Origin of the sequence: Azohydromonas australica DSM 1124 (genome assembly GCF_000430725.1) — a bacterium.
Classification (GTDB): domain Bacteria; phylum Pseudomonadota; class Gammaproteobacteria; order Burkholderiales; family Burkholderiaceae_C; genus Azohydromonas; species Azohydromonas australica.
In genome coordinates this window covers 11,215-65,975 of record NZ_KE387221.1, presented here as the reverse complement: position 1 = coordinate 65,975, position 54,761 = coordinate 11,215, and the positions used below count along the sequence as shown (strand labels likewise).

Here is a 54,761-nt window from a genome sequence, read left to right as displayed (position 1 = left end):
TGCGAATAAGACTTGTCGAGTACGGTATCGTCAAAAATCAGATAGCCATGAGCGCTGGGAATCACGTGCGGCCGAATGTTTTCCCAAATGATGCGTGATGTGATGCGCTCGCCGTTCAAATACCGATTGAGGGCGTCATGGCTGAAGTTGGCATGATGCTCGGCATAGTGCGTCAAGGTGAAGTTGACCTGACTCGATAACAGGAACTGACAGTAGTCCACGCGGGATGGATTCATGTCGCCGCCTAGTGAAAGACAAAACTATGATCTATGCTTTCAAGAAGTTCAAGTTGAAATTAATTCATGGGATTTCTATGATTTTCTATCAAACTTTTGCGTAAGTCCTACCAAAGTACAGATGGTATTCAAAGGCGTGATACGCGCCCATTGGTGCTGCATGTGGTTTGGCGCTTTAGTACAGGTGGGCTTGAGAACGGGGTCGTAAATTTAATAAATCACATGCCGCCCCAAAGCTATCGCCATGCGGTCTTGTCACTTACCGAAGTGACCGAGTTTCGCGACCGCGTGCAGCATAATGACGTTGAATTCATTGAATTGAAGAAGGGGGCGGGGCACTGCCTGAAAATTTACCCGCAGATCTATCGAATTTTGAAGCGATTGGGTCCAGTTGTCGTACATACAAATAACTTGGCTGCTTTGGAGGTCGTTGTTCCTGCTTGGGCTGCTGGCGTTCCGGTTCGGATACATAGTGAGCATGGAAGCGAGGGTTTTGATTTGGGAGGCGCCAGTAACCGCTACAAATTGCTTCGTCGCATATATCGACCTTTTGTATCTCACTACATTGCGGTCTCCACCGATCTGTACACATACTTGCTGGATCAGGTGCGCCTACCGAAGCAGCGCGTAAGCCGAATCTACAACGGTGTTGATATTAATCGCTTCCACCCGCCAATCGACGGAAAACCGGAGCCAATTCAAGGATGTCCATTTGACTTCAATAGGCACTGGTTGGTGGGGACGGTAGGACGCATGCAGCCTGTGAAGGACCAACTTAACTTGGTGCGGGCATTTGCTCATGCATTGGAACTACAACCCAACTTACGGGCACGTCTTCGACTCGTAATGGTCGGTGATGGGCCATTGCGTTCGCAATCCCTTGAACTGCTCAAAAATTTTGGTTTGGATGAACTGGCATGGCTGCCCGGCGAAAGAAGCGATATTCCGGCATTGATGCGAGGACTACATTGTTTCGTGCTGCCGTCTCTCTCGGAGGGACTCTCCTATACTATTTTGGAAGCGATGGCCAGCGGTTTGCCGGTAATTGCCACAACTGTAGGAGGCAACTCCGAACTGGTACAGCAGGGTCAAACAGGTGAACTTGTTCCCGCAAACGACCCACGCACGTTAGGCCGCGCAGTGGCTTGGCTGGCAAATGCCTCAGGAGCAGCGGAGTCCATGGGGAAAGCCGGTCAATCTTTCGTCACAAATTTTTTCAGTCAGCACGCAATGGTGCAAAGCTATAAAAATCTATACGACACGCAATTGCGTTCAAGCCGTACGTCTGCTTGAACGGCGTCATCAGTGTTGACAGCGCGGAATACACGTTGTTCAGCGGGTACACAAGGTTTTCTATGGCAAAGCGCGCCATTGTTGTTCTATTTCGACTGACATGAATCGTTTTAAAATTGTAATGTCCGGGCCACTTCCTCCTGCTATTGGCGGCATGGCTTCAGTTTTGGATGCTCTTAAGGCTTCGACACTCTCTCGCCGTGCCAAGCTCGATTTCTTTGAAACAGGAAAAACTACCCCTCAAGGGCGCCCCTTGTGGTTGGGTGTTATTACACGGCTGAAGCTTATGGCCCGATGGTGGTGTAATCTGGGTCAATTCCCGCGGCCAGTGGTTCATATCCATACGTGCGATGGATTTACCTTTTTCCTGGACGGCGCGTTGCTCGTGCTGAGCCGTCTACGCGGTGCGCCGGTTATTCTCCACGTGCACGGCGCACGCTTCGACAGTTTCCTATGTACTTTGAATTGGCCGCTAGCCAAGCTCGCGCATTGGCTTGCTCAGCGCTGCGCAGTAGTTATTGCATTATCGCCCGGATGGCAAGAGAGGCTTTCTAAGCACTGGCCTGGTGCAGATATCAGAGTGGTGAGCAATGGTGTTGCCATTTCGCGTACTGCTCATTCGGTAGCGTCTAATTCGAGTGTTCCTCGATTTGTGTTCTTGGGAAATTTGGCGCACCGCAAAGGCGTGCATGTGCTGTTGAAGGCGGCTGCACTTGCGCGCGAGAGTTGGACAGTGGACTTAGTTGGTGGTGACGGGGAGCTTGGTGCCACGGTTTTGGCCGAACAGGAGATTTATCAGCAGGGCTTGCAATCTCGCTGTCGATTACTCGGTCCATTGATCGATGATGCAAAAGTAGATCTGCTGTCCAGTGCCCAAGGCTTTGTGCTCCCTTCACTGGCCGAAGGACTACCGATGGCGCTTTTGGAAGCAATGGCCATGGGCTTGCCAGCCGTCGTCACTGCGGTGGGTGCGATGCCTGAGGCCGTGCGTGACGGTATAGAGGGTTTGGTCGTGCCAGCTGACACTGCAGAAGCTTTGGCCGAAGCGCTCGATGCCTTAGCGCGTCAACCCCAGTTACGGGCCCGCATGGGTGCCGCTGCGGCACAGCGATGCCAATCACTCTACGGCATAGAGCGCATGGTTGACGCACTCATGCTTATTTACGCTGAACTTGGGATATACCCATCATGATCATGCCTATTGAGTATCTGTGGTGAATACCAATTTTGGCTACTATCGTGGAGGTAGTGTGGGTACGATCAGCGATCACCGTAATGCCTGCGTGAAATTCTAGTTTACTATAAAGCAAAATCATTGCGCAGACTGTCACATGCAACAGGTTGGATTCAACGTTGCGCTATAATTCCAGCGTCATTGAGGCTAATGTCAATTACTGACGCCTGCAAAATAAGGGGATCATAAAGTGTTTTCTCGACAAGAAATAGCGGAACTGAAGTTGAAGTTCGAAACCCAAGGGTTTCTTCATTTGAAAGAAGTTATACCTTCTGGTGTGCTGCAGAATACCCAGGTCGCTTTTGATGCGGCCAGTCAGCGCTATTATGATCAATGGCGCCAGTCAGTGAAGGTAGGCACTGGGGAAGCCCGATTCTTTGACATTCCAAATATTTTAGATCAAGGCTCCGTGTTTGTGGATTTAGTGGATTTGTCGACGATCTTCGAATTGTTGGTTGATATTGTTGGTCAAGATATACAGCTCAACCATACTCATGCACGACTCTTCTATCCTGGGCCAACGTTCACTCCGCCTTGGCACTCTGATATGATGAGCGTCTTGGGTGTAGATCACGCGCACACTTCCAATTTCCTCGTCAAAATACATTATTTTATTGAGGACCTGCGCCCCGACCAAGGCTGCTTGGCTTTTATTCCTGGTAGTCACCGCTACCCGGCAAAGCACCCGACGCCTGTAATCGCCGATGTCGAAAAATCTCCGGCCGCGGTTAAGATTGTCCCAAAAGCGGGAGATGCAGTGATATTCAACACCCATCTGTTGCACATGGCGCTTGATAATCGAAGCGATGTGGTTAGGAAATCGATTATTTATGCTTATTCGCATTATTGGATGAAACACTACGCCAATTCGGTGCCAACTGATTTGGAGCGATTTGCTAATACGCCGCAAAGGAAGCAGTTATTTGGGGTTGATATTGAGGGGGTGCCGTATTTTAATCGTCGTTTGCAAGGCAATATTGATCAGCCTTGGCACAGCACCTTGTTGAGCGCAAGTAAACGTCTGATTAAGCGTGCATTGTTAAGAAATAGCACGTTTGGCTAATTTATTCGCACCAAGAAGAAGGAGTTGAAGCGACATCCTTGACAAAGACGCTTAACAGTTCGATCTGTCTTTTGGTGGATGCCATAGGCCTTAGGGATGGACGGAATAGCATAATTCGTGGCTTCGCTTTTGGCTTGCAGAATGCACGGTCGGTGTTTTTGCAGGTGCGCCTTTATCATATATTGGCGCTCTGCCTCTCCGATTGTATTTAGTGCTTGGATTCCATGAGCCTTCGAGATTTCAGGGGGCATGGGAAATTCCGTTGGGTGTATACGAGCTTAAGGTCTTAATGACGAGACAAGAAATTTCTCTTGGATTAGCGCCCTTATACGTGGCGCAAATTGCGTGGCTTCCAGCTGGGAAAGCGATGGCGCCGTATGCCTACACGGTGCCGAGATGACCCGCTGCAGCATCCCTGTAGCAGACGGCGCATGCGCTGCTTGTGGCCGTGGCGATATACGGACAAGACGCGAACCGGCCGCAAGCCGTGGTGGCTGATTTCGACGAGTACTTCGTCGCGCGCCCTGATCCGGCAGGGCTTGCAGCGGGCCTTGCATCGGTAGGGCTAGGGCTGCAGACAGGACTGTCGTGACCGAAAGAGGGTCTGGCCGAAAGGGCTCGGCGCTTGTCGCCCGAGCGGTCCAGTCCGAGGAGGCCAGGTGGTCGGTCAACGTCTGGGGACTGCCGGCGAAATGCTGTTCCCGCAGGCGTGCGCTCCCGGCGCCGGTATTGCAGCACGTGAACTTGTCACGCAACCCGTGTGCAGATCCAGCGCAAGGGCAGAACGGTCACGTTCATTATTTGTAACCTCCTTTATCATCATTGTTGATATGTATAAGCCGCGGCTGTGCGGTGCGCGGTGCTGCTGCCCCTTGCCCATCACCAGCGCGGTACGCGTCGCTTGTCGGTGTTCCCGTGCTCAGTTCGCCGGTGTTGTTCAAAGGTTGTCATGTTCCGGAATTCCCCTCCTGCCCCGGCCACCATCTCCCGCACACTGCTTGGACGCCCTGTCTTGAAGGCGGTGTGTGGCGCCGCCATCCTGCTGTGCGGCACCTGGCCGCTGGCGGGCAAGGCCCAGAGCCCGGTAGCGGAGCTTGCCGTGGCCGCGCCGGCTGAGCTTGGCGTGTCGCTGCGGCAGATGGTGCAGGCCCTGCGCGCGGGCAACCGCTCGATCCAGTCGCGGGCCAACGAGCATGCCATCGCCGAGGCCGCCGTGGGCAAGGCGCGTGGGGCCTTCCAGCCCAACGCCAACGTCGCGTTCTCGAACGGGCGCCAGCTGCAGCGCACCACGCCGGAAGAGGATCTCTCGCGCTACCAGGTGAGCAACCAGGTCGCCGGCATCTATGACCGCCGCGGCCAGGACTACTCGGTGGGCTTGAGCAAGCTGACGGAGACGGGTGCCAAGGTCGAGGCCAAGGCCACGCTGTCGGACTTCATCACCAACGTCACGCGCGCACTGCGCCAGAACGATCTCTACGACCACCGCGCCTTCTACGGCTTCACGCTGACGCAGCCGCTGGCGCGCGACTTCGGCCGCGACGTCACGCTGGCGCGGGTGCGCGTGGCCGAGCTCGACGCGCAGGCGGCGGCCCTCAACAGCCTGGACACTGAGTCCAGCGTGGTGGCCGAGGCCTGCCTGGCCTACCTGGACCTGGCCTTCGCCCAGCAGCGCGTGGCGATCGCCCAGGAGCGCATCCAGATGGGCCAGCGCATGCTGGCCGAAGCCCAGGCCCGGGTGCGCCAGGGCCGCGCCCCCGAGTCCGACACCTGGGAGGTCGAGAGCTCGCTCAGCCGCTACCGCTCGTCGCTGTCCGAGGCCGAGCAGCAGCGGCTGGACCGCATGAACCGGCTGCGCACCCTGGTGGGTTCCCGCGTGCTGGACCAGCCGCAGCCGTGGCGGGCGACCGATCCGCTGCCCGAGATGCGTGCCGAGCTGCCCTCGGTGCTCCAGAGCATCGAGCATGCGCGCGAGGGCCGGCCGGACCTCAAGGCCAAGCGCCTGGCGCTGGAGCGCGAAGAGGTGCAGATCGGCTACGCACGCAACCAGCTGGCGCCGCGCGTGGACCTGCTGATGAGCGCCGGCGTCAACGGCCTGTCCGTGGACCGCTCGCAGTCACTGAGCTACCAGCGCATGAAGGACTACCCCACCTGGTCGATCGGGCTGCAGATGGCTTTCCCGCTGGGCGAGAACGAACAGGGCCAGGCGGACCTGCGCGCGGCACTGACGCGGCGTGACGATGCGCGCCAGACCGTGGACATGCTGGAAGCGTCCATCGCCAACGACATCGACACCAGCATCGGCCTGATCGGCAGCGCGCTGCAGCGCTGGCAGCTCGCCGGCGAGGTGGCCGCGCGCGAGCAGCGGCTGCTGGAGCTGGACCGCCGACGCATGCTCGAAGGCCGCGTCGCGATGCGCGACGTGCTGGTGAGCGAGGAGCGCTCCAGCAGCGCCCGGCTGGTGATGCTGGAGCAGCAGACGCAGCACGCCAAGGCGCAGGTGCTGCTCGACGCAGCCCGGGGCACGCTGCTCGACCGCTTCCAGCCATGACCGCCCGGCAGTACCCCCAGGGACCGCGCGCGGGTGCCGGTCCGCGCCGGGCATGGCGCCTGGGCCTGCTGGCCCTTGCGCTGGGCGGGGCCGCATCCTGGACACCGGCGCAGACCGCCTCGGCCCCGGTTGCCACCGCAATCGGCTACACGCAGGCGCTGAGCGAGGTCAAGCTCAGCCTCACGGTGACGGGCAAGATCGACCGCGTCCTGATGCGCGAAGGCGACCGGGTGCGCCGCGGCCAGTTGCTGCTGCAACTGGACCACCGCGCCGAGGGCCTGGAGGTCGAGCGCCGCACGCTCATCCTGCGCGATGTCGCCCGCATGGACGAGCTGCGCCAGCGCGAGGCGATGCTGGCCGAGCAGCTGGCCGCCGCGCGCCGGCTGTTCGACAGCGGGGGCATGGCGCGCAAGCAGGTCGAGGACGAGGAGCTGGCGCTGAGCAACGTGAGGGCCGAGCGCCGCGTGCTGGAGGCGTCCAAGCAGCGCGAGCGCGTCGAGCTGGACCTGGCGCAGGAGGCCTTCGACAAGCGCTTCCTGCGCTCGCCGGTCAACGGCGTGGTGACGAAGATCCATTTCCGCGAGGGCGAGAGCGTGGCGGCCCACGAGCCGGTGCTGATGGTGTCGGACACCAGCCGGGTGCGCTTCCTGGGCAACGTGCCCGCGGTCGAGGCGTCCCGCGTCGCGCCCGGCGCCAAGGTGACGCTGCGCCTGGGGCCCGAGGGGCGTGACGTGGCGCGCGCGGCGCAGGTGGTGTTCCTGTCGCCGGTGGCCGATCCGGCCAGCGGCCTGGTGGCATTGACGGCCGAATTCGACAACGCCGACGGCTCGGTGCGCCCCGGCGTGACCGGCCGGCTGGTGCTGCCCGGCGGCGGCGCGCCCCCGGCCAAAGGGCGGTGATCCGCCATGGACGCCGCAATGCTGGACCCGCCGGGCACTGCGCCCGTGGCCGAGCGCCGCCGTGTGGCGGCGCTGTCGGCGCTGGGCGAATTCGATGGTGACGCCGCTGCCTTCTGGCCCGCCTATGTCGAGGCCGTGGCGGTCGCCTTCGCCGCACGCCGGGTCCTGGTACTGACGGTCCACGGCGACCGTCCCTGGGAATCGCCCGTGCAGTGGCCTGCCGGCGCCGCGGCAGGGGCCGACGCGCGCTGGCTGCTGCGCCTGGCCGGTGACGCGCTGGACGTGTCGCCCTGTTTCGATGCCGGCCGGACCGGTGGGGGCGAGGGCAGCGCGCTGGCGGTGGCGCTGGCCGTGGGTCCGCAGCCCAAGGCCGAGTCCACGGTGCTGGCGGTGCTGCTGCCGCGCGATGCGCGCGCCGAGGCCGAGGCCTTGCTGCCGCTGGCGTCGCTGGCGGCCGACGTGCCGCTGCAGTTCCTGCAGCACCTGCGGCGCCGGGCCGGTGCGCCTGCACCTGAATCCGCATCGGCATCGGCATCGGCATCGGCATCGGCATCGGCATCGGCATCGGCATCGGCATCGGCCGTCCAGGCTGCCGCGGACTCCCCGGTTCCGGCCGCGGAGGCCGAAGAACCCGTGCCGGCACCCGCCGCGGCGCCCCTGCCCGCCGTGGAGAGTGCCGAGCGGCTTTACGACATCCTGCAGCTTTCCATCCGGCTGCAGGGCGAGACCCGCTACATGCGCGCCGCGCTGGCGCTGTGCAACGAGCTGGCGGCCACCTACGGCTGCGACCGCGTGGCGCTGGGCCGGGTCGAGGCTCACGGCGTGCGCCTGGGCGCGATCAGCCACGTCGAGAAGTTCGACGACCGCGCCACCGCCACGCGCGACCTGGAAGCCGCGATGGAAGAGGCGCAGCAGCAGGCTTGCGAGGTGGCCTGGCCCCTGCCGCCCGGCGCGCGCCTGGCCGGGCGCGCCCACGAGCACTACGCCCGCACCCAGGGCTGCGGCCACCTGCTGTCGGTGCCCGTGCACGTGGACGACGAGGTCGTGGCCGTGCTCGCGCTGGAGCGCCGGCGCCAGGCGCTGGCGCCGGCGCAGGTGTGGGCGCTGCGCCTGACCGCCCAGGCCTGCGGCCGCCACCTGGCCGCGCTGCAGGCGCGCGACCGCTGGGCCGGCGCGCGCCTGTGGGCGGGACTGCGCCGCTGGCACGCCCACACGCTGATGGCCACGCGCCATACCGCCTGGAAGCTGGCCGCGGCCACGCTGGCGCTGGTGCTGCTGGGCGTGACCTTCACGCCCTGGCCGTACCGGGTCGAGACCCAGGTGACGCTGCGCAGCAAGGACGTGCTGTTCATGCCCGCCCCCTTCGACGGCTACCTGCGGCGCGTGCACGTCGAGATCGGCGACACCGTCAAGGCCGGCACGCCGCTGGTGGAGCTGGACACGCGCGACCTGCAGCTGGAAGCCTCGATGGCCGCGGCCGACGTGACGCGCCACACCCACGACGCGGAGAAGGCGCAGGCGCTGCAGCAGCTCGGCGACATGCAGGTGACGCTGGCGCGCCAGCAGCAGGCGGCCTCCAAGCTGGAGCTCATTCGCCACCAGCTTGCCCAGGCCCAGGTGCGCGCGCCGCACGACGGCGTGGTGGTCGAGGGCGAGCTCAAGAAGAACCTGGGTGCCCCGGTGCGCAAGGGCGACCTGCTGCTCAAGCTGGCGCAGACCACCGACACCTACCTGGAGCTGGAGATCGACCAGGTGGACGTGCACGAGGTGCAGGCCGGCAGCCGTGGCGAGTTCGCCTTCGTCGGCCGGCCCGACCTGAGATTTCCGCTCATCGTCGAGCGGGTGGACCCGGTGGCCACGCTGCGCGATCGGCGCAACGTCTTCCTGGCGCGTGCGCGCGTCGAGGCGGGCGCGGCCGCCTGGTGGCGCCCCGGCATGGGCGGTACTGCGCGGCTGGAGGCGGGCGACCGCAGCGTGCTGTGGATCATGACGCACCGCACCCTGCGCTTCCTGAGGCAGGTGTTCTGGCTGTGAGCGCGCCGGCAAGCCCGTCTCGGAAGGCGCGGTCCGCCGTGCCCGCTGCCGGCCACGGCGCGAGGGCGTGCCCGTGAGCGCCGGCGACGCCAGCGGCAAGGCCTTCAGCGATGCCTGGCACCGCGTGGCGACGGTGCGCGTGGCGCTGCGCACCAGCGTGCGCGCGCACCGGCAGGTGTTCCGGGACCGCGCGTGGTTCATGCTGCGCGACACGCTGTCGAGCGACTGGTTCCGCGTCTCGGCCGACGCCTGGGCCTTCCTGGGCCGGCTGTCGCTGGAACACACCGTGGACGAAGCCTGGCAGCAGGCGCTGCAGGACGACCCCGAGCACGCGCTGACGCAGGAGGAGGTGGTGCAGCTGCTGGGCCAGCTCAACCTCTCGAACCTGCTTGTGTTCGACCAGCACAGCACCGAGGGAACGCTTTTCGAGCGCTACCGCAAGCGCCGCCGGGGCGAGCTCAAGGCGCTGCTGATGGGCTTCATGTCCATCCGCATCCCGCTGCTGGACCCTGACCGGCTGCTGCAGCGGGCGCTGCCGCTGATCCGGCTGCTCTTCAGCGCCCCGGTGGCGGTGGCCTACGTGCTGCTGCTGGCGCTGGGCGGCAAGACGCTGCTGGACCATGCCGACGAGCTGGCCGGGCAGGGCGCCGACCTGCTGGCGCCGGGCAACGTGGGGCTGCTCTACATCGGCGTGCTGCTGTCCAAGGTGATCCACGAGTTCGGCCACGCCGCCGCCTGCAAGCGCTTCGGCGGCGAGGTGCACAAGATGGGCGTGATGCTGCTGCTGGGCGCGCCGCTGCCCTACGTGGACGCCAGCGCGAGCTGGGGTTTCAGGCGCCGGCGCGAGCGCATGCTGGTGGGCGCCGCCGGGGTAGTGGCGGAGCTGGCGGTGGCGGCCGTGGCGGCGCTGGTGTGGGCGCACACCGCGCCGGGCACGCTCAACGCGCTGGCCTTCGACGTGATCTTCGTCGCCAGCGTCTCGACGCTGGTGTTCAACCTCAACCCGCTGCTGCGCTTCGACGGCTACCACATCCTGACCGACCTGATCGGGATGCCGAACCTGTTCCAGCGCTCGCGCGAGCAGCTGCGGCACCTGGCCGAGCGCTGGCTGCTGCGCCTGCCCTCGACCCAGCCCGTGGCCGACAGCCGTGCCGAGGGCGCGCTGCTGGCGTTCTACGGCGTGGCGAGCATCGGCTACTGGCTGGTGCTGATGGCCACGATGATCTTCTTCGTCGCCGACCAGTACCTGGACCTGGGCATCGCGCTGGCCTGGCTGCTGGGCTTCACGGTGCTCGTGGTGCCGCTCTACAAGCTCGCGCGCTACCTGGCCGTCAATCCGCGCCTGAACCACGTGCGCGGCCGCACGCTGGGCATCGCCGCGGCGCTGGTGGCCGGGGCCGTGGTGCTGCTGGGCCTGGTGCCGCTGCCGGACCGGGTGCGGACCACCGGCGTGCTGGAGGCGCGCAACTTCCGCAAGCTCCACAGCGAGGCCGGCGGCTTCGTGGCCGAGATGCGGGCCACGCCGGGCACGCAGGTGCAGGCCGGGCAGGTGCTGATGCGGCTGGACAACCCCGAACTGCGGGCCGCCCTGCGCGGCGCGCAGGAGCAGCGCGAGCAGCTCGTGGCGCAGCAGGTGCGGGCCGTTGCGCTGGCAACGGCGGACCTGGCGGCGCTGGAGCGCCAGATCCAGGCCGCCGACGAGGAGGTCGCCGAGCTGGAGCGCCAGTGCGAGGCGCTGGAGGTGGTGGCGCCCATCGCGGGGCTGTGGAGCGCGCCCGAGCTTGAAACCGGCAGCGGGCGCTGGGTGGCGCGCGGCGCCGCGCTGGGCACGGTCGTGGGCGGCGGCGGCTGGCGCGTGGTGGCGGTGCTGCCCCAGGTGTCCACGCACCTGTTCGACGACCAGGTGCGCGAGCTCGAAATCCGGCTCACCGGCCAGGAGGAGATCAACCTGGTGGCGCAGTCGGTGGAGGTGCTGCCCTTCGACCAGGGCCAGCTGCCGTCGGCGGCGCTGGGCTTTGCCGGCGGCGGCGACATCGCCGTGTCCCCCAGCGATCCGCATGGCCTGACCACGGCGGAGCCGATCTTCCGCATCCACGCCACGCTGCCCGATGCGCTGGCCGAGCGCCCGGCGCTGCTGCACGGCCGCCTGGGCCAGGTGCGCATCACCATGCGCGCGCGTCCGCTGGCGCAGCAGTGGGAGCGCAGCGTGCGCCAGTTCCTGCAGAGGCGCTACCGCGTATGAGTGCGCTCGCTGCCGCGTCGCTGCTGCCCCCGCCCGTACCGCTGCCGTCGGCGGCGCGCCTGCCCGAGGGCGCCGATGCCTGGGCGCATGCGCTGGCGGGCTGGCTGCGCCGCCGTCCCGGCCACGCGCGCCGCCTGCGGCGCGAGGCCGAGGCCTGTGCGCAGGCCTGTGCGGCGCTGGCAGGCTGCGACGACGCGGCGCTGCAGCAGCGGCTGGCCGGTGCGCGCGAACAGCTGCGCCGCGACCCGGTGCACGCCCGCGGCGGCCTGGGCGAGGCCCTGGCCGCGGTGGGCGAGACCGCCTACCGCGTGCTGGGCAAGCGGCCGTATTCCGTGCAGTTCATGGGGGCCCTGGCCATCCACCACGGCTGGCTGGCCGAGATGGCCACGGGCGAGGGCAAGACGCTGACCGCCGCGCTGGCCGGGGTGCTGGCCGGCTGGAGCGGACGGCCCTGCCACCTCGTGACCGCCAACGACTACCTCGCCGCGCGCGACGCCGAGGAGATGGCGCCGCTGTACCGGGCCTGCGGCCTGGAGGTGGCGTCCGTGGTGGCCGCCAGCACGCCCGGGGAGCGGGCGGTGCGCTACGCCGCCGACGTGGTGTACGTGACCGCCAAGGAGCTTCTGGCCGACCACCTGCGCGACCAGCTCGCCGCGCGCACCGGGCGCGATCCCGAGCGCCTGGAGCTTCGGCGCTGGCTCGGCGTCGCGCCCGCAACGGACGCCGCCGCGCCGGGGCCGGAGCTGCTGCTGGTGCGCGGCCTGCATACCGCGCTCGTGGACGAGGCGGACAACGTGCTGATCGACGAGGCCGTGACGCCGCTGATCCTGTCGGCCCCGCGTCCCGCGCCCGGGCTGCACGCGGCCGTGCGCGAGATGGCCGCGCTGGCCGCCACGCTGCAGGAGGGGCTGGACTATGTGCTGCTGCAGCGCCAGCGCAGCGTGCGGCTGCACGAGGGCGCGCAGCAGGCGCTGGAGGCGCTGGCCGGGCGGCTGGAGCCGCTGTGGCGTCCCGCCCCGCGGCGCGAGGAGCTGCTGCGCCAGGCGCTGACGGTGCGCCACTTCATCCGGCGCGAGCACCACTACGTGGTCCAGGACGGCGAGGTGGTGCTGCTGGACGAGGCCACCGGCCGCCTGACGCCCGGGCGCACCCTCACCGCCGGGCTGCACCAGGCGGTGCAGACCCACGAGGGGCTGGAGGTCACGGACCCGAACGAGTCGCTGGAGCAGATGAGCTTCCAGTCCTTCTTCCGGCGCTTTCGCCGCCTGGCCGGCCTCACCGGCACCGGCAAGGAGGCGGCGGCCGAGTTCTGGCGCATCTACCGCCTGGGCGTGCTGCCGGTGCCCACGCACCGGCCGCGCCAGACGCGCACCGCGCCGGCGCGGGTGCTGGCCACCGAGGAGGCGAAGTGGCAGGCGGTCGTGGCCGAGGTGCAGCGCGTGCACGCCGTGGGCCGTCCGGTGCTGGTGGGCGTGCGCAGCGTGGAGGCCAGCACGCGGCTGGCGGCGCGGCTGCAGGCGCAGGGCCTGGCCTTCGAGCTGCTCAACGCGGTGCGCCATGCCGAGGAAGCGCGCATCGTCGAGCACGCGGGCCAGCCCGGGCGCATCACCATCGCCACCAACATGGCCGGGCGCGGCACCGACATCCGGCTCGATGCGCACGTGAAGTCCCTGGGGGGCCTGCACGTCGTGGTGGCCGAGGGCAACGAGTCGCCGCGCACCGACCGCCAGCTCGCCGGCCGCTGCGGCCGCCAGGGCGACCCGGGCAGCGTCGCGGTGTTCCTGAGCCTGGAGGACCGGCTGGCGCTGCGCTTCCTGGGCGCCGGGACGCGGCGCGCCCTGGCCCGGCCCCTGTGCGCGGACGCGCCGGGCGCGCAGGCGCTGGCGGCCGGGCTGCTGCGCCAGGCCCAGCGCCGGGCCGAGGCCGACGCCTTCGAGCGCCGCTGCGGGGTGCTCAAGGCCGACGACTGGCTCGACAGCGCGCTGCCCTTCGAGCGCCGCGGCACGGCCTGACCCCGGAGAGACGACCGACATGTTCCGCCAGCCTTGCGCCCTCAACGCCCAACGCCACGCCCGGCTGCGCCTGCGCGCGGGCAGCGGCTTCGCACATGCCGCCGGGCTGCACATGGCGGCGCTGATGCAGCCGGAGCTCGTGCGCGCCGGCGCGATCTACCCCATCGTCTTCGTCGAGGATCGCGACAACGACACCTTCCGCCCCATGGCGCTGTTGGGCCTGCAGCCGGGGGAGAACGTGTTCGTGGACGCGGCGGGGCGCTGGTGCGCCTCGTACATCCCGGCGGTGGTGCGGGCCTACCCCTTCGCGCTGGCGCGCGCGCACCGGCCGGACCGCTTCACCGTCTGCATCGACGCCGGCAGCGAGCTGTTCTCCGATACCGAGGGCACGCCGCTGTTCGACGCCGCCGAGCTGCCGACGGCGGCGCTGGAGGCGGCCCAGGCCCACCTGGGCGAGCTGTGGCGCCTGCAGCGGCAGACCGACGCCTTCGTGCGCGCGCTGGCCGAGCGCAACCTGTTCACGCCGCTGACGGTGCGGGTGCTGCGCGGCGGCCAGGCGCTGGAGGTGGCCGGGGCCTACGTGGTCAACGAGCAGCGCCTGGACGGGCTGTCGGACGAACGGCTGTTCGCGCTGCGCCGGCAGGGCTGGCTGGGGTCGATCTACGCCCACCTGGGCTCGCTGCTGCAGATGGAGCGCCTCGAAGCCGCGCCGGAAAGGGCCCATGGCGGGCGCTGACCTGCGCCGCCGCGGCGCCGACCTGCCGCCCTGGCCCTGGCCGCCCGGCTTGGCGCCGGGCTGGCATGCGCTGTGGGCGCTCTTCGCCGAGGCGGCGCAGGGCCACGAGCCCACGGGTTTCGAGATGTCGTGCCGCCTCGCGCCCGCGGGCGCCGAGTCCGCCCGGCTGCTGCGGGGCCTGGCGCCCACCGGGCCGCGCGCGGCGCTGGCGGCGCTGCCCTCGCGCCTGGGGCTGCCCGAGGCGGCGGCGCAGGCCTTCACGGCCGGCCTGGCGGATGGCCACCAGGTGTTCCTGTCCGTGGAGCAGGGCCGTGCCGGGCTGGTGGCCAAGCTGTACCTGGAATGGCCGGTCCCGGTGGCGGTGGCCGGCCCCGGTGCCGAGGCCCGGGCGCGCCCGGCGCTGCAGATGCGCGGCTGGAAGTGGCCGCTGGACCCGCACACCGCGCGGCCGGTCCCCGGCGCCGAGGGCGCGGCGCGGCTGCGCACCACCGACTACTGGCGCTGGCCGCTGGCACGCCCCGAGGCGGCCGTGGCCCTGCTGCACGGGGTCCGCGGCGGCGCGGACGATGTACGCGCCACCCTGGCCTGCGCCGCCGCCGCGCTGGAGCGCGCGCTCGCCCGCGCGCGCCCCGGCTTCGACACCGCCTTGCTGCTGGCGCACGAGGAGGGCTCGCCCCGCGCCTCCTGTGCCGTCCGCCTTCACGACAGTGGCCTGCGTGCCGATGACCTCCGGCACGAGCTGGCCTTGCTGGCCGGACGCTGGGGGCTGGACCGCGGCCTTCTGGACAAGCTGCTGGCCGGCATCGGCCCGCGCGAGCTGGGCTGGCTCGCCGCGGGCGCCGGCCCCGACGGACAGGGCTTCCTGACCCTGTACGCCGACGCCCGCCCCCAAGACTTCCCGCTGGCGCCTTGCTCCGTGCAAGCCGCGCCGGCCGCCCCATACCAATAAACGCGCACCATGAAAAAGACCGTCCAACACCGACTCCGCGCCCTTCAAGCCCGCCACGGCCTGCACCGGGTCCCGCGCGCCCGCGTGGAACGGCTGGAAGACCGGGTGCTGATGTCGGCCGATCCGGTGGTGCGGGAGACGCGCGACGCCGAGGGCGGCCTGCCGCTGGCGGCGGAGCAGATCGTGCTGGAGGCCGGCGCCCAGCGGGCGCTGCCCCGGGCCCTGGCGGACAGCCTGGCCGGGGCCACGGTGATCGACCTCAGCCGCGGCGCGGAGCAGAACACGGCGCTGCTGACGGCGGCCGACAGCGACCTGCTGAGCCTGAACCAGCAGGTGGCCAGCCTGGTGCTGGACCTGGGCAGCGGTGACGACCTGGTGCGCATCACCACCGAGGCCGACGGCCGCATGCGCGTCTCCGGCGACGGACTGCACGACCTGGTCTTCGCCAAGCCCTTCTTCCAGCTCGGCCTGCGCGGCGGTGGCGGCAGCGACCGGATGGTGTTCGAGGACGCCGACCTTGGCACCGCGAGCCTGACGGTGGAGGCCGAGCGCATCGAGGTGATGCAGGACAAGACCCTGCGCGCCGACGGCGACGTGCTGCTGTCCGCGCAGGCGCGCATCAGCGAGCGGCCCGAAGGCTCGGCCCAGGCCGCGGCCGAGACCGGCATCGAGGTGCTGGGCACGCTGGTCACCAAGGGCCAGGCGACGCTGGCAGCGCGCACGATGGTCGAGCTGCAGAGCGTGGGGCGCGGGGCGCAGGTGGACCAGGCGCTGGTGGCCGACGCGCACGCGCGCGCGGTGGTGGGCAGTACGGGCGCGGTCCAGGCCGCCAGCCTGGTGCTGACCGCCGACACCGACGTGCGGCTGGTGGCGGAGGTCTCCGGCGCCGAGCAGGGCACGCTGCGCCTGGAGGCGCTGCAGCGCAGCGAGGCGGCGCTGCTGGGCAACGCGCAGGTGCTGGTCACGGCACAGGCCGGCGTGGCGGCGGTGCCGCAGGTGCTGGTGGAGGCCACCGGCACCACGCAGCTGCGCGGCATCGTCGCGCTGGGCGCGGAGACCGCCGGCAGCGACCCGTCGAGCGTGCGCGTGCTCATCGAGCTGGACCGCGCGGCCCTGGCGCAGGTGGGCGACGGCAGCGGCCTGGCCACGGTGCGCAGCAACGCGGGCAGCGCCGCGCCCGCCCTGCAGGTCAGCGCCTACCTCGGCGACCGGGCCAGCGGCGGCGTGGCTGGCGACGTGGCCGGGGCCTTCACGGGCGAGCAGCGCAACCAGGTGGCTGACCGGGTCGCCGCCGCGGCCGATGGCGCGTTCCTGGACGTGGCGAGCCTGGACGTGCTGGCGCTGGCGCGTTCCAGCGTGGACGGCACCGGCCGCTTGGCGCTCAACAGCGGCAGCACCGCCGTTTCGGCGCTGCTGCGCGACACCACCGTGCACGCGGGCGGCGTGGTGTCGGTGCTGGCGCAGGACGCTTCCCGCTACACCGCCACCGGCGGCGGCTACGCGGCGACGCTGGAGAGCGCCGCCGCCATCGGCCCCGCTTGGGCCGGCAACGAGATCGAGTCCACGGTGTCGGTGAGCCTGGACGGCGTGCAGGCCGATGCCGCACGGCTGCGCGCCTTCGCCAAGGCGGACCAGGTGCTGAGCACCCGCGTCGTGGCGGCGGACCTGGGTCCGGTCGTGGGCGGCGTGCTGGCCCAGGACGTGGGCATCGGCGCCCAGCGCGCCTGGAACCAGCTCAACGGCGGCGTCACGCTGGAGATCGCCGACTCGACGCTGGCGCTGTCGGGCCCGCTGGCCGCGGGTGCCCGGGCCGCCAGCCGCCTCACCGCCACCGTACCCGGCGGCGCGGCGCTGTCGGACGCGGCGCAGGGCGAGTCCCTGGCCCGCAACGTGGTGGGCTGGCGCGAAGGCGGCGGCGCCGCACTGGCGCTGTCGAACCTGGGCGGCGGCGAGCCCGAGGACCCAGGCTCGGCCTTCCAGGTGCTGGCGACGCTGCGCGACGCCACGGTCGGCGCGGCCTCGGTGGCGCTGGACGCCCAGACGGCGCTGGCGCTGCAGGCCCGCACCGGCGCCAGCAGCACGCCGGCCGGCAATCCCCAGGCGGCGCAACTGCTGAGCGTGGGGGCCGCGGCCCTGGTGGCCGGCAACCGCGTGCGCACCGAGACGCGCGCCCGCATCGACGACAGCCGCCGCACCACCCGCGTGCAGGCCGACGGCAGCGTGGCGGTTACGGCCGGGGACGGCTCGGCCATCGAGGCCAGCGTTGGCACGCTGGACTTCCACGACGCCCGCAGCGGCGGCGTGCTCGTGCTCAACGACCTCTCGCGCACGCTGCTGGCACGGGTGGGCCCGCAGGCCGGCGGCTCGCTCGCGGTCGAGGCCGGCGCGCTGCAGGTGCAGGCGCTGGACACGGCGTCGGCCGAGGCCACGGCCCGCGGGGACTTCGAGCGCGAGAAGAGCGGCGCCTTCGCCGGCTGGAGCGCGCTGGCCGACGGCGGCGCGGTGGCCACGAACTGGCTCAACGGGGCGGTCCAGGCACAGCTGGACGGCGCGGCGCTGGCCATCGACGGCGACGTCGCTCTCAAGGCCGCGGAGAAGGCCACGCTCAAGGCCGACAACGCCATGACGGTGTCGGGCGGCTTCTGGAGCGGCAACACGCCCACGTCGCTGGCCTACAACCGCATCGGCCACGCCGCAGGCGGCGTGCTCCAGGGCAGCATCGACACGCTGCTGGCGCCGACCGCCGACGCCGCCGACGCTTTCAAGGTGCAGGCCCTGCTGCGCGACGGCCAGGTGGCCGTGGGCGGCGGCCTGGCCGTGGAGGCCGAGCTGGCGCTGCTGGGTGACGCCCGGCTGAGCCTGGGTGCGCCCAGCCGCAGCGCCAGTGTGGCGTCGGCCCTGGTGCAGAACGCCAGCCAGGTGCAGATCGAGGCCGGCGCAGAGCGCTCGGCCGACGGCGGCGACGCCGCCTACGTGGGCGGCGCGCTGCAGGTCCGGGCCCGCGACGGCTCGGTGCTCAAGGCAGACGGCACGCTCGACAGCTCGGGCAAGCTCGCGGCCACGGGCCTGCTGGCGGCACGCAACGACGCGCGCCACCAGGTCGAGGCCGGTCTCGACCGCTTCACGCTCACCAGCGGCGCCGGCGTGGCCGTGAGCGCCGACGAGGCCCTCACGCTCCAGGCCACGCTCGACGGACAGCTCAGCAGCGTCAGCGCCCTGAAGTCCAGCCTCGTGGCGCAGGGCGCCATCCTGGCAAGCAACAGCGTGCTGGGCGGTGCCTCGGCGCTGGTGCAGGGCGGGCGCATCGACAGCGCCGGCGACCTGGCGGTCAGCGCGAGCAACCGCAGCAGCATCAGCGCCGACAACCGCGCCTCGGCCAAGGGGGGCGCGGCCGTGAGCAAGGTGCTCGCCTTCAACGGCCTGGGCTGGGACGGGCTGTCGCTGGACGGCACCACGCTGGACCAGCTCATGGGGCCGGACTTCGGCACCGAGCAGCCCGTGGCCACGCTGGCCGCGGTCGTCGGCACGCCGCTGGACGTGGCCGGCGACGTCACGGTGCAGGCCACCATGGCCGCCACCGAGACGGCCCGCATCGCGGCCGACAACGACGCCGGCTTCTTCGGCGGCGCCGGCTTCGTGGCCGCCACCCACCGTGCCAGCAGCCGCACCGAGGCCTGGATCGGCAACGCCGCGCAGGCCACGCCGGCCGCGTCCGGCCGCGCCAGCGCGCTGGCGCTGCGCGTGGGCGGCGCCCTGGCGGTGAAGGCCGAGGACGAGGCCGAGATCGACGCCACCGTGAGCCTGGCCAGCAGCGGCGGCCTGGCCGCCATCGGCGGCACGGCGGTGCGCAACCAGGTGGCGCAGGCCGTCAATGCGACGCTGGACGACGTGGTGCTGACGGGCGGCGGCGACGTGAGCGTGGCGGCGGGCAACGACGCCGCCATCCGCTCCGTGCTCACCGGCGCCGTCTCCACGGTCAACGACACGCTGCCCATGACGGGCGGCCTGGCCGTCAACGGCCTGATCGCCACCAACGCGGTGCTGGCGCAGACCGGCGCCACCATCACCGACAGCGACCTCGCCGCCCAGGGCGACCTGGCGCTGCGCGCGGACAACCGCGCCGCCATCGAGGCCGTCAACACCGCCTCGGCCCACGGCAACATGCTCGCCGCCGGCGTGGTGCTGGCCTACAACAGCCTGGGCTGGAAGACGCCGGGGCTGGGCCAGCAGACGCTGGACACGCTGGTGGGCAACACCGGCACCCAGGACACCGCGGCCGCGCGCGCGCGCATCGCCACCAGCACGCTGGACATCGCCGGCAATGCCGACCTCGCCGCCGCCATGGCGGCGGACCTGCAGTCGCGCGTGGACAACTCCGCCTCGGCCCACGCCGGCACCGCTGCGGCGGGCCTGGTGATGGCTTCCAACCTGGTGGCCAGCGCGGCGCAGGCCGAGCTGGTGGACGCCGGGCTCGCGGCCGGCGTGAAGGGCAGCGCCCGCGTGGGCGGCGCGCTGCGCATCGACGCGCGCAACGCGCCCAACGTGCAGGCCGACGACGTGCTCACGATGAGCACCGGCAACCGCAACACCCAGGCCAGCGACGCCCTGGAGCGGGACGCCGACTACACCACGGCCGACGGCACGCAGACGGTCCGCTTCGGCGACCGCGTGCGCCTGGCGGACAACTACCGCCGCGGCGGCAGCGCCGGCAAGGTCTACCGCTACATGGGCGGCACGGCCACGCCCCTCGACCTGGGCGAGGAGGACTACGGCAACGAGGGCTTCTGGCAGGAGGTCGAGGCCTCGTCCTTCACCGAGGGCGTGCTCGGCTCGATGCTGGACATGGTGATGGACACCGCGCCGCTGGTCCTGCTGCCGGCGCGCATCGGCGAGGCGGACGCCTGGGTGTCGCTGGGCGCCGCCTCCGAGGGGCCCACGGGCACCACCGAGCGGCAGGCGCTGACCTTGGCGCCGCCCGCCGGCGGCGGCACCTTCCGCCTGGCGGCCGGCGACGTGCAGACCGCGGACATCGAGGCGCTGGACATCGGCCATGCCCAGGCCGAGCAGCAGCGGCTGACGGTGATCAATGCCGAGGCGGCCACCGGTGCCGCCTTCAGGCTGTCGCTGGACGGCCATGCCGACCTGACGCTGACGCTGGCCGACGAGGCCGGCGCCCAGGCCACCGAGCTACAGTCGGCGCTGGAGGGCTGGTTCGGCGCCGGCAACGTCAGGGTCTCGGCCCAGGCCGGCCGCGCCAGCGGCTGGGGCTTCGACATCACGCTCGACGGCGCGATGAAGGGCCGGGACATCGGCCAGATCCGCGCCGCGGCGCTGGCGCCGGCCGGCGCGCAGCCGCTGGCGATGCAGGTGTCCACGGTGCACCAGGGCCGTGCCGCGCCCACGCGCGCGGACCAGGCGGCGCTGATCCAGGCCGCGCTGCGCAGCGCCCTGGCCGAGCCGGGGCTGACGGTCAGCGCCGGCGACGGCGCGGCGGCCGCCTACACGGTGCAGTACGCCCGCGAGGGCGACCGGGCGCAGTTGCGCGTTCTCGACGCCAGCGCCGGGCTGCAGGCCGCGGTGGGCACCGCGCGCACCGGTGTCGCCGCCTCGGGCAGCGTGTACCAGCTCGGCTTCGCGGAGCTGCCGGCCAGCGAGTCCTTCGACCTGCGCTTCGACTACGGCGGCGAGACCTTCACCGCCCGGAACATCAGCGCGGCCAGCACCGCCGACCAACTGCGCGACGCCGTCCTGGACGCCAGGTCCGCGGACAGCCGCAGCCTGCGCGCGCTCGGCCTGGACGTGACGGTGCAGCGCGTGCCGGCCAAGGACGGCGGCGTGGCCTGGAAGCTGGGCTTCGGCCGCGACGCGGCCGACCGCACCGCGGGCAACCTGCAGCTGCGCCGCGGCCTGCCGACGCTGGACGGCACGCTGCAGGTCGTCACCAGCACCTCGGGCGTGGGCGGCGTGTCCTTCGGCGGGCTGCTGTCGCGCAACGTGGTCAGCGGCCAGGCCCAGGCGCTGGTGCGCAACGTGGACCTGCGCAGCGGCTCGCTGGCCATGGCGGCCGCCGACGAGGCCACCATCGACGCCTTCATCGACAGCACCGCCACCGCCACCGGCAGCCTGCAGGGCGGCGGCTTGGCGGCCAACGCCGTGATCGCGACCAACAGCGTGCTGTCGCAGGCCACCGCCGACATCCAGGACAGCAGCGTCGTCACGCTGCAGGGCGACGCGCAGGTGCGCGCACGCGAGAACGCCACCATCAGCGCCGTCAACAACAGCCTGACGATGTCCGAGGGCACGTCCATCGGGCTGACGCTGGCCTTCAACACCGTGGGCTGGCAGCTGGAGAGCCTGGCGACCCTGGGCAAGGAGGCGCTGGTGGGCAGCCAGGTGGGCACCGAGCAGCCCGCGCTGTCGCGCGCCGCGGTCACCGGCTCCACGCTCAGGGCCGCCGGCGGCATCGTCATCGACGCGGCCACCGAGTCCGCGATCACGTCCCGGCTCAGCAACCAGACCGCCTCGGCCGACGGCATGCTGCAGAGCTTCACCAGCGGCGGCAGCTTCAAGGCGGCGCTGGGCTTCGTGCTCAGCAGCAACCTCGTCAGCAGCGCCTCGCGCGCCTACGCCGAGGGCAGCGGCACGCAACTGCAGGCGCAGGGCGGCGCCCTGGACGTGGCGTCGCGCGACGCCGCCGCGATCGAGGCCGAGACCGCGATCGAGCCCGAGTCCACCGCCACGCTGGGTTCGAGCCTGGTGGATTCGGCCACGCAGCAGATCGCGGCCTTCGGCGTCACGTACACCGACCGCTCGGGCCTGCAGGAGGTCCAGTTCAACCACGTGGTGCAGGTCAGCGCGGCCGACTACCGCTCCAACGAACGGCCCGAGACCGTGAAGGCGGGCCAGCGCGTGGAGCTGCTGCGCAGCGTCGGCGGCGGCACGGCCGGCGTGACCTACGAGTACGTAGGCCCGGCCCCGCTGCATGACGTGGACCTGGAAGCGCAGGACTACGGCGACGCCACGCTGTGGCGCCGCACCTGGGGCCAGGCGGGCCAGAAATACCTGCGCACCGCGGCCGCGACCCAGGTGCTGGACCTGGGCGCCGAGAACTACGAGGGCGCCGGCTGGCTGGCCTGGAACGCGGAGGAGCTGGCCAAGGCCGGCTTCGAGGTGATGGGCGAGCTGGTGGACGCCGCGGCCAGCAAGCTGGGCGCGGGCGGGCAGGGCACGGCCCTGGGCTTCGGCGGCCTGGTGGTGCGCAACGACGTGCGCGGCGTCGTGGACGCCCACCTCGACGGCGTACAGGCCAGCGCGGCCGGCGACCTGGTGCTGCGCGCGGTCGAGGCCGCGACGCTGGAGGCCACGGCCGAAAGCAGCGTCGCGGCCGGCGACGTGGGCCTCAACGCGGTGGTGGCGACCAACAACGTGCTGGGCGGCGCCCAGGCCTGGGCGCGCGGCGGCAGCCTCGCCACCAGCGCCGGCGGCAGCGTGCGGCTGCTGGCCACCAACGACGCGCTCGTGGATGCGGCGGTGGACAGCGAAGTCTCGGCCACCACCTCGGTGGGCGTGACGCTGGCCTTCAACACCATCGGCTACCGCCCCGACAACTTCTGGAACTTCCTCGCCGACACCTTCACCGGCGACGCCCGGGCCACCGAGCAGACGCTGCGGACCGAGGCCTGGGCCGACGGCACGCGCATCGACGCCGCCGGCGACGTGCAGGCGCGCGCCGACTCCACCGGCCATGTCCGCGCCGAGATCGAGAACTCGGCCCTGGCGATGAACGTCGAGTTCGGCGACGACAAGGCCAACAGCATCACGGTGGCGCCGGTGGTGGCGCTGAACAAGGTCAGCGCCGACACGCGGGCCTACATCGCCAACGCGGCCAGCGTGCAGGCCGGCGGCGACCTGGACCTCGGCGCCGCCAGCGCCACGGACATCCGCTCCAAGGTCGCGGCCAGCGCCATCTCGGTGGCGGCGTCGCTCAAGGGCGGCTCCAAGGCCATCGCGGTGGGCTTCTCGATGTCGCGCAACGAGGTGGACAACGACGTTGCCGCCTTCCTCGGCGGCACGGCCGACGGCCAGGGCCAGGCCCTCGTCGGCGGCGACGTGCACATCAGCGCCGAGCGCAGCGCCCGCATCGTCAGCGAAGGCAGGGCCACCGCCGTCGCCGTGTCGGCCAGCCCCAAGGACAGCGCCCTGGCCGTGTCCGGCGGCGGCACCGTGTCCTTCAACCTCGTCAACGGCCAGGCCGACGCCTACGCCAGCCGGATCGACCTGCGCACGCTGGGCAGTGCCGGCCAGCAGGGCGACGTGAGCGTCACCGTCGCGGACAGCGGCGCCATCGACGCCCTCGTGCGCACCGTGGCCGCGTCCGTGTCCCTGTCGGGCGCCAAGAGCGCGCCCGCGGTGGCGCTGGGCGTGTCGGTGGCCAAGAACGTCATCGGCGCCGAGGCGGCCCCCGCGTCCTACGACTACAAGGCCTCGCAGTTCGACAAGGTCAACAAGCTCACCGAGCTGGCCCGCGGCCAGCGCGTGCTCAAGGACACCGGCGTGCTGACCACGGAGGTCTACGAGTACATCGGCGAGACGCTGCGCAGCCAGGACGGTATCGACCTCGCGAACCAGAGCTACGGCGACGCCAGCCAGTGGCGGCTGCTGAGCTACACGCCGCGCACCTCGGCCTCGCGCGCCCGGCTCGACGGCGTGTCGCTGGACGCGGCCGGCGACCTGCTGGTCGATGCCCAGGGCAGCGCCGCCATCAGCGCCGAGGTCTGGACCGGCGCCGCCGCGGTGGCCGCCAGCGGCAAGAACGCGATTTCCGTCAGCGCCGCGGGCGTGTATGCCGAGAACCGCATCCATGCCAGCCTGGCCGCCGAGGTCGGCGGCAGCGGCGCGGCGCGCCCGGTGCTGGCGGACCGCATCAGCGTGCAGGCCCGCAACCAGGGCTCCATCGACGCCCTGGCCGGCGCCGCCTCGCTCGCGGCCTCGCTGGCCGGCCAGAGCGCGGTGTCGGTCTCGGTCGGCCTGTCGCTGGCCTTCAACAGCATCGACGGCGACGTGCTCGCCACGGTGGGCAACGCCGAGCTGACGGCGCGCCAGGGCGACGTGGCGGTCAACGCCCGCTCGGGCGGCCAGGCGCTGCTGGACTTCGACTGGTCGCAGCTCCAGTCCCGCGGCATCACGGCCGCGATGCTCGACGCCGCCGCCAATGCCGGGGCCCAGACCAGCTACACCAGCGCCCAGGGCCAGTCCTGGGACTACCTCAGCACGGACGGCCTGACCCGCCTCGTGCGCGGCGACCAGGTGCGCGCCGCCGACGGCCGCATCTACAGGTACGCCGGCACCGACGGCCAGACGCGCGACCTGGGCAGCCAGGACTACCGCAGCGACGGCGCCTGGAGCGAGGTCGCGACCGCGGCGCAGACGCTGCGCACGGGCTACACCGTGCGCGTGGACGCGCTGCACGGCTACGGCGGCGAGGCCGGCAAGGTCTACCGCTTCGTCGGCACGACGGTGGACCTGGGCACCATCGACGGGGTGCAGCGCGTCGAGCAGGGCCGCACCGTGCGCGTGGACAGCAACTACCAGGACAGCAGCCTGGTGGGCAAGGTCTACAGGTACAAGGGTGCGGGCGCCACCATCGACCTGCGCGACGCCGACTTCGCCGACGACAGCGTCTGGGAAGCGGTCTCCGCCGAGCAGGACATCGAGCTGTGGAAGGAGAACTTCGCCAACACGGCGCGCTGGCAGCTGGCCACCGACTACAGCGACGCGGCCAGCCAGAAGAAGATCGACGCCGCGCTGCGGGCGCTGGGCGTGCCGCTGGCTGATGCGGACACGCTGCGCGCGACGGCCAAGTACCAGAGCACGGACGGCCTGCACTGGGACCACCTCAGCAGCGAGACCGAGGCGGCCAAGGTCGAGAAGGGCACCCTGGTGGGCGTGGCCGGCGGCACGCTGGCCGGCAACGTCTACCGCTACATCGACGGCACCGGCCGCACGCTGGACCTGGGCCGCGAGGACTACACCAACACGGCGCGCTGGCAGCAGGTCTCGGCCGAGACGCAGCGCATGGAGAAGGGCGACACCGTGCGCGTGGCCGACGGCCACACCGCCGGCGGCGAAGCCGGCGCGGTGTACCGCTACATCGGCAAGAACCACCAGGAGATCGACCTCGGCCGGGCCGACTACACGCAGGCCGCGCTGTGGGAGCGCGTGACGCCGGTGCTGGACATCTCGGTGGTGGAGGCCGGGCAGCGCTGGACGGTGCACGACGGCAGCGGCCGAGCCTTCACGCTCGTGCTGGGCGGCGACGGCCGGGCCGCCATCGAGCGCACGAGCATCAACGCCACCGCGGTGGCCGCCTCGATGGCCCTGGGCCTGGGCGGCCAGAACGGCATCGCGGTCTCCGGCGCCGGGGCCGTGGCGCTCAATTCGGTCATGGGCTCCACCGACGCCCTGGTGCGCGGCGCCACGCTGCACGGCGCGGGCGACGTGGTGGTCGAGGCGCGCAACAGCGCGGCCATCGCCAGCCGCATCGCCGCGCTGTCGGCCGCCATCGCCGCCGGCGGCAACAACGGCGTGGGCGCGTCGCTGGGCGTGTCCGTGGCGCGCAACCTCATCGGCCAGGAAGGCTTCGGCGCGGTGGGCGAGGACGCCATCGCCACCACGCGGGCCCTGGTGATCGACAGCGACGTGCAGGCCCAGGGCGACCTGGACCTGCGCGCCACCAGCCAGCAGACCATCCAGGCGCTGGTGGTGGCCGGCTCGGCCGCGCTGGCCGGCGGCGGCAATGCCGGCGTGGCCCTCAGCGGCGCCGGCGTGTGGGCGCAGAACCAGATCGGCATGCGCGTGCATGCCGGCGTGGACACCGAGGCCGCGCCGGGCGCGCGGCCCAGCCGCATCGTCGTGGATGACGTGCGCGTGGCCGCAAGCGACGACTCGCTCATCGACGCCCATGCCGGCGCGGCCTCCATCGCCGCCTCCTTCGGCGGCACGGCCGGCGTGTCGGTGTCGGTGGGCGTCTCGCTGGCGCGCAACGTCATCGACACCGTGGTGCTGGCCGGACTGCACGGCACGGCGCTGGATGCGCGCGGCACCGTGGACGTGGAGGCGGCCTCCGACGCCGCCATCACCGTGAAGGCCTGGGCCGCCTCGGTGGCGGCGGGCTTCGCCGGCACGGCCGGCGTGGGCGTGAGCGGCGCCGGCGCCTCGGCCCTGAACGTGATCCTGGGCGACGTGCTCGCGCAGGTGGACGACAGCGCGCTGCGCGCGGCGGGCGACGTGCACGTCGATGCGCAGGCCACCAACCGGATCGACGCGCTGATCGTCTCCGCCGCGCTGGGGGTGGGCGTGGGCGGCACCGCCGGCGTGGGCGCCTCCATCGGCGTGGCGCTGGCGCGCAACTACATCGGCTACGACCCCACGGCCTGGGACGGCGCCGTCACCTACACCTCCGGCGACCGCCCGGCGCGCATCGCCAAGGGCGACCTGGTGCGCCTGGGCCCGACGTCGGGCGCGCGCGCCGGCGAGGTCTACGAGTACATCGGCGACGACCCGCTGGTGGCCGGCGACGCCGACCACGACGGCCGGCTCGACGAGCTGATCCTGACGCAGGACTACGCCGACGCCAGGAAGTGGCAGCAGCGGGTGCAGGCGGCGGCCAACCGCATCGTGGCTTCGGTGGAGCGCTCCTCCATCACCGCGCTGCCCGGCAGCGCCGCGACGCTGGACCTGAGCGTGACGGCCGACACGGCGCAGAACATCCGCGCCCTGGTGGTCTCGGGCTCGGTGGCCATCGCCGGCGGCACGGTGGGCGTGGCGCTGGGAGGCGCCGGGGCCAGCACCGTCAACCGCGTGGGCTCGCAGACCCAAGCCTTCATCGCCGGCACCACCGGTGCCGGCGTGGACGTGGACGGCGGCATCACCGTGAGCGCCCGCGACCGCTCGGACATCGACTCCAGCGTGCTCGCGGTGTCGGTGGCCGCCTCCTTCGGCCTGGCCGGCGGCTCGCTGGCGCTGGGCGTCTCGCTGGCCGAGAACACGGTGGCCAGCACCACCAGCGCCTACATCGACCGCGCCCTGGTGGCCGCCGACGGCGACATCACGCTCGACGCGCTCGACCAGGCGCACATCGATTCCTCCTCCTATGCCGTGGCGGTGGCGCTGAGCGTGAGCATCGGCGGCAGCCTGGCCGGCGGCGGCGCGAACTCGTACAACACCATCGCGACCTCCACCCAGGCCTTCATCGACCGCAGTGGCAGCGCGCCGGTGGCCGGCAGCGAGGCCGGCAAGACCGAGATCCGCGTCGGGGGCAGTCTCCGCGTGCATGCCGAAGGCCAGTCCACGGCCAACGCCGAAGTGCTGGCGGCGGCTGCCAGCTTCGGCCTCGTCGCCGCCGCGGCCGCCGGTACCGACGCCGTCAACCTGCTCACGCCCTCGGTGCGCGCGGCGGTGAGCACCACCGAGATCCTGGCCGACCCGCTCACGGGCACGGTCGAGGTCGTCGCGGTGGCCCGGCAGCAGGCCTATGCGCGCAGCGATGCGCTGAGCGTGAGCTCGGGCGCGTCGATGGGCATGTCCTCGGTCCGCAGCACCGACACCGGCAGCGTCGTCGCCGAGCTTGGCGACGACGTGCGCGTGGTCGCCTCCGTGCTGCGCCTGCGCGCCAGCGCCGAGGACGAGATCTTCCAGCGCTCCACCGCCTCCAGCGGCGGCCTGTTCGCCGGGCTGGCCGGCGCGTATTCCGAGCTCTCGATCGAGGGCACCACGCGCGCGGGCATCGGCGACCGCGCCGAGATCGCGGTCGGGCTGCTGGACCTGTGGGCCACGCGCACGCAGGAATTCGACGCCACCGCCAGCAACCTGGCCGTGGGCGCGCTCGCGGGCAGCGGCGCGGCCATGGTGACCACGCTGACGGGCACCGCCGACGTCGTGATCGGCCGCCAGAACCAGATCGTGGCCGGCGCCATCACCATCCGCGCCGACAACCAGGCCGACAAGAACCGCTACTCCGCCACCGAGGAGTCGCTGCGCTCGGGCTCGGCCGGCCTGGCCAGCCTGACCGCGCTGGGCACCGTCACCGACATCGGCTACGACGACCGGCGCTTCGGCTCGCGGGTCCGCATCGGCGACGGCACCGAGATGACGGTGGCCGCGGCCGCCGGCAAGACCGGCACTTTCACCATCCAGACCTACGCCCAGGCCGACGTCACCGACAAGGTGCGCATCGACGCGGTGGGCGGCCTGGCGCTGTCGCTGGCGATGGCCGACCAGAGCGCGTGGATGGTCTCGGGCATCGACGTGGGCGCGGCCAGGCTGCGCAACCTCAGCGGCGACCTGGTGCTGGCCACGCGCAGCGACGCGGACCTGACCGCCGGCGCCAACGTGCTGTCGGTGTCCTTCGTCGGCGGCGCGGGCGCCAAGGCCGACGCCATCCTGCACGCGGACAACACGATCCGCCTCGACGGCGCGGAACTGCTGGGCAACGACGTCAAGCTCCACGCCGGCCAGGACAGCGCGCGCACGCCCAACGTGCTGATGTCCACCGCGCAGGCGGACCTGACGCTGATCGCGCTGGGCCTGGGCCTGCCGGTGGCGACCGCCGAGGTGCACGAGAACAACCGCATCGAGATCGCGGGCACGTCGCGCGTGCGCGCGGTGGGCAGCATCGCGCTGCTGGCCGAGCCGGGCATCGGCGGCGCCGAGCGCGCCGACGCCGCGGGCCAGGCGCTGATCACGCCGGTGATCGTGCCGCTGGACTCGATCCGGCACGAGAAGGTTGCCAGCAGCAACCAGGTGCTAGTCGGCGGCCAGGCGCAGGTCGAGGCCGGCATCAACTACAAGACCGTGGTGCAGCTGCTGCCCTACGAGGTCAACGGCGAGACCCGGCTCGACCCCAGCCGCGTCGGCACCGACCTCACGGCCGAGGAGAAGGCGGCGCTGGGCCTGGACGAGAGCCAGCAGTACCACTACGCCGCGCTGGACCTGGAGGACGTGGCGCTGGCGGTGGGCGCGGGCACCATCATCGAGCTGGTGCCCGGCGCCTACGCCCAGGGCGTGGCGCACCAGGCCTACCGCTTCGTGGGCGTCAGCGGCGACGGCGAGGAGAGCCTGGTCCTGGAGAAGGAGGACTACACCGACGCCAGCCGCTGGCAGGCGATCACGCCCACGCACGCGCTTGCCGGCGGCGAGACCTCACTGACGGTGGCCACCGGCGCGACCGTGCGCACCAGCGACGGCCGCTGGTACCAGCGCACGGGCGATGCGCTCACCTTCAACCCCGGCACCGCCACCTATGCCGAGTCGCAGGGCTGGCGCGAGCTGTCGGTGATGGCCAGCGACAAGGGGCTGGTGTTCGCCATGGCGCTGAGCGACGACTTCTACGTCGTCAAGCCCAAGGACCTGGCGCTGCCCACGCTGGTGTACGGCAACGTCGCCAACCAGCTGTTCGAGGACCGGGCCAAGGTCGTGGGCTGGATGGAAAGCCACGCCGGCAACACCGAGGCCATCGCGCGCTACCAGGCGCTGCTCAACAAGATCGACGATCAGCTGCAGAAGCTCGGCCTGGCCGACAGCGTCGCCGGCGGCAGCGGCGCCAGCGCCGTGTCGGCGCGCGCGAGCTTCGACGTGCTGACGCTGCGCCTGCCCTCGATCCTGGCTTCGCCCGGCCTCATCAACGTCAAGGCCGACGAGGGCTCGCGCGCGGGCGTGCAGGCCGCGGTGGCCCAGGGCCGCATGGTGGCCCATGGCTCGGCCGACATCAGCATCGTCAACAACACGCCCTTCGGCCTGGAGGTCAACGACCTGGGCATCGCCACGGCCGGCGGCACCGAGATGGCCGGCGGCAAGCGCGTGGTGCTGGCCGCCGGCGCGGCCTACTTCAACACCCAGGCGCTGAACGCGCCCGGCGCGGGCGGCGAGAGCGTCATCAGCATCCTGCAGGACGCCTACCCGGCGTCCTGGTACACCTCGCTGCAGGACATGAGCCTGCCGCAGTCGCCGCAGGACATCACCGTCCGCGGCCGCATCGTCAACGAGGACGGCAAGGTCAAGCTGACCAACCTGGACGGCAGCATCAACGTCACCGGCGAGCTGCGCGCGGGAACCATCGACCTCTCGGCCACGGGCGACTTCAACCTGTCCACCGAGGACTGGTTCCACACCGGCCGCGACCCGCGCCAGTACCTGAACTTCAACACCGTCTACGGGCAGCAGCTGTTCAACGACGCGGGCATCGCGCGCTCGCTGAGCCTGGCCGCCGGCGACGCGCGGCTGCAGGCGCTGCTGGCCGCCATCAACGACCCGGCCAAGTCCTCGACCATCTTCGCGATGGGCGCGATCGACATCAACGCCCGCTACCTCAACATCGACGGCCTGGTGCAGAGCGGCGTGGACAGCATCGAGCTGACCATCGACCAGCGCTTCAACCCGGACCAGTCGGTCAACTTCACCGACGAGAACGGCAACATCCGCACCGGCATCAGCTTCGGCGCGGGCGGGCTGGCGACGGTGACCGGCGCCTTCGACTACGCCGGCAAGAAGATCACGCTGGACCCGATCAAGCCCACGGGCGGCCGGATCAACCTCACCGGCACCATCCTGAGCACCGGCAACGGCCGGCTGCGCGTGGCCAGCGGCTACACCTCGGTCGTCATCGACAACCAGACCAGTTTCGCGCTGGAGCTCGGCGAGATCGACGTCTCCGAGAACCGCGTGGGCGTGATCACGATCACCGACAGCACCACGCTGCGCCAGGAGACCTTCACCTACAAGGACGGCCAGGTCACGCAGGTCGTGCGCCAGGGCGTGGCCACGCCCGCGGCCGACGGCAAGGTCACCTCCATCACCTACACGCAGGTGGACGCGCCCGTCGTGCGCGCGGCCGGCGAGCCGCTCTACTACCAGCCGGCGCAGGGGCGCTACTACGTCTGGACCGAGGGCCAGGCCAAGACCAGCACGCGGCTGGAGATCTACAAGCAGGAAAGCTTCAACCTGCTGGGCTTCGACTGGGACGCGCTCTCGCCCGACGAGGCGGCCGACTTCACCGATACCCGCTTCACCGACGGCACGCCGCTGCTGGAGTCCGAGCTGGCGCTGCAGCTCGCGCGCAGCGACGTCCTGTTCGTGCAGTACGAGCAGAAGCGCAACCTCGCGGTGGACCTGGTCAAGGACAAGTCGCAGGTGCGCGACGCGGCCACCAACCAGCTCTACCTGTGGGTCGGCGACAGCGGCCAGGTGGCGTTCCCGGTGACGGACTTCTCCGACGCCACGAAGTGGAAGTACCTGCAGACGCTGTCCGGCGGCGAGCGCCGCATCGACGCCCAGAGCCTGGCCGCCAACCCCTTCGATCCCTCGAAGTGGACCTACACCTGGGTCGCCACCGCCAGCAACCCGTGGAAGCAGGCCGACGGCTCGACCTGGCTGGCGAAGAAGGCGCTGGACCACTTCGACAGCACCTTCCAGAACGAGGAAATCATCATCGACGGCCCCACCACCACCGGTGGCGGCTGGATGCGCAAGAAGACCATCACCACCAAGAAGACCACGGTCACGGGCCTCAAGGACTTCTACACCTACACGCTCAAGGCGGACCTGCCGGTGTCCATCGAGACGGCGCAGGGCCCGTCCGATCCGCGCGTGAGCATCACGACGGTGGGCAAGCTGGTGCTGCGCGGCAGCGTCGCCTTCGGCGAGGCCACGCCGCTAGCGGAGGCCGCCGACGACCAGCCCGAGACCTTCAAGCCCATCGCGCTGTCGGCGGACGCGCTGGAAGTGGCGGGCAACGTCGAGTTCATCGGCGCGCTGCCCGACATCCGCGCCAACGGCGACGTCACGATCACGGTGAAGGACCCGCGCGGGCGCCTGAACGTGCAGGCCACCGGCAACGTCACGGTGCTGCAGTCCGAGGGCCGCACGCAGAACGTGCTCAAGCTCGGCCAGGTGGTGGCCGCCACCTTCGCCGAGGACGGCAGCGTGGTGAGCGCGGGCAACGTGTTCATCGACGCGCTCAACGGCATCCAGGGCATGGCCTACAGCTCGCGCGTCTTCGGCGCCGAGGTGCAGCTCGACGGCGGCGAGGGCTCGATCTTCGCCCGCGTGGACAGCGCGGTGCTGGGCGTGGGCGGCCTGGCCGCGCGCGCGGCCGGCACCATCGACCTGCAGGAGACGGCGGGCGACATGCGCCTGATCACGCCCGACGCGTGGCAGGACGACACGGTGTCGATCCACTCCACCGGCAATGGCGACGTGCGGCTGGAGGCGCGCTACGGCGTGATCCTGGACCACGCCCACGAGCGCGCCGTGGCCGACCCGGCCGCGGTGCTGGAGCAGCTGCGCCAGGCCGGCTTCACCGAGACCGAGCTGCGCAAGGCGGGCCTGCCCGACGCCGCAACGCTGCTGGCGCGTGCGCAGTACCCGATCGCGCCGGACGTGATGAAGGCCATCTTCCCGCACCTGGAGCTGCCCACGGGCACGGCCGCCGGCGGCGAGGAGCGGCTCAACGTGCAGGGCCGCAACATCACGCTGGTGTCGCAGTCCTCGGCCGGTGGCATCGGCCGCTCGACCGAGCGCACCACGATCATCGACCCGGCGCACCTGGACCAGCAGGGCGCCGACGTGCGCGCCGTGCTGTCCGCGGCCAGCCCGCGCGACATCCTGTCGGTGCAGTACCAGCGCTACCAGTGGGTGGGTGAGGACGCGACCTTCGACCTCGCCAGCGAAGGCAGCTACGCCGCCAGCGGCTGGCGCCTGGTGGACGCCACCGAGGCGCTGCCGGCGGACCTGCCGCTGCTGGCGTCGACCGACGGCGTGCAGATGGTGCGCAAGGGCCAGTGGGTGGAGGACCGCCACCAGGTGCTCAGCGTCACGCTGCAGGTCTGGGACGACCTCAACATCGACGCCAGCGGCGTGGTGGCGGTCAGCAGCTCCGGCGAGGTGGTGCTGCGCAGCGAGGGCGACCTGCGCGTGCGCGACCAGCAGGACCTGCTGCTCAGCGGCATCACCGCCGGCGGCCGCATGCGGCTGGAAAGCGGCGGCTCGATCCTGGCGCAGGGCAGCGGCCCGGCCGGGGTGGCGCTGCTGCGCAGCGACGGCGACATGGTGCTGGTGGCCGAGGGCACGCAGGGCAGCACCGGCGGCGTGGTGCGCAGCAACGCGGGCACGCTGCTGGTGGACCTGGGCGAGCACGGCCAGAAGCTGCCCGGCAACGACGGCTGGCGCGTGGCCACGCTGACGGTGCGCGCGGCCGGCGACATCGACCTGGCCGAGGCCAGCGGCAGCCTGGTGCTGTCGCAGGTGGCCTCGCTGCGCGGCGACGTCGCGCTGCGCGCGGACAGCGGCAGCGTGCTGGCCTCCGACCGCATCGAGGACCGCGGCGTGGTCCACGTCTCGGGCGCCCACGTGCGCCTGGTCGCGGGCGAGGCGGGCGAGCTTGGTGGCGTGCGCAACCTGGGCACGCTGCTGGCGGCGCTGCAGATCGACGCCGACACGCTGGAGGCCACGACCTACACCGCGCTGCGCTCCATCGTCTCCATCCATGACGTGGACGCGCTGGTGCTGCAGGCGCTGAACCTGCACGGCGAGGCGCAGGTGCTGATCGACGCCTCGGGCGACCTGGTGGTGGCGGGCGACATCGCCATCGCCGCCGACGCGGCCAGCAAGCTGCGCCTGGAATCGCGCACGGGCGACCTGCGCCTGGACGCCGACATCGACATGGGCGAGGGCACGCTCAACCTGCTGGCGGGCGGCAGCGTGCGCCAGTCGGCGGGCTCGCAACTGCGCCACCACAGCGGCAGCCTCGACATCGAGGCCGGCGCCGGCTTCGTGCAGGCCGTGGGCGCGAGCATCGAGGTGGGCCGGCGCGAGGGCACCGCGAAGCCCGAGGGCCGCGTGCGCATCGCGGCCGGCTCGATCACGCTGGACCGGCTGGATGCCGGGGCCGGCACCGTGGCCCTGGTGGCACGCAGCGGCGGCGTGATGGAGGCCGGCGAGGACGCGGGCGACGACGTCGTCGCCGGCGACCTGCTGATCGACGCCGCCGGCGCGGTGGGCCAGCTCGGCCGCCGCCAGGAGACGCTGGAGATCGGCGCGGACCGCCTGGCGCTGCGCGCCGGCGGCGACGTGTCGCTGCAGGCCAGCCGGGCAGTGGCCGTTGGCGCCGTGTCGGGCACCTTCGACCGCCTCGGCGCCATCGGCACGACGGCCTGGGGCAACGCGACCCTGGGCGGCACGGTCACGCAGCAGACCCTGAGCCTGTCCGGCCTGCAGGCCGCGGGAGCCGCGGTCCTGCAGGTGGCCGCCGGCGGGCTGACGCTGGAGCGCGAGGTGCACGCCGGCGGCCTGCTGCTGCTGGCGACCCTGGCCGACGGCGCCGCGCTGCGCGTGGCCGCGGGCGTGGGCGTCAGCGCCGGCGGTGCCGCGCTGGGCCTGGAGGCCGGCGGCGCGCTGGTCCTGGAGGCCGGCAGCGTCGTGGACAGCCGCGGCGGCGACCTGCTGCTGCAGGCCCGCACCGGCGACCTGGCCATGGCCGCGTCGGCGCGCGCCCTCTCGGGCGGCGGCAACGTGCGGCTGCAGTCCCTCGGCGGCAGCCAGGGCGTGATCCTGGGCCAGGTGGACGCCCGCGAGGCCGATCCGTCCCGGCCGGGCGCGCTGCGCAACCGCGCCGGCGGCTCGATGATCGCCGTCATCGCCGGTGCCGGCGCCATCCGCAGCGCACTGCCGGCGGACAGCACCGACCTCAACCTGGCGGGCTCCGCGGTGGCGCTGTCCGCGGCCACCGGCATCGGCGGCACGACCGACGCGACGCGGCTGCGCACCCTCATCGACCTGCTGCTGGCGCGCACCGCCAGCGGCGACATCCGGCTGCTGGAGCAGGACGGCCTCGTGGTCGGCGCGCTGCCGCCGGCGGCGCTGCGCTGGGCCGGTGCCAACGGCCTGGCGGTGAACGGGCTGCTCTTCGACGGCCAGAGCGCCGGGCTGCGCACCGGGGCGGACGGCGGCGTGTGGCTGGGCACGCTCACCGGCGTGCTCGACATCCGCGCCGCCGCGGCGCTGGACGGCGGCGTTGCCGTCGCCGCCGGTGCTGGCGGCCTGCACCTGAGCGCGCTGGATGCCGCCACGGGCGACATCCTGCTCGGCGGCGACCTGCGCACGCTCGCGGGCGGCGCGGTCGAGATCCGCGCCGGACGCGACCTTCGCCAGGCCGCGACGGCCACCATCGCCACGCACGGCGGCAGCATCACGTTGGCCGCGGGCGGGGAACTGGTCATCGGCCGGCTGCAGGCCGGCCTGTGGCTGGGCAGCCTGGCCGGGGGCCCGGTTGCGGGCGCCGGCAGCGCCGGCGCCGTGGACCTGGCCGCCGGCGGCGCGATCCGCCAGGCCGCCGGCCTCGGCGCCGAGCCGGCCATCGTGGCCGGCCGCCTGTCGCTGCGCGCCGGGGGCGCCATCGACGCCCTGGACGTGGCGGCCGACCACCTGGAGGCCCGCGCCGGCGCGGGCAACCTGGTGGTCACGGACCGCGACGGCTGGTTCGCCGCGAGCGGCCTGACGCTGGGCGAGCTGCGGGCGCAGGCCGGCGGCATCACGGTGCGCAGCAGCGGCACGCTGCGCGGCCAGGCCGCGCTGGCGGTGGCCGACGGCCAGGACCTGACGCTGCAGGCCGGCGAGGCCATCGAGCTGGCCGACGGCAGCGCGCTGCTGGCGCTCACCGGCACGGTGGGCGAAGTGGCCCTGGTGGCCAGCGGCGTGATCAACGCCGTGGCGCGCGGCTTCAGCGGTTCGCGCGGCACGCGCGCGCAGTCCGGCGCGACCGCCGTGCCGGCTGCCGGCGCGGTGGCCATCGACGACGCCTACTTGGCGCTGCTGGCGGCCTCGGGCTCGCCCACGCTGGTCATCACCGGGGACGCGAAGCTGGGGCCGCTCACGGCCCCGCTGCAGGCGCTGACGCTGGAGGTCAGCGGCTCGCTGTGGATCACGGGCCCGCTGCCCGTCGGCCTGGCGCTGACGCTGGACGTGGGCGGCGACCTGGTGGTGGACGTGCGCCAGGACGGCGCCGCCGTGGCCCTGGACCTGGGCGGCGCGGCGCTGGACGTGCGCGTCGAGGGCGACCTCGACTTGCGCAGCGCCGTGCGCACCACCGGCGCGGCGACGCTGCGCGTGGGCGGCGACCTGCGCGGCCTGGCCGCGCCGCGGCTGGACCCGCAACCGCAGGACGCGGTGCTGGCGGCCTCCCGCCTGGTGCTGGAGGTCGGCGGCGACATCGCCGCCGAGCCGCTGGGCGAACCCGGCACGCAACCCGTGGGCGGCCTGGCGATCGCCACGGCCGGCCTGCAGGCCACGGCCGGCGGCCGGGTCTGGCTGGACAACCTCTCGGCCGACGCGCTGGCGGTGGACGGGGTCGCGGCCGGCGGCGCCGGCCAGGACGGCGACATCCGTCTGCGCAGCCTGGGCGCCGGCCTCACGGTCCTCGGTGCGATGCGCGCCGAGGGCGATGGCGGCCGTATCGAGATCGACGCCAGCGGCCAGGACGGCACGCTGCTGCTGGAGGCCGTGGTGCAGGCCCGCACCGTGGTGCTGGCCTCCGCGCTGCAGCTCGCGACCGCCGGTGGCGGCCGAGTCGAGGCGCTGCGGCTGGAATTCAACACGGTGCTGGACGTGGGCGCGGGCAGTGCGGCCACGCCCTTCCTCATCGACCTGCAGGACGGCGGCGCCGTGAGCGGCCATGTGGGCGGCGGCCTGGCGCTGCGCGAGCTGGCAGGCGACCTGGGCCTGGACCACCTGGTGGTCGGCCTGGGCGGTGGTGCGTCCAGCGCACGTCTGGAAACGCTCTCCGGCAGCATCCTGGGCCGCGCCCAGGGCGAGGCGGCGGACCTGGTGGTGTCCGCGCTGCAGCTGTTCACGCTGGGCGGCGGCGTGGGCGCCACCGACGACGCGCTGCAGGTGCGCAGCGCCGCGCTCGATGCGGCCAGCGGCCTGGCCCTGGCGGGCAACGACGCGGGCAGCGTCACGCTGCAGGCCCGGGTGCAGGGTGGCTCGCTGCTGCTGGCCTCGCAGTCCGGCCTGGACGTGTCCACGGCGGGCATCAGCGTCATCGGCGGCGGCGACGTGCTGCTGGCCGCCCAGGGCGGCCTGCACGCGGCGCGCGACGGCGCCACGGTGGCGACGCTGAGCGCCGACGGCGGCACGGTGACCCTGGTGGCCTGGGCCGGCTTCGAGGCGCTGTCCGCGCAGGCTGCGGGCCTGGTGCGCGCGGGCGTCAGCCTGGACGCACCGACCATCCTCAACCCGGACGGCACGGTGGAGCTGGTCACCGGCGCCGGGTCCGTGGTGCTGGGCGCCGGCGTTCAGGTGTCCACCGAGGGCGCGGAAGGCGGCGGTGCGGTGCGCATCGTCTCGGCCGGCGCGATCACGGTGTCCGACATCCGTGCCGGCGGCGCCACGGTGGCGCTGGTGGCGCGCGGCGGCTCGATCCTGGACGGCGACGCCGCCGACACGGCGGACGCCGACGTGCGGGCGGGCCGCGTGCTGCTGCAGGCGGCCGCGGGCATCGGCGACGGCGGCGCGGGCGCGCTGGAGATCGCCACCGGCGTGCTGGCGGCCGAAGGCGCCGCCGGCCTGTTCCTGGCCGAGGCCGATGCGCTGACCATCGGCCGCGTCGAGCTGAGCCTGGCGCGCGCCGGCAGCACCGCCGCGGCCACCACGTCGGCCCTGGCCGGGGTGGCGAGCCTGGGCGACGGCGACATCGTGCTGGAGGCCGGCGGCAGCGCCGCAGCGGGCGACCTCACGCTGGACGACGGCGCCGCGGTCACGACGCACGGCGTCGGCGCGGTGCGCCTGGCCGCCTTGGGCACCGCCGCGCGGCTGGTGCTGCATGGCGACGTGGCCTCCGGCACCGGCGCGCTGACGCTGGCGGCCACGGCCACGGTGGACAAGCTCGACGCGGTGCGGCTGCTCACGGCCGGCGACGTGGTGGTGCGCGCCGCGCAGGGCCTGCGCCTGGTCGATGCCGCCGGTGCGCCGGCGGCCGGCACCCTCGGCCGCGGCCAGGCCCCGGGCCTGCTGCGCATCGAGGGCGACCAGCACATCGCCGCCAACCAGCGCCTGGCGCTGGCGCTGGCCGGTGCCGGCACGGGCGACCGCCTGGAGGTCACCGGCACGCTGAGCCTGGACGCCGGCGCCACGCTGGACGTGCTGCGCGCCGCAGGCTTCACGCCGCAGTGGCTGCAGCACTTCGGCCTCATCCAGGCCGGCAGCATCGCCGGCCGCTTCACCGAGGCCACCGGCCTGTTCGGCTTCGGCGACGGCAGCGTGCTGCTGCAGGTGGCGCAGGACGCGCACACCCTGGCGCTCGACGCGGTGCAGCGCCCGCTGGCCGAGCTGGTGGACATCCACGCCCACGCGCAGGCCGATGCCGACGCGCTGGGCCTGTTCTTCAACGCCGACTACTTCGGCGTGGACCGCGCCTACGCGGTCGGCATGACGCTGCAGGCGGCGGACTTCCTGACGCTGGACGGCCGCTTCGTGCTGCGCAACGCCGAGGCCACGGTCCAGCTCGCCGACGGCAGCGCCGCGCAGACCCGGCGCTGGGTGGTCGGCGGCACGGGCCTGCAGGCCTTCGTCGGCCTCAACGGCCCCTACCGGCTGGACATCGACCACGACGGCGACCTCGGCGACGAGGTGCCCAACGCCACTGCCGCGGGCTTCGAGCTCACGGGCGTGGACGTGGGCCTGGCGATGTACCTGGAACGCAGCGGCGGGGAGGGCGCGGCCGCGCCGCGCAGCTGGCTCAGCGTCAGCGCCACGGCGGCCACGGCCACCGAGATCGGCCTGCCGCTGATCGCGCTGCAGGCACAGCGCCTGGCCATCGACATCAACACCGGCAGCGCCGGCCAGAACGTCATCGACTACAGCGGCGCGCCGCTGCAGGTGGAGACGGGCGCCCAGGCCATCGCGCTGGGCTACGACGCGCGCCGGGGCACGCTGGTGCGCGCCTCGGGCGACTTCGAGCTGGAGGTGGCGGACTTCGTCTACGCCCGCGGCTCGCTGGGCTTCGAGCGCTCCACGCAGGACGTGGTGCTGGCCGACGGCACGCAGGCGAAGGCCGACATGCTGGCCTTCGGCGGCCGGGACCTGCACGCCTTCGCCGGCGTGGGCGGTCCCTACGAGCGCGACAGCGACGGCAACGGCGTCATCGACGCCAACGACAGCGTCAATCCGGACGCGGTGGGCCTGGCGCTCGGCGGCGTGGACTTCGCCTTCGCGCTGTTCTCGCCGCGCGCCGGCCAGGCGGGGCTGGACGGCCTGCACTGGGCCACGCTCAAGGCCACGGCCGGCAGCGTGGAGGTGGTGGGCATGCCCGACCTCACGATCGCGGCCCGCGACATCGAGATCCAGCTCAACCTGGTCGCGGGCACGCCCGCGGCCGTGGACGCCGACACGCGGGTCATCGACTTCGCGGGCGGCGGCGGCACGCGCGCGCTCGACATCGTGACCGGCACGAACCACTCGATGGCGCTGGACCTCGACGGCGGGCTGGGCCAGTTCGTGCGCGCCACCGGCGACGTCGAGCTGCGCGTGGGCGACTTCTTCGAGGTCGGCGGCTCGCTGGGCTTCGAGCGCCGCGCGCAGTCGGTCACCCTGGCCGACGGCAGCGTGGTCGATACCCAGCTCCTGAGCATCGGCGGCACCGGGCTGCACGCCTTCGTCGGCAGCGGCCCCTACCGCATCGACCTCGACCACGACGGCGTGGTCGAGAGCCACGAGATCAACCCCGAGGCGCGCGGCCTGGCCGTCAACGGCGTCGAGTTCGGCCTGGCGCTGCTCTCGGCCGACGCGCACGAGAGCGCCTATGCCGGCAAGCGCTGGACGGCGCTGACCGGCCGCATCGGCGGCATCGACGCCCTGGTGGGCCTGCCCGAGGACCTGCGCCTCGACGTCCACTCGCTGGGCATCGACATCAACCTCGCGCACGGCTTCGCCGACGCCGAGGCGGCGTCGAAGGTCATCGACTTCGGATCGCGCGAGGACGCGGACGGCACGGCCGTGGACCACGCGCTGGCCATCGCCACCGGCACCGGCCGCTCGCTGGCGCTCACGCACGACGGGGCCCGCGGCCAGCTCGTGCGCGCCTCCGGCGGCATGGACCTGTCGGTGGCCGGCTTCCTGCACGCCAGCGGCACGCTGGCGCTGGAGCAGTCGCAAGTGGCCTTCACCCTGGCCGACGGCCAAGTGGTGCACACGCGCGTGCTGACCGTCGGCGGCACCGGGCTCAACGCCTTCGTCGGCGTGGGCGGCCCGTACCGCAGCGACACCAACGGCGACGGCGTCATCGACCTGCAAGACGCTCCCAACCCGCAGGCCCTGGGCCTGACGGTCACCAACGCCGAGTTCGGCCTGCTGCTGGCCTGGGACCAGGCCAGCGAGCGCCACTGGCTGGCGCTGCAGGCCACGGCCGACGAAGCGGCGCTGGTGGGCGTGGACGGCCTCACCGCCACCGCGCAGCGTCTGGACGTGGGCATCAACCTCGTGCAGGGCGTCGCGTCCGGCACGGACGCGCGCACGCAGGTGCTGGACCTGCGGGCGCAGCCCTTCGACGTGGCCACCGGCCAGCGCACGCAGCTCGCGCTGGCGCTGGACGGCCAGCAGGGCGAGACGGTCCGCGCCTCGGGCGATTTCGAGCTGGCGGTGTCCGGCTTCGTCCACGCCCGCGGCGCGCTGGCGATGGAGAAGTCCACCACCACCGTGGCCCTGGCCGACGGCAGCGAGCTGCTGGCGGACCGCCTGAGCTTCGGCGGCACGGGCCTGGACCTGTTCGCCGGCGTGGGCGGCCCGTACCGGGTGGACAGCAACGGCGACGGCCGCATCGACGCTCAGGACACGCCCAACGCCGCGGCGGTGGGATTCCAGATGGCGGACGGCGAGTTCGCGCTGGCGCTGCTGAGCGCCCACGCGGGCCAGCCCGCCCGCTACGACGGCCTGCACTGGCTGGCGCTGGAGGCCAGCGCCGGCAGCGTGGGCTTCGTCGGCGTACCCTCGGTGGAGGTCGAGGTGCGCGACCTGGAGGTGGTCGTCAGCCAGGTCGGCGGCCTGCCGCCGGGCGCGGACGCCGCCGCGCTGGTGCTGGACCTGCGCCGCACGCCGCTGGCGGTGGCGACCGGCACCGGTTCGAGCCGCGTGCTCGACATCGCGGGCGACCGCGGCCCGCTGCTGCGCGCCACGGGCGACATCACGCTCTCGGTGGGCGACTTCTTCCACGTCAGCGGCTCGCTGGGCTTCGAGAAGTCGGTGCGCGCACTGGCGCTGGAGGACGGCAGCGTCGCCAGCCATGACGTGCTGACGCTGGGCGGCGCGAACCTGCAGGCCTTCGCCGGCCTGCATGGCGGCGCGCTGGTGGACAGCAACGGCGACGGCCGCATCGACGCCGACGACACCCCGGGCGCGGACGCGGTCGGCTTCTCGCTGGCCGATGTCGATTTCGCGCTGGTGGTCGCCGCCGAGCGCGGCGGCGCCGGCGGCGCGGCGCGGCCCACGCGCGTGGCCTTGGAGGCGCAAGCCGGCGCGGCGCGCCTGGTGGGCGTGCCCGAGCTCACGGCCGAGGTGCGCAACGCCCGCATCGCCATCAACCTGGCCGACGCCGGCAGCGGGCGCGTGCTGGACTTCGCCCGCACGCCGCTGGCCGTGGCCACCGGCACGGGCAGCACGCAGGCCATGACGCTGGCGGGCGCCGAGCACGAGGTGCTGCGCCTGTCGGCCGACGTGCGCCTGCAGCTGGCGGACTCGGTGTTCGTCAGCGGCGCCTTCGCCTTCGACAAGCACAGCACCAGCGTCCAGCTGGCCGACGGCAGCACCGTCGCGGTGGACGAGCTGTCCGTGGGCGCGGCCGACGTGGAGGCCTTCTTCGGCATCGGCGGCCCGTACCGCGTGGACAGCAACGGCGACGGCAGCATCGACGGCCGGGACACGCCCAACGCCGATGCCCTGGGCCTGTCGCTGGGCGACGTGGACCTCGCGCTGGCGCTCTTCAGCGCCCGCGACGGCGCGCAGGACGCCGCCGGCCGCCCGCTCCAGGGCGCGCGCTGGATGGCGCTGTCGGCCCAGGCCGGCGCCGTGGCGCTGGTGGGCCTGCCCGAGGTCACCCTCGCGGCCACGCGCCTGAACCTGCAGCTCAACACCGTCCACAACCTGGCGGCCGGCCTGGGTGCCGACCAGCACGTCATCGACTTCAAGGCGCGCCCGGTCGAGGTGCGCACCGGCCCGGACAGCAAGACGGTGCTGGACTTCGACGGCGCCCTGGGCCCGCTGCTGCGGGCCAGCGGCACGGTCCAGGCGCAGGTGGGCGGCCTGCTGTCGCTCAGCGGCACGGTCGGCTTCGAGCTGGCCACGCGCACGCTCTCGCTCACCAGCGGCGCCAGCGTCGCCACCCGCATGCTCACGCTCAGCGGCACGGACGTGTCGGCGCGCGTGGCCAGCGGCAGCGACGCCGCGGCCGTCGGCTTCCAGCTCAGCGGGCTGGACTTCGGCCTGGTGCTGGCCAAGGCCAGCGCCGCGGGCGACGGCCGCAGCTGGGTCACGCTGCAGGGCGACGCCGACGCGGTGGCCGTGCTGGGCACGGCCGCCTACGGCGTGACGCTCTCCGGCACGAACGCCCACCTGGCGCTGAACCTGGGCCTGGGCAATGCCGACACCCTGGACTGGAGCGGCAGCCGCCGGCTGGAGATCCGCCACGGCGAGGCGGTGGCGGCGACGCTGGACTTCAGCGGCGAACGCGTGGAGGTCGGCGGCACGATGCTCGTCAAGGTCGGCGACCAGCTGCAGGCCAGCGGCGCCATGACGGTGTCGCGCCAGGAGCTCGACGTCGTGGCCGGCGGCCGCACGCTGCGCGCCGCGGGCTTCGTCATCGGCGCGAGCGACCTGTCGGCGCGCGTCGGCGGCATCCAGGTGGCCGGGCTCGACCTGGCCCTGGCGCTGCTGCGCCCGGCCGATGCCGCGGCGGACGACAGCCGCACCTGGCTGGCGCTCAAGGCGCAGGCCGACCAGCTCGCGCTCGACGCGGCCGACTTCGGCCTGCAGGGGGCCGACCTGCTGATCGAGGCCCGCTCGCTGAACCTGGAGATCAACCAGGTCTTCGGCGGCATCGGCACGCTGCCGCTGCGCGACGTGCTGGAGCTGGGCGTGGTGGCCGAGGGCGGCGTGTCGGTGGACCATGCGCTGCGCGTGCGCACCGGCAAGGTCACCGACGGCACGGCCGAAACCCTGGCCCTGGACTTCGCCGGTACCGGCGGCGCATTCGTGTCGCTGGTCACCGACGCCACCATCCGCATCGGCGGCGCGGTGCTGCTGCAAGGCACCTTCGGCCTGGCGCGGCTGGGTTCGCGCAGCGCCACGCTGGACGACGGCAGCAAGCGCCTGATGGACGTCACGGCGCTGGCGGCACGCCACGTCAGCCTGCAACTGGGCAGCGGCATCGGCAGCGACGCCTTTGCCGGCGTGGTGCTGAGCGACGCCGACATCGGCCTGATGGTGCTGAGCGACGCCGCCGGTGGCGGCTCCTTCGTCGGCCTGCGCGCCACGGCGGCCAGCGCGGGCCTGGAAGGCGTGCCGGGCCTGGTGCTGCAGGGCGGCTCGCTGAGCGTGGCCGTCAACACCGGCCCGGCCGGCGGCACGCTGGCCGGCCGCGTGGTGGACTTCACCCAAGGCGACCTCGACGGCAACGGCCGCCTCGACGGCACCGCCGTGCGGCTGCGCGGCGCGACCGTCGCGCGGCTGGACTTCGACCGCGCCGTGCTGGAGGCGGCCGGCACCCTGAGCTTCAAGCTGCAGGACGCCGCCGACCCCGCGGCCCAGCCCTGGCTGCAGGGCACGGGCAGCGTCGCGGTGCGCGTCATCGACGGCCGCACCGTGCTGGGCGCGAGCGGGCTGCAGGCCACCGTGCAGGTGGACGGCCAGCGCGCGGGCGTCATCGACGGCACGCTGGCGCTGGTGCTGCCGGGGCAGGGCTTCGCCCTGGCGCTCTCGGGCACGGCCGCGCTGCCGGTGCCCGGACTGGCGGGCGTGTCGCTGTTCGGCGACGTGTCGCTGGCGCTCAACCGCAGCGGCCAGGCGGTGCACGAGGCGATCGCCGTCGGCGGGCGCACGCTGGTGGTGGACTTCGCCACCGGTGCCGACGCCCTGCGCTTCGGCCTGGCCAACCTGGACGTGTCGCTGGGCGGCAGCCTGGGCAGCTCGCTGCTGAACGTGGCCGGCCAGCTCAGCCAGGCGCGCGCGGCGCTGCAGGACGGCGAGCCGCTGCCGCTGCTGGGCCTGTCGCTGGACGACATCCTCAACCTGTCGCCGCTGGTGAGCATCGGCGACTACATCCAGCAGTACCTCAACGGCTACATCGACCCGACCTGGGCCTCCAGCCTGCCGGGCTTGCCGACGCCGGGCTACGGCACGCGGGGCGTGCCCACGCTGGCCGGGCTCAAGGCCTACCTGGACGCCTACTGGGCGCCGCAGGCCGGCGTCAGCACCGGGTTGAGCTTCGCGCTCGACCAGGACGGCCTGGCCCTGGCCTTCAACGGCAGCCTCAAGCTGGGCACCGACGAGGTCGCCATCGACCTGGGGGCCGCGCTGGCCGGCTACGGGCTGCAGGTCGATGCGCAGGTCAAGCTGCAGGCGCAACTGCAGGCCGACGTGGACTTCGCGTTCAAGCTCGACTGGCAGCACGGCCTGGCCGCCACCTTCGACCTCAACCGCCTGGGCTTCCAGGGCAGCCTGTCGGCGCAGGACCTGGTGCTCGCGGCGCGGCTGGGGCCGCTGGACGTGGGCATCGGCAAGCTCGGCCTCGACGAGGCCGGCCAACCCTGGGAGAAGGGCTCGCTGCGCCTGGACCTGGGCGGCGCGCTGACGCTGCACGACGGCGTCTTCCAGGTCGAGTCCGGCCACAACGCGCTGGCGGTGTCGCTGCCGGTCTATGCCGTGCTCGCGGGCGTGGACGTGGCCGGCGGCGCCGAGGGGCCGCCGCGCATCACCGTCAGCGGCGACCCGCTGGCGGGGACGCTGCAGTTCCAGGCCGAGGGCCTGGACCGGCTGACCAACTTCTCGCGCATCAAGGTCGAGGACCTGCTGCTGGCGCTGCCGTCGGTGCTGGACTACCTGAAGACGGTGGACGTCTCCTCGCTCGGCCTGGGCGAGCTGCCCTTCATCGAGCGCTCGCTCGAGGAGGTGCTGGACCTGGCCGGCGCGTTCCAGAGCGGCGTGATCGACAAGATCGACTTCAACCGGCCGCTGCAGCCGTGGACGGCCGCGGCCGGCCAGGCCCAGAAGGCCACCGGCACGGCCGCCACCACCCAGGGCAGCGCCACGCTGGCGGGCCAGGCCGGCCAGTTCGCGGCCTCGATGAAGGGCTACTGGGTGTCGGCGGGCGGCCAGGTGCTGCAGGTGGTCTCGGTGGCCGCCGACGGCAGCGCGCTGGAGCTGTCCAACACCTTCGCCGCCACCGACGCGGCGGCGGCCTACACGGTGCACAAGAAGATCGAGCGCATCAGCACGGTGGGCGAGTTCGTCGACGCGCTCAACCGCTCGGGCGTGCTGGGCGGCCGGCAGGCACGCTTCGACGCCGCCACGGGCGACCTCGTGATCCCCGTCAGCGCCCAGGTGCGCATGCCGGTGCTCACGGCGCCGCTGAACCTGAACCTGGGGGCCGGCGCCGGCCTGTCGCTGTCCACCTCCGCGCAGGCCGAGCTGGGCGTGGACGTGGGCGTGGGCTTCGACCTCGTGCTGGCGCTGGGCGGCGAAGGCTTCAACCTGGCGATCGACCACTTCGTGGCCAGCGCCGGGCTGGCGGCCGACGTGCAGGACCTCACCGTGGCGGCGCAGCTGGGCTTCGTCGGCTTGGTGGCCGGCGGCGCGGGCTCGGGCTCCGGGGTGCACCTGGGCGCGCGCATCACCGCGGCGCTGGACCGCACGCCCGGCGCCGGCGGCGGCGAGCGCTTCACGCTGGCGCAACTGGCCGGCGAGGGGCTGTCCAGCCTGGTCTTCGACGTCGAGGGCGAGGCCTACGCGCGGCTCAAGGGCCTGAAGGTCCAGGGCGGCAACGCCAGCTTCGACATCGGCGCCGGCCAGGAGCTGGCGCTGTACGTGCAGGACCTCTTCGACTGGTCCAGCGTCAAGGTCGTTAGCGCGAACGCCTTCGACATCCACGACGCGGCGCAGCGCGAGGCGCTGGGCCTGTCGGCGCATGACGTGGTGGCCGTGCTGCCCGACGTGGCGGCGCTGATGGACCTCAGCCGCCTGGATTTCGCCGACATCGTCAGCGGGCTGCGCCTGGTGGCCGACGTGGTGAACGACGCGGTGGCGGGCCAGCCCTTCTACACCCAGCGGCTGCCGCTGCTGGACCGCTCGCTGGCCGACATCCTGCAGTTCGGCGACACGCTGCTGGCGCGCATCGAGAAGGCCGGCGCCACGCCGGCCGCCGCGCTGGCCGAGGTGGAGGCCACGATCGAGCAGGCCCTGGGCCTGCCGGCCGACCTGTTCAGCCTCTCGCTGGACGCGGCGAACCACCGCCTCAACATGGACCTGACGGTGGCGCTGGCGCACAGCGGCGACTTCAGCGTCAACCTGGACCTGGCCACGCTGGTGGCGCTGGCCGGCGGCGGCCTGGAGCTGCCGCCGGACTTCGCCAAGCTGCTCGACGTCTCGGGCAGCGCGGCGGGCCAGTTCAGCGTCGGCGCGAGGCTGGTAGCGCGCGTGGCCCTCGCCCTGCCGGGCGCGGCCGCGGGCACGCCGGCGCTCCAGATCGTGGACTTCGACGCGCAGAGCGGCACCGGCACGCACCTGGACCTCACGGCCAGCCTGCGCGCCAGCAACCTGTCGCTGATGCTCAGCAGCGGTGCGGTGCAGCTCGGCGTGGCCGGCGGCACGGTGGTGCTGGACGCCGACGCGCAGGCCGACACGGCCGCGCCGGCGCTGCTGCGCATCGCGCTCGAACACGGAGCGCTGCAGCTCGGCGCGCAGGGCGCGCTGGACATCAACCTGCCGCTCCGGCTGGCGGCGTTCGGGCGGCAGCTGCCGCTGGGCGAGCTGCACGTCTACACCGACCCGGCGCTGGGCGGCCAGGGTCTGCCGACCTTCCTGGCCCAGCTGGCCGGGCAGGCCGCGGGCGCCTCGGCGCTCAAGGTGGAACTGCCCAACTTCAGCGAGGCGGTGCCTTCGGGCAACTACTCGCTGCTGGACGTGCTCTACGACCCGAGCTTCGTGCTCGACGGCGTGGACCTGGGCCTGGGCGCGGTGCAGGACCTGTTCCAGAGCAGCCTCACGGCCGACATCCCCTTCATCGGCACCCACCTCGCCGACGCCGGCGCGCTGCTGGGCCAGCTGCGCGGCGGCCTGCTGCAGGATCTGCGCGTCAAGCTCGCCGGCCCGGGGCAGCCGGTGTCGCTCATCCGCCAGACCCTGTTCGACACCTTCGGCGGCCTGGGCATCCTGCAGGACTTCGACGGCGTGGCCGGCCTCACGCTGGACGACATCGACGTCGCCTTCTACGACGCGGCCAACCACCGCCTCTCGGCCTGGACGCTGGGGCAGGCCCTGCCCGGCGATGCCGACGCCATCCGCTTCGACATGAAGCTCGGCGGCACCATCCTGGCCACGGGCATCGACATTCCGCTGGACCTCGATCTGCCGGGCTTCAGCCTGGACGTGGACGGCGGCTTCTCGCTGGACGCCGACTGGCAGTTCGACTTCGGCTTCGGCCTGTCGGCCAGCAGCGGCTTCTTCCTGGCCACCAACGCCGACGGCCAGGACCCCGAGCTCACGCTGGACGTGCGCGCCTACCTCGACGGGGACCCGAAGGACGCCAGCGTGGTCACGCCCTTCGAGGGCAGCGGCGAGCTGCTGTTCTTCCAGGCCCGCGTCAAGGACCACGACACCAGCACGGCCCCAGGCTTCCAGGGCAGCGGCCTCGTCGGCCGCCTGGCCATCGACCTGCAGGGCGACAAGACCGGCCGCGTCACGCTCGACAGCGTACTGTCCGACCCGCTGCACACGCTCAAGGTGGACTTCGGCGTCGGCGCGCACCTGGACCTGGGCCTGGCGCTGGGCGTCAAGGGCCTGCCCAGCCTCGAAGGCGACTTCGTGCTGGACTGGGACTGGCGCCTGGGCGACGCCAGCGTGTCCAACCCGGAGATCTCGCTGGAGAACATCCGGCTGGACCTGCAGTCCTCGGTGCTGGACTTCCTGCTGCCCATCGCGCAGCAGGTGGCGCAGACCGTGGAGCCGCTGCGCGACGTGGTCAACGCCCTGACCACGCCCATCGTGGGCCTGGACCGCATCCTGCCGAGCGACCCGACGGTGCGCGGGATCATCGACTTCGCCTGGAGCCGCGTCGGCAACGCCGCGCCCATCAACTGGGCCTTCCTCGACGCGGTGAAGTTCGCGCTGGACATGCCCAGCGTGCTGCAGTCGCTCGTGGCCTTCGGCGCGGGCCTGCCGCTGGGCAGCATCCACGGCCTGGGCTCGGGCAACGTCTGGTTCGAGCGCGGCGAGTCGCTGCCCCCGGGGGCCACCGGCGGCAGCGGCAGCTCGTCGATCATCGAGGCCTTCAACGCCAAGCTCACGCAGATCAACAGCCAGGCCTCGGGCGGCCGGCAGGGGTCAGGGCTGCAGTTCATGCCCTACCTGACCGACATCTCGAACTGGGCCAAGATCTTCAGCGGCGGCAACGCCACGCTGTTCACCTACGAGCTGCCGCAGCTGGACTTCAGGCTTGCCAACTTCGAGCTGCAGATCGCCTACCCGACCATCGCGCTGCTCACCGCCGGCACGGTGCCGCTGCCCATCGGCTTCCCGATCTACGCCTTCGGCAGCGTCAGCGCCTTCGCGGACCTGTCCTTCGGCTTCGACACCTACGGCATCCAGAAGGCGGTGGCCAGCGGCAATCCGCTGGACGTCGTCGATGGTTTCTACATCAACGACTGGACGCTGCCGACCTTCAAGAACGGCGTCATGCAGCCCGGCACGGGCGGCAAGGAGAAGCCCGAGCTGGGCCTGACGGTCGAGATCGGCCTCAAGGGCGGCGTGGGCATCCCCTGGGTGTTCGAGGGCGGCATCGGCGCGAGCCTGTCGCTGCGCGCGCAAGCCGACCTCAACGACATCAAGAGCGGCACCGTCACGCGCGACCAGAACGGCCAGGTCGTGCGCGTGGACTACGTGGGCGACGGCAAGGTGCGCGCCTCGGAGGCGCTGGCGCTGATGGCCTATCCGGGCCGCATCGCCGGGCTGCCCGGCGGGCCGCTGAACCTGTTCGACTTCAGCTTCAAGCCGTACCTCAACGGCTACGTCTGGGGCAAGCTGGGCTTCTTCAACAGCGTCAACGTACCGATCTTCAGCATCAACCTGGGCGAGATCAACCTGCCCGCGCCGACGGTCAAGCCGGTGCTGGGCAGCGTCAAGGACGGGGTGCTCACGCTGTTCGCCGGCTCGCGCGCCGGCGAGCGGCTCTACCTCGACACCACGGATGCGGCCGAAACCTTCATCGTCAGCGGCTACGGCAACCTGGTGGCGGTGGAGTACAAGGGCTTCTACCAGGTCTTCGACAACGTCCAGAAGGTGGTGGTGGACCTCGGCGACGGCGACGACGTGCTCGACGCCTCGCGGCTGCTGTCCGACGTCGTCATCGACGCCAAGGGCGGGGCGGGCGACGACACGATCCTGCTGGGCCAGGGCGGCGGCAAGGCGGTGGACACCGAGGGCGACAACATCCTGCGCGCGCTGGCTACCAGCCAGGCGCCGGTGGTGCTGATCGCCGGGCGCGGGCGCGACAAGCTCTACGGCGGCCTGGGCGACGACGTGCTGTGGGGCGGCGGCGGCGACAACGAGCTCGTGGGCGGCGGCGGCAACGACACGCTGTACGCGCTGCTGGGCGTCAACAAGCTCGTCGGCGGCGACGGCGAGGACACCTACGTCTTCGCCGGCTCGCTGGGCGTCAACACCATCACCGAGAACGGCCGGGAGCCGTCCACCGTGGACTTCTCCGGCACGCTGCCGCCGTCGATGCTGGGCATCGTCGGGCCGCTGCCCGGGGCGCCCACGGTGTCGGTGCCCGCAGGCTTCACGGCCGTGCGCGGCAGCGGCACGGGGCTGCTGTTCGTCGGCACGCCCTTCGGCGGCGGCGATGCGCAGGGCGTGGCCACGGTCACGCTGTCGGTCTCCGCGGGTACCTTCGAGGCGGGCAACGCCGGCGGCGTCACGGTGGCGGGCAGCGGCTCGGCCAAGGCCACCTTCACCGGCAAGCTGGCCGACCTCAACGCCTACTTCACGACCGCGGGCCGCGTGGGCTACCGCTTCGCGGGCGGCCAGGACAGCCAGGTGCTGACGGTGGAGGTGCGCCAGGACGACCAGAGCAGCCAGGCGCGCTCGGTGGTCACGGCCGCCGCCGCGTCCAGCGTGACGCAGAACTGGCGCGACTTCGCGGTGGCCGGCCAGCTGGCGGTGGCCGTGGCCAACGTCGGCGGCAGCCAGCAGGGCATCTTCCTCTCGCGCGACGGCGGCGCCACCTGGACGCCGGCCAGCGCGCCCACGGGCCGCAGCTACGACACGGTCTCGGTCTCGGCCGACGGCCTGTCCATCGCCGCCTTCTCCTACGGCGGTGACCTCACGCTGTCGCACGACGGCGGCCTGACCTGGGAAACGCGCAGCCGCGCGCCGGACGACAACTACTCGGCCGCCCAGCTGCTGGGCGACGGCCGCGTGGTGGTCACCGACGTCACCGGCCGGGAGTGGTACTTCAGGAACATCTTCGACTGGGGCCAGCGCAACACGCCGGGCAAGGTGAGGGTGTTCAATCCGGCCAGCAACAGCTGGCAGGAGATCTCCGGGCCCAACGCCAACTGGAGCGCCATGGCCACCAGCGCCGACGGCAAGCGCCTGCTGGCGGCCAGCACCGCCTCGTCCAACGGCGCCGTCGGCGGCGGCCTGTACCTGGCCAGCGTCGATGCCTCGGGACGCCTGAGCTGGGAGGACGCCACCCGCGGCGCGCTCAACAACGCCAACTGGGTGTCCGTGGCGATGGACGCCACCGGCACGCAGCTGGTGGCGGCCGCACGCGACGGGATGATCTACGTGGCCGACACCCGCACCGCCAACTGGAAGTGGCGCGCCACGGGCCCGTCCGCGGCCTGGACCTCGGTGTGGATGAGCAGCGACGGCCAGACGCTGGCGGCCACCGCCAATGGCGGCAGCGGCGGCGTGTGGGTCTCGCGCAACGGCGGCACGAGCTGGAGCAAGGTCAGCACCGGCCTGGCTTCCGGCGCCGACTGGCGCATGGCCAGCGTCGATGCGGCCTCGGGCCGCGTCATCGCGGCCGCGGCCGGGCAGCCGCTGTTCAGCTTCACCCCGCCGCCCGTGGGCGCCGCGCCCAACCTGGTGCTGCCGCAGCAGTTGTATGCCACCGGCAACCAGCCCACCGACCTGGTGCTCAACGAGGGCACGCTGTTCGACGCCGATTCGGCGCGCGTGACGGTCACGCTCTCCGCCACCAGCGGCAGCGTGCAGCTCACCGAGCAGGCGCGCGCGCAACTGGTGGCGGCCGCCGCCGCTCGGGTGTCGGTGATCTCGGTCGTGGCGTCCTCCGCCCACAGCCCGTCCAACGAGCAGGTGCAGGGCGCGTTCGACAACACGACGAACACCAAGTACCTGAACTTCGACGGCGTGGGCAGCGGCATGGTGATGACGCTGTCGGCGGCCGAGGCGGTGACGCAGCTGCGGCTGACCTCGCGCACCAACGACGACATCCCGCAATGGGACCCGAAGTCCTATGCCCTGTACGGCTCCAACGAGGAGCTGGCCTGGGACAGCAGCGGCTGGAAGGCCGTGGCTTCCGGCGCCACGCTGCTGGGCGACGCCAAGGGCTCGGTGAGCACGCTGCGCTTCGACAACACCACGGCCTACAAGTACTACAAGCTGGTGTTCACGGAGGTCAAGGGCGAGCGCTACGGCAGCCGCTACGTCCACGTCTCCGAGGTCGCGCTGTTCGCGGCCGGCGTCACCGTCCAGGAAACGGACGGCGTGCTGCGCCTGAGCGGCGACCAGAAGCAGATCGCCGCGCTGCTGGCGCAGTCCGGCAACGTGCAGTTCGTGCCTGGCGCCCAGGGCGCCGGCGGCACGCTGACGATGGCGGTCGAGGACGGGCTCAACCGGGTCACGAAGCAGGTCCCGATCCAGGAGCAGGCGGCCTTCGCGATGAAGGCCACCTACAACGCGGGCAGCTTCGAGGTCTTCTCCGCCACGGGCAACGGCCTGCGCGTGAACCGCGCGGCGCTGGACAGCATCCGCCTGGGCACCCTGGCCGATGAGCTGGAGATCTTCAAGCTCGGCGACGCGCCCCTGCGCGTCGTGGGCTCCGAAGGTGCGGACCACGTGACGCTGAACCTGGGCAGCGCGGCCAAGGCCACGGCCGAGCGCTCGCTGAGCCTGCGCGAGGCCGAGGCCTCGGCACGGGACCTGGCCGACGACACGCTGACGGTGGTGCTCAAGGCCACCGGCACGGCGTCCGGCGAGCAGGTGCTGCGCTTGGCCAGCGGCGAGCTGGTCAGCGGGGTCGAGTCGGTGCATTGGGACGAGACCCTGGGCACGCTGGAGATCGTGGGCGAGCGCGTGCGCCTGAAGGCGGCGCAGGACGGCGGGGACATCGACCTCAGCGCCACCCGCGTGCGCATCAAGGCCACGCAGCTGGTGATCGAGGGCGACTTCACGGCGCGCCGCATCACGCTCGACGTCAGCGGCTCGACCGTGGTGTACGGCAAGCTCGTGAGCCTGGAAGACCAGGGGCCGGGCTCGACGCCGGTGCGTGCCATCACGGCGCAGGCCACCGGCCCGGTGGACGTGGCGGCCCTGATGGCCACGCAGGACGCCAGCGGCGGCCTGCAGCTGGTGGCGCGCGACCCGGGCGGCCTGATCACCCTGGGCGCGGGGGCCGGCGTGGCGCTGGACCCGCAGGCCCTGGCGGGCCAGTCCGTGTCCACGCTGACGCTCGGCCTGGACGGCGGCGCCAACACGGTCGCGATCAACGCCCCGGCCGGCGGCATCCACCTGGATAGCGCGCTCGTCATCAAGACCCCGGGCGCGGGCGGGGAGGTGCAGGTCGCCGGTGCGCTCAGCGCCAAGGCGCTGTCGATCTACGGCTCGGGGGCCACGACCACGCTGGACGACGGCGCCAGCGTGGCAATGGACACCGGGCTGCTCATCGACGACGCGGTCCGCCTGGCCGGCCACGTGGCGCTGAGCGCCGGCATGGCCGGCAGCGGGGACCTCACCATCACCCAGCGCGTCAACGGCGGGCTGGGCGCGGACGACGTGCTGGACCTGCGGGCCCAGGGCGGCACCGTGCTGCTGCAGGGCGCCGTGGGCAACGGCCTGGGCCGTGTCACCGTGGCCGCGGGCGGCCAGGGCTATGCCGATGGCGTCTACGAGGGCGTGGCCCTTTCGGGCGGCAGCGGCAGCGGCGCCACCGCCCGCGTGGTGGTCAGCGGCGGCAAGGTCACGGACGTGACGCTGCAGTCGCTGGGCTCGGGCTACCGGGCCGGCGACAGCCTGAGCACCGCGCGCGGCAACCTGGGGGGCACCAGCAACAGCGCCTCCGGCTTCGCACTGCGCGTGGACGAGGTGGCGGCGCTGGAAGGGCTCAACGTGCTCGACGCGATGAACGTCACGTTCGGCGGCAAGTTGTTCGTCCGCGGCGACATCGTCATCCACGCCACCGGCGAGGTGGTGTTCCAGGATGAGGTCACCCTGCTCGACGGCGGCCGGCTGATCGTGGACGGCGCCGCCCAGGTGCGCTTCGCCCACGGCGTGTCGCTGCAGCAGGGCGCGGCGGTGGCCGCAGGCACGGTGGAGGTCCACGGCAGCGCGGTGACGGTCCGGTTCGATGCCGGTCTGAACGCCGGCGACGCCAACAGCTTCGTGCTGTCGGGCCTGACGCAACTGGCGGCTTCGGCCGGCAGCGCTGGCGTCGACACGCTGCGGGCGGCCGGCGGCAACGTCACGCTGGGCGCGGTGGCCGGCCGCACGGCGGCGGTGCTGGATCTGGCTGTGCTGTCCATCAACGCCGGCGGCACCCTGGTGCTGCCGCAGGCCGGCACCGGAACGGTGAGTCTGGATGCTGACCAGTTGCGGCTGCACGTGGGCAGTGGGCTCGACCTCCGCGGCGCGCCGGTGACGGTGCGCGCGGGCGTGCTCGATGTCGAGGCGGCGCAGGGCGACGTGGGCCTGGTGCTGGCCGGCGACACGGCCGTGGCGCACGCCGTCGCGGCGGCGGCCGGTGCCCAGGTGTCGCTGTCCAGCGCGGGCGGCAGCCTGCGCCTGGGGACCGGTGCCAGCGTCAGCGCGTCCACGGTGACGCTGCAGGCGCTGCAAGGGGCGGTGCAGGCGGAAGCCGGCGCGCTCGTCAGCGCCGGCCTGCTGAAGCTGCGCGCCGGCACGGGCGTGGGCACGGCCGGCGCAATCGCGACCCGCGTGGAGCGGCTGGATGCCGTGTCGTCGCA

Annotated in this window: 11 protein-coding genes and 1 pseudogene; 11 read left to right on the top strand and 1 reads right to left on the bottom strand. The window is 72.2% G+C overall.

Features of this window, described 5'->3' with window-relative positions; translation table 11 throughout:
- Nucleotides 1-236 (bottom strand): annotated as a pseudogene (locus H537_RS54200) (IS701 family transposase); the annotation flags it as partial.
- A gap of 153 nt (nucleotides 237-389) precedes the next feature.
- On the opposite strand from H537_RS54200, the gene H537_RS52075 reads away from it, so the two are divergent.
- The 11 genes from H537_RS52075 to H537_RS48420 form a co-directional block, all read left to right on the top strand.
- The gene (locus H537_RS52075; protein ID WP_238446973.1) at nucleotides 390-1,529 is read left to right on the top strand and encodes a TIGR03088 family PEP-CTERM/XrtA system glycosyltransferase; all 1,140 of its coding nucleotides are present in this window, start codon (nucleotides 390-392) and stop codon (nucleotides 1,527-1,529) included.
- A 100-nt stretch (nucleotides 1,530-1,629) separates the two neighbouring features.
- Nucleotides 1,630-2,721: a glycosyltransferase family 4 protein gene (locus H537_RS52070; protein WP_084151307.1), complete on the top strand. Its 1,092-nt coding sequence runs from the start codon at nucleotides 1,630-1,632 to the stop codon at nucleotides 2,719-2,721.
- A 265-nt stretch (nucleotides 2,722-2,986) separates the two neighbouring features.
- Nucleotides 2,987-3,826, top strand: coding sequence for a phytanoyl-CoA dioxygenase family protein (locus tag H537_RS52065; RefSeq protein WP_169517196.1), 840 nt, complete (start codon nucleotides 2,987-2,989; stop codon nucleotides 3,824-3,826).
- A 1,021-nt stretch (nucleotides 3,827-4,847) separates the two neighbouring features.
- Nucleotides 4,848-6,374: a TolC family protein gene (locus tag H537_RS0139325; protein WP_043462284.1), complete on the top strand. Its 1,527-nt coding sequence runs from the start codon at nucleotides 4,848-4,850 to the stop codon at nucleotides 6,372-6,374.
- Nucleotides 6,371-7,273: an efflux RND transporter periplasmic adaptor subunit gene (locus H537_RS0139320; RefSeq protein ID WP_029002210.1), complete on the top strand. Its 903-nt coding sequence runs from the start codon at nucleotides 6,371-6,373 to the stop codon at nucleotides 7,271-7,273. Before H537_RS0139325 ends, H537_RS0139320 begins: the two co-directional genes overlap by 4 nt.
- A 6-nt stretch (nucleotides 7,274-7,279) precedes the next feature.
- Nucleotides 7,280-9,307, top strand: a complete 2,028-nt coding sequence (locus H537_RS0139315) for a GAF domain-containing protein (RefSeq protein ID WP_156902265.1) — start codon at nucleotides 7,280-7,282, stop codon at nucleotides 9,305-9,307.
- Nucleotides 9,308-9,380: 73 nt separating this feature from the next.
- Nucleotides 9,381-11,549, top strand: coding sequence for a biotin/lipoyl-binding protein (locus H537_RS0139310; protein ID WP_043462282.1), 2,169 nt, complete (start codon nucleotides 9,381-9,383; stop codon nucleotides 11,547-11,549).
- Nucleotides 11,546-13,561, top strand: coding sequence for a preprotein translocase subunit SecA (locus H537_RS0139305; protein ID WP_029002207.1), 2,016 nt, complete (start codon nucleotides 11,546-11,548; stop codon nucleotides 13,559-13,561). Before H537_RS0139310 ends, H537_RS0139305 begins: the two co-directional genes overlap by 4 nt.
- A gap of 19 nt (nucleotides 13,562-13,580) precedes the next feature.
- Nucleotides 13,581-14,297, top strand: coding sequence for a SapC family protein (locus H537_RS48425; protein WP_051244697.1), 717 nt, complete (start codon nucleotides 13,581-13,583; stop codon nucleotides 14,295-14,297).
- The gene (locus tag H537_RS0139295; protein ID WP_029002206.1) at nucleotides 14,284-15,246 is read left to right on the top strand and encodes a hypothetical protein; all 963 of its coding nucleotides are present in this window, start codon (nucleotides 14,284-14,286) and stop codon (nucleotides 15,244-15,246) included. Before H537_RS48425 ends, H537_RS0139295 begins: the two co-directional genes overlap by 14 nt.
- 9 nt (nucleotides 15,247-15,255) lie before the next feature.
- Nucleotides 15,256-54,761 (top strand): LEPR-XLL domain-containing protein (locus tag H537_RS48420; protein ID WP_156902264.1); only part of this gene is annotated, 39,506 nt, incomplete at its 3' end.

Coding starts and splice junctions, on each gene's coding strand:
- H537_RS52070 (WP_084151307.1), top strand. CDS start 1,630: ATGAATCGTTTTAAAATTGTAATGTCCGGGCCACTTCCTCCTGCTATT.
- H537_RS0139320 (WP_029002210.1), top strand. CDS start 6,371: ATGACCGCCCGGCAGTACCCCCAGGGACCGCGCGCGGGTGCCGGTCCG.
- H537_RS0139315 (WP_156902265.1), top strand. CDS start 7,280: ATGGACGCCGCAATGCTGGACCCGCCGGGCACTGCGCCCGTGGCCGAG.
- H537_RS0139305 (WP_029002207.1), top strand. CDS start 11,546: ATGAGTGCGCTCGCTGCCGCGTCGCTGCTGCCCCCGCCCGTACCGCTG.
- H537_RS48425 (WP_051244697.1), top strand. CDS start 13,581: ATGTTCCGCCAGCCTTGCGCCCTCAACGCCCAACGCCACGCCCGGCTG.
- H537_RS0139295 (WP_029002206.1), top strand. CDS start 14,284: ATGGCGGGCGCTGACCTGCGCCGCCGCGGCGCCGACCTGCCGCCCTGG.